The following is a 57671-nucleotide window of genomic DNA, read 5'->3' on the forward strand; positions in this document are numbered from 1 at the left end:
ATCTCCTTCCTCGCGCTTGAAGCCATCGGCGGCACCATCACGCTGAATTACGGCGCCAGCAACGCAACCGCAGCGATCCTGGTCGTCAGCGTCATCATCTTCCTGTGCGGGCTGCCGATTGCCTATTATGCCGCCAAATGCGGCATCGATATCGACCTGCTGACCCGCGGCGCCGGCTTCGGCTATATCGGCTCGACGATCACTTCGCTGATCTACGCCTCGTTCACCTTTATCTTCTTCGCCTTCGAGGCGGTCATTCTGGCAGCGGCGCTGGACATGTGCTTTGGCATTCCGCGACCGCTCGGTTATCTCATCAGCGCCATCGTCATCATCCCGCTGGTGACCTACGGCATCACCCTGATCAGCCGCTTCCAGCTATGGACGCAGCCACTATGGGTCGTCCTTCATCTCCTCCCCTTCCTGGCGATCGCCTGGGCGAATCCACATTCGTTTACGGAGTGGCGGAGATTCGCCGGCGAGCATGGCGATCCGAACGGACATCTCGATCTGCTGCTGTTCGGCACCGCGGCGTCGGTCGTGTTCTCGCTGGTGGCGCAGATCGGCGAGCAGGTCGACTTCCTGCGCTTCCTGCCGCGCGACCGCCGCACCTCCAAGACCTCATGGTGGATCGCCCTGCTCAGTGCCGGTCCCGGTTGGATCGTTTTCGGCGCGCTCAAACTGCTGGTCGGCTCCTTCCTGGCCTATTTCGCGCTGAGCCATGGCGTCGCGCTCGAACAGGCTGCCGAGCCGGCCAACATGTATCTCGAGGCGTTTCGATATGTGCTGTCGCAGCCGGATCTGGCGCTGGCGCTGACCGGCACTTTCGTGATCCTGTCGCAAGTCAAGATCAACGTCACCAACGCCTATGCCGGCTCGATCGCCTGGTCGAACTTCTTCTCGCGGCTGACCCACAGCCATCCCGGCCGTGTGGTCTGGCTGGTGTTCAACGTGATGGTGGCGCTGCTGTTGATGGAGATCGGCGTCTACAAAGCGCTGGAGCAGACGCTGGCGCTCTACTCCAACGTCGCGATCGCCTGGGTTGGCGCGCTGGTCGCCGATCTCGTGATCAACAAGCCGCTCGGCTTGCGCCCGCCGCAGATCGAGTTTAAGCGCGCACATCTCTACGACATCAACCCGGTCGGCGTCGGCGCCATGACCATCGCGACCATTGTTTCGATCAGCGCGTTCTATGGCCTGTTCGGCCCGACCGCGAAGGCGCTGTCGGCCTTCGTCGCGCTCGCTGCGGCCTTCATCGCGGCGCCGCTAATCGCGTGGGCCACCGACGGCAAGTACTATATCGCCCGCAAGCCGAAGCGAAGCTGGCAGAATGTCGAGGCGATCCAGTGCTGCATCTGCGAGCATTCGTTCGAGCCGGAGGACATGGCCTCCTGCCCCGCCTACGCCGGACCGATCTGCTCGCTCTGCTGCTCGCTCGACGCCCGCTGCCATGATCTCTGCAAGCCGCACGCGCGGGCCGGCGCGCAGGTGTCAGAGGCGCTCGGCAGGATGTTGCCCGAGGCCATCCATACCAGGATCAACTCGCAGTTCGGCCAGTATATATGCGTGTTCGCCGTCTCGGCCGGCCTCGTCGGGCTCGTGCTCGGACTGATCTATCTGCAAACCTCGGCGACCGTGCACGCCGATGCGCTGCTGGCTGACGTGTTATGGAAGGTGTTCTTCGCGCTGATCATCATCATCGGCGTTGTCGCCTGGCTGTTCGTGCTGGCGCAGCAGAGCCGTCGCGCGGCGGAGGAAGAGACGCGGCGGCAGACCGCGCTCTTGATCCAGGAAATCGACGCGCACAAGCGCACCGACGCCGAGTTGCAGCGCGCCAAGGAGGTTGCGGAGTCCGCCAACCTCGCCAAGAGCCGCTATGTGGTTGGACTGAGCCATGAGCTCCGCTCGCCGCTGAACGCGATCTCCGGCTATGCGCAGCTCCTTGAGCAAGACAGCAGCTTGCAGACGCGGCCGCGCGATCAGGTGCGCGTGGTCCGCCGCAGCGCGGATCATCTGTCGGGATTGATCGACGGCATTCTCGACATCTCCAAGATCGAGGCCGGACGGCTCTATCTCTCCCGCGACGAGGTCCGCCTCAACGATTTTCTCGATCAGCTCGTCGGCATGTTCCGCCTGCAGGCTGCCGCCAAAGGCATCGACTTCGTATTCAAGCGGCCGGCTGTGCTGCCGGTCGTGGTCTATGCGGACGAAAAGCGGCTGCGTCAGATCCTGATCAACCTGCTGTCGAACGCAATCAAGTTCACGCAGACCGGCAGCGTCAAGTTCGTCGTGCATTATCGCAGCCCGGTCGCCGAGTTCGAGGTCGTTGATACGGGCCCCGGTATCCAGCCGAACGATCTCGAACGCATCTTCGCCCCCTTCGAGCGCGGCGCGCTCGGCGTGGCGCAGCCCCAGACCGGTACCGGCCTCGGCCTCACCATCAGCCGCCTGCTTGCGGGCGTCATGGGCGGCGACATCAAGGTGACGAGCACGGTCGGCGCCGGCGCGACCTTCCGCGTGAAACTCCTGCTCTCCGAGGTCACCAATCCCCGGCGTGATGCACCGGTGGAGGCGCCGATCTACGGCTATCTCGGCCCGCGCAAGACGATCCTGATCACCGATGACGACCCGACTCATCGCGATCTCCTGCGCGAGGTGCTGGCGCCGCTCGGCTTCATCCTGCTCAGCGCCCCCGACGGTCCAGGCTGCCTGGCACTTGCGCAGCACTGCCGGCCGGACCTGTTCCTGCTCGACATCTCCATGGCCGGCATGGACGGCTGGACGGTGGCAGAGACCTTGCGAGCAGGCGGCCATCACACCGCGCGCATCCTGATGGTGTCGGCGAGCGCACTCGAAGCGCATGGCGCGCCGTTGGCGCAGCCATTCCATGACGGCTATCTGATGAAGCCGATCGACATCCCGCGGCTGCTGGAAACCATCCGCCAATTGCTCAAGCTCGAATGGCAGTACGAGGCTGACCAGGTGCCGGTGCCGCTATGGAAGCCGGAGAGCGGCTCGCGGCCCCCGGTGAAATATGTCGAGGAGCTGATCGACCTCGGCCGGCTTGGCTATGTCCGGGCGATCCAGCTCAAGCTCGACGAAATCGGCACCGAGCTGCCGGTGCACGCCGACTTCGTCACCCATATGCGCGCACTGCTCGACCGCTTCGATCTCGACCAATACATGGCGACGCTGAAAACCTTGCACAGCTATGATCACTGACCCCAGAAAACGCGACGTCGCCCTCGTCGTCGACGACTCTCCCGAGACGCTGCGGCTCCTGACCGACGCGCTCGACGGCGCCGGCATGACCGTGATGGTCGCGCTCGATGGCGTATCCGCGATGCGGATCGTCGACCAGATCACGCCCGACATCGTGCTGCTCGATGCGGTGATGCCCGGCATGGACGGGTTTGAGACCTGCAAGCGGCTGAAGCGTGATGCCGGCCTCGACGGCGTACCGATCATCTTCATGACGGGCCTTGCCGAGACCGAGCACATCGTGCGCGGGCTGGAAGCGGGCGGGGTCGACTATGTGACGAAGCCGATCGTTATCGAGGAGATGCTGGCGCGGATCCGCGTCCACCTCGCCAATGCCCGGATGACCCAGAGCGCGCGCGCCGCCCTCGATGTCTCCGGCCGCTATCTGCTCGCGGTCAACAGCAAGGGCAGGTTGTTATGGGCGACGCCACAGGCCCAGAGGCTTCTTGCGGATACGCTGGCCGACGACCCCATCGACGAGTTCGTGCTGCCCGACCCGATGCCGCAATGGCTCGACCAGGTCCAGAAGGGCAAATCCGCGGCGAAGACCACGACCATGCCTGCCCTCCCCGGCAACGAGCAATTGCGGTTGCAATATATGGGCAAGCTCGGTCCGAACGAATTCCTGCTTCGCCTCGCCAAGGATTCCGGCGCCGATACGCCGGTGGAGTTTTCAAGAGAGCTAGGCCTTACCACGCGCGAAGGGGAAGTGCTGTCCTGGCTGTCCAAAGGAAAGACCAACCGGGACATAGCCCAAATCTTGGGCCTCAGCCCGCGTACCGTCGACAAGCACCTTGAGCAAATCTATTCCAAGCTCGGCGTCGAGAATCGCACAGCGGCGGCCGCGATCGCCGTCAAAGCCAAAGACTTGAAATAAGACAGGCGGCTGAGGCCGGCGTTCGCAGGAACTGCGCCGAATGCGAAATCGCGGCCGACGCTACGTTTGGGGGACCGTTTCGTCGATCGACCGTCCCATCGACGTATAATGCGCGGCGCCTCCGACAATGATCCTGCAGACGTTTAGGGTGAAGCGTCCGTAGACGGCACCCGACTCGGGCGCCGAGGATGCGAAACGATAGGAGGCGCCGAGACCGCGAGCGATCTCGAACAATCCCATGATCTCGTGGTGCGCCAGCGCCGAGTGAATGCCGAGGAGCGGAAGCACCAGGGCTTGAATACCGACACTGTTCATGACGGCCTCGCCTCGATGCGCGGCATCGGCATAAATTGCGCGAGATGGGCGCTCCTCCATTGATATGGCGTATCACCGACGAAGCGCTTGAACACCGTCGTGAAATGAGCCTGGGTCTGGAACCCGACGGTCAAGGCGATGTCGACGAGCGAGACGTCGGCCCGCTGCAGCAATTCCTGGGCTCGCTCGATCCGCCTCTTCAGTAGATAGTCGTGCGGCCGCATGCCGACCGCTGCCCGGAACTGCGCGGCAAAATGCATCCGGCTCAGTCCGGCCACCGCGGCCAGATGCTGCAAGGTGACCTTAGCATCCAGGTTGTCGTCGATATACTGCGTGACGCGCTTGAGGCGCCATTTCTGCAGCGACCGCACCGTCCGGCAAGCCTGCCGTTCGCAGTCGCCCTCGGCCGACTCGGACTGGCCTCGTCCGACCACCGTCCGCCGGCTGGCCTTGCAGGTCAGCATCGCCAAATGCAACGCGTCGACAAGGATGGCGGAATGGGGATGGTGCATGGCTTTGGTGGCCGCGAGGGCATCCGAGAGACGCCGCATCACCGGGTCCGTGACCTCCCCGGCACCCGTCTCGCGATCGGCCTCAGCCGACGCGCACGCGAGACGTTTCGCGGACACCCGAAAGCTCGGCTCGCCGCCGGCAGATCCTCGCACGTCCGGAGCAGGCGGCTCGATGGCAAGCGCGACATCCAGATGCACGAGGGAGAGCGTCATCGCTTCCTCGCCGGAGCGCGGCGATCGTCTCGGTGACTGCAACTGCGAGACGTCGATTGCGGCGGCGACATGATCCTTGACGTTTTGCGGGTATGACATCTGCAGCGACATCGTCGAACTCCTTGTCCCAGTTCGCAGCGGCAATACCTGGCAGGCTTGGCCGAATGCGATGGGAGCAGAGTAGTTCGGCGGTCGGCGCGCTCCATCCTACGCGCGGGTGCATGGATAAGGTCTCGGGTTAACCGCGTCATACCTAGGTATGATCGCAACGCGGTCCGAACGCCTCGTCTGCACCGACAGGCCTTCGAGCACGGTGACCCTGCGCACCTGCGGTAGTTTGACGCGCCCGTGATCGGCGAGATCCCCGAAAAGCCTTGTTCTGCCCGGGAATCTTCCTGTCGGAACCGGCGCGGATTCAACTTCCCACGAGGTCTTCCATGAGGGCACGAAAATCACCCGGCCGGATATTGTGGACGCGATGAAATCGCGGCATCAACGCGGCTGCGATGAGAAGAAAAACCGCCTGCAACGATGACGAAGCTTGATCGGCCCACGGGTTCCTCCATGAGCCGCGCCGGCTTGCGGTTCTGGTCCGCCGTCCTCGCCTTCGCGGTCTTCATGGTCGACGTGCTGACGCCGCTCGAGGGCGCAGTCGCGGTTCTCTATGTGGTCGCGATCCTGCTTGCGGCGAGGACGAACCGGCGCAATGACATCATCGTCGCCGCAGCCGGCTGCATTGCCCTGACCGTAATCGGTTATCTGACCTCGCACGATCTGCAGACGATCGCCTCGCCTGCCCTGCGCGCGCTGGTGAGCCTCGCGGCAATCGGGATCACGACACTGCTGGTCTTGCAGAATCACGCGGCGACAACGCGTCTTGCGGCGCAAGCGCGCCTGCTCAATCTCTCGCATGACATGATCTTCGTCAGGGATCGCGGCGGCGTGATCACGTTCTGGAACAGGACCGCAGAAGAGACCTACGGCTGGTCGACTGAGGAGGCGCTTGGCCAACTCGCCGACAGGCTGCTGCGGACCAGCTATCCCGACCGGCGGGAAACCATTGAGGCCAGCCTGCTCGATACCGGACGATGGGAAGGCAGGGTGGTGCAACGGACGAAGGCCGGCGCCGTGCTCACCGTCGATGCGCGATGGGCCCTGCAGCACGACCATCTCGGCAAACCCGTCGGGGTGCTCGAAACGCATACTGACGTCACGGACCGCGTGGCGGCGCATAGCGCGCTGGTGCAGAGCGAGCAGCGATACCGCCGGATGTTCGACGCAAGCCGGATCGGCGTCGTCGAGGAAGACTGGAGCGGACTGCGGGCTGCGCTCGATTCGCTGCCGGCGCGCGGCGCGGACCTGCGCGACTATCTGGCACGACATCCCGATTTCGTCAGGAATGCCCGCCGGCTTGCCAGAATAACGGACGTCAATCCGGCCCTGCAGAAGATGGCGGGGGCAAGCAGCGCTGCGGTCTTCATCGAGAACATGGACAAGCTGCTGGGTGAGAACGATCGCAGCTTCCTCGATGCGCTGATCGCATTCGCGCAAGGAGAGCGGTTCCACGAAGGCGAGACCGAGCTCGTACGTCTCGACGGACGCAAGGTCCCCGTGCTGTTCACGATCACCTTTTCGCCTCGATCCGACGACGATCATGACGTGCTCGTCTTCGTCGTCGACATCACCGAGCGCAAGCAGGCGCAGGACGCGCTGCTCGCGGCGCAGGCCGAGCTCGCCCACGCTGCGCGCGTTGCCACCCTCGGCGAGCTCAGCGCGTCGATTGCGCACGAGGTGAACCAGCCGCTGGCGGCGATCGTCACCAGCGGCGAGGCCGGCTTGCGCTGGCTGCGGCGTGACGTTCCCGATCTCAAGGAGGTTGCGACGACGATCGGCCATGTTGTTGCCCAGGGCCGCCGCGCCAGCGAGATCGTGACCCGCATCCGGACCTTTCTGAAGAAGGCCCCGGGCCAGCAGGACATGCTGCAAATCGGCGAGATCGTCGCGGAGGCGACGGCACTGGTCGCGCGCGAGCTCGCCAAGGACGACGTCACCCTCATTGTCGAGACGGAGCCGGAGCTGCCGCCGGTTCGCGGCGACCGGATCCAGCTGCAACAGGTCCTGGTCAATCTTCTGATCAATGCCGGCCAGGCCATGTCAGGCCGGCCCGGTTCCCGCACGATCACCCTGCGCGCCGGTACCGTGGACGGCGAAACGCTCGCGATCATGGTGCAGGACAGCGGCCCGGGCATCCAGCCTGAAGACCTGCCACGCCTGTTCGATCCCTTCTTCACGACGAAGGATGGCGGAATGGGCTTGGGCCTTGCGATCTGCCGAACGACGGTGGAAGCTCACGGCGGCCGCTTGTCGGTGGCGAGCACCCCGGGCTCGGGCGCGACATTCCACCTGACACTGCCATACAGCCAAGAACACGCCTCGCCATGACACGACCAAACCAGGCCCAGCCGCCGGCACCCCCCTCCAGCGCGATCGTCATCATCGTCGATGACGATGCCGGCATCCGCGCCTCGCTCGATAGCCTGTTCCGATCCGTCGGTCTCGAGACCCGGCTGTTCGGCTCGCCGGCCGAACTGCTTGGCAGCTCGCTGCCCGACTGCCCCGGCTGCATCGTGTTGGACGTCCGCCTTCCGGGCGTCAGCGGGCTCGATCTGCAGGGACAGCTGGTCCGGCAGGGCATCAGCTATCCGATCATCTTCATGACCGGGCATGGCGACATTCCGATGTCGGTGCGCGCCATGAAGGCCGGCGCGGTCGATTTCCTCTCCAAGCCGTTCCGCGACCAGGACATGCTCGATGCCGTGACGGCGGCGCTCGAGCGCGATGCGCAGCACCGGGCCGAGGCCGCGACCAAGGAGGACATCCGCGCCCAATACGAGACCCTGACGGCGCGCGAGCGCGAGGTGATGGGCCATGTCACCGCCGGGTTGATGAACAAGCAGGTTGCCGCGCTGGTCGGCCTCAGCGAGATCACGGTCAAGATCCATCGCGGGAACGTCATGCGCAAGATGGGGGTTAGGTCACTGGCCGACCTCGTTCGCAAGGCCGAGGCGCTCGGGGTTTCCCAAACCCGCAGGTCTACGGACCAAACCTGAGTATAATTTCGGCGGGCCCGCCCCCGGGTGCATAAGGCGTCATCGGCCGCGCAACGGGAGATATCCTCCCTGCCTTGCGGAACACCGCGGTCAGGATTGTGCGCGAATGGCCAAAAACCCCGTGATTGCGATTGTGGACGACGACGAAGGCGTTCGCGCTTCGCTCGCGAGCCTGGTGCGTTCGCTCGGCTACGAGGCGCTTGCCTACGAGTCCGGCGTCGACTTCCTGCAGCACGCGCCGGGAGACGATCCGGCATGCATGATCGCCGACGTCCAGATGCCTATGATCGCCGGCGACGAATTGCAGGCGCAATTGATAGCTTCCGGCCGCCGCTTCCCGATCATCTTCATGACGGCGTTTCCAAGCGAGGCCGTGCGTCAACGCGTGATGGCGGCCGGCGCGCATTGCTACCTTGGCAAGCCTTCCAGCGGTGATGAGATCATCCGCTGTCTCGAGAACGCGCTGGCAGGCCACGGCGCAACGTCCTGATCCCTCATCCGCCCTTCGCATAGCAACGTCGTTCCCAACCGGCCGTGCATTCCAGCAAGCGGGTTGGTGGACCGGAAATACCGGCGGGCGCGGCAAACCTCACAGTCGGTCTCGATTTTGTCGAGATCGGCAGGGCGGCACGCTCTGCCGAAAGGGATGAGGCACGATGCCAGTAAACGCCGCCAGTGCTGCCGTGCCGCGTCCACTGGTCTTCGCCGGCTTCCCCGCGACCGCCTGGGCGTTCGCGCTGCGCGTTTGGCTGGCGATGCTCCTCGCGCTCTACGTCAGCTTCTGGCTCGAGCTGGACTCGCCGTCGTCGTCCGCCCTCACCGTGGCCGTCCTTGCCCTGCCGACACGCGGCCAGGGCTTGGAGAAGGCGGGTTACCGGCTGGTCGCAACAGCCATCGGCGTTGTGGCGTCCATCGCGATCGCGGGCATGTTTTCCCAGACCGACGGTCTCCTGCTCGCGGTGCTCGGTATCTGGGTGGGGCTCTGCGTCTATGTCGCGGGGATGCTGGACGGCAATCGCGCCTATGCGGCTGCACTCTGCTGCATCACCGTCGCCCTCGTCGCCATCCAACAGATCGACACGCCGTTGCAGGTATTCCCGACCGGCGTCGCACGCGGCGCCGCCATCGGCATCGGCGTCCTAGCGGTGGCGCTCGTGAACGAGGTTCTGGCCGCTCCGAACTACCATCCGGTGCTGGCAAGGCGCATCGAGGCGTTGCACGGCCGGGTCACGGATCTCGCGCAAGCGGCCAGGCCAGTCTCCGCAACGGCTGCCGCGAGCCTGCTGCATGACATCGCGGCACTGCGTCCGGAGATCGCGAGCCTTGTGACGGAATCGAGCATCGGCACGGCAAGGACAGAAGCTGCGCGCTCCGCGCTGGTCGACCTCGTCAGCGCGCTCTCGCTCGGCCGCATGCTCGCAGCGCTCCCCGCCGCTTCCCCGGATGATATAGCTGGGCTGATAGCGACGTCCCGATCCTGGCTCCAGGCCGAGATCAGCCGAAAGAACGCGCAGGTGTGCACCAGCCTCGAAGCCCTGCGTGAAGGGACACGCCCGGATCATGCATGGCGCGCGCCGCTCTACCGCTCGCGCCGCATCGCGGCAGAAACCGCCGCACGGGCCGCGATCTCGTTCATGCTGATCGCGCTCTTCTTCGTGCTGACGGGCTGGCCGAGCACCGAGCTCTGCCTCACGCTCGTCGCAGCGATCATCGGCCTCAGCTCGATCTCGCCCGCGCCACGAATCTTCGCGCTGGTGGCGGTGACGGCGATGCCGATCGCGTGCGCGCTGGCAGGCATGCTGAAATATCTCATCTTCAACGGCGTGTCCGAATTTCAATTGCTGGCGATCGGTCTTGCGCCTGTCGTCATCGGCCTCGCGCTGCTGATCTCATTGCCGAACCCGATGCTGTCGTCCCTCGGCCGACTCGTCCTGGTGTTCATGATCGCCGTCCTCGCACCGACCAATCCGCAGAGCTACGACCCCGAGGTATTCCTGGTGACCAGTCTCTTTGCCTGCCTGTCCGCGGTGCTCGTGTTTGCCGCGCAAATGCTGCTGCCGCCCCTATCCGGCGACCGGCGGGTACGGCTGCTGCTGGGAGAGGCCGGGCGCGAGCTGAACCATCTCGACCGCGGACGAACCCGACACCTCGCGCCGGAAGAAGCCGCGTTTCGCGACGCGGCTCGGATCGAACAGATCCTGACCGCAAACGGCGCCTTGCCTCTCGATGATCAGATCACGGCCAACGCGATGCGCTATTTCGATCAGGCTGAGACCTTGCGGCGTTGCTGCGCCGAACTGGACCGGCTGCGACCTGGTCCCCTCGCCGGAGCAGCACAGGACGCACGAGTGGCTCTTGTCCAGCGCGACGGCGGCACCATCCTCGCTTCTGCCGAGGCGTTGCGCGAGGCGGCAGCGCGAAGCTACCCGTCCGCCAACTCTGCCATCGCCATGCTGGTTGCGGCGAGCAGCGCATTCGCACGGTCACGATCTTCAAGCCAGGGCGAACAGCCATGACGAACACCTATCGGGAGCTCGTCGTCGGCGGCGTGCTCATCGCCCCCATCGTCTCCTACGCGGCGGTTGCGTTGCTCGCGTTCCTGCTGCTCCGCCCGCTGCTGCGTTTCGTCGGATTCGCAAGCTGGTTCAGCACCCCCTCGCTGGCCGAGCTCAGTCTCTACGTCGCGATGTTCGGCCTGCTCGCACTGTTCTTCTAGGGAGAAAGAGTTATGGACGCCGCCTTTCCCCGGGATAACGCCGCGCGCCACGGCGAACAATCAGTTGAAGTCCAGGCCGATGCCGCCGACACCACAGACGGCCCGGGCATACCGGAGACCGTGGCGCGAGATACCCGCGATCGCGCTGCGGAGAACGACCGGCCGCAGGAACAGGCCATGTCCTCATCGAGGCTGCCGCGCAAAGCGGTGATCCGTTTCGTCCGCGCTGCTGGCAGGCATCTTGCGACCCTCGGCATCGCACTGATCGCGGTCCTGATCGCGGTTGCGACCTGGCAGCACTACGTCACCGCGCCCTGGACGCGGAACGGCAGCGTTCGTGTCCAGGTCGCCAACGTGGCGCCACAGGTCGCGGGCAAGATCGTGGAGCTGCGCGTGGCCGACAACCAGTTCGTCCACAAGGGCGACGTCCTCTACGTGATCGACCCCTTCGACTTCGAGGTGGCCGTCCGCGTCGACAAGGCGCTAATGGACCAGCGGGCCGCGGATCTCGTCGTGAAGCAGGCCGAGTTCGACCGGCGCCAGCATCTGTCGGATCTTGCGACGACCCCCGAAGAGCAGCAGATCTTCGCGGGCAATGCGGCGCAGGCGAAAGCCGCCTACGAGGCGGCGGCGCACCAGCTCGCGCAGGCGGAGCTGAATCTGAAGCGCACCAGCGTGGTTAGTCCCGTCGACGGCTATGTCACCAACCTCCTGCTGCGCGCGGGCGACTATGCCGTCACCGGCGTCAGCAACGTTTCCGTCATCGATTCCAACAGCTTCTGGATCGACGGCTATTTCGAGGAAACCAAGATGGCGCGGGTCTGCATCGGCGATCGTGCCGAAGCGCAACTGGTCGGTTATCCCAGGCCGATACTCGGACATGTGACGACCGTGACGCGCGGCATCAGCGTGTCGAACGCCGCCACGGGCACGCAGGGCCTGCCCAACGTCGATCCGATCTACACCTGGGTGCGGCTGGCGCAGCGTGTACCGGTTCGCCTCGCCATCGATGCGGTTCCGCCGGATGTCCCGCTCGTCTCCGGCATGACAGCGACAGTGACGATCCGGCAGCCCCCAACGAGGGGGGCCCAAAGCTGGTTCGGGCGGTTCCGCACGAGCTTCGTCGATCCCGTCTCCGATGTGTTCGGCGCGGGGCTACCGCCCCGTCCGAACTGCCTGCAGGCGGCATCACAGCAGCGCCACGAGGTGGACGTGCTCCCCTATACGCGCGAGCCAGCGGTTCCGCCGGCAGACAAGATCGCACCGGGCCTCACACCCGGCATCGACGCCTCGCCACGCCGGCCCTGAATCAGACGTGTACCCTCGCCGACAGGCTGTCCGCGGCAACATCCGACCTCAAAATGCATCTATCTGATCCCATTGGTTCAATTGACCTTTTTGCGACATGCGGTCGCACCTCTCGCATTTGCAAAATCTAATACCGCTTAAGCATCCTTAACGGGCCCCGCGGTGAAATCGCACCTATCGTTGAGCATGGACCATTTGCATTCGGCCGCCGCCACGACGGCAGTCGAATCCAAGAGACGGGACAAACAATGCTCACCGATATGCAAGCGGCCGGTGCCTGGTCGACCTATCAACCGAACCGTCGCAACTCTGATCCCCAGCGGGACACTCGCGCATTTCCCCTCGAACGAAGATGGCGTCAGCCCGGCCAACGGACCGGCACTGCACCTGACGACATCACGATCTCGCGCTGGACCTGTGTGCAGACAGGCATAAGGCACGAAGAGGCTACGACGCCTGTCGACCGATATTTCTTCGCGATCGCCTTGAGGACGACCCGCGTCAAACTGACCAGAGGCCGTCACACCATCTTCGACGGTGTCATGCCGGCAGGCTCGCTGTATATCGGCGCGCCATCGCAGCAGCTCAGCGCGCAGTTCCACGCACCGTGCGATTTCCTGCACTTCCATGTCTCCGCCAGCAGTTATTTTCCGCCTCTGCGGCCCGGAGCAGGATCTACCTCGCATGAGGGCCTCAATGACCTCATCCTGCTTCGCGATCCCTTCGCCGAGCAGCTTGCGAAAGCGCTGACCGAACGCGGCCATTCGGCCGACCGCGAATTCGCGCGCTGCATCGGCCAGACGCTGGCCATGCACCTCGCCCGGCGTGAGCTGCCGCACACGAGAGTCAATGCCTTGCCGAAATGGCGGCTGCGGCGCGTCGAGGAATATGTCGGGACACACTTCGACCACTGCATCAGCCTCTCCGAGCTTGCCAAGGTCGCGGGGCTGTCCAGGATGCATTTCGCGGCCCAGTTCCGCGCCGCGACGGGATATCGGCCGCGCGAGTATCTGCTGCATCAGCGCATCGAGCGTGCGAAATCGCTGTTATCGAACACCGATACGACGTTGGCCGAGGTGGCGCTGATCGTCGGCTTCTGCACGCAGGCGCATTTCTCGACCGTCTTCAAGCGGATCACGGGTGATACTCCCGCGCGGTGGCGATGCACCAGCCGGAACGCGTCGGCTTCGTCCAGGCTCTCCGCCGCTGATCCGGCCTCGACATCGAAGACGATGTCTCACGTGTTGCCCGCGGACTTCGCGTGAATCATGCGAAATGGGAAATAGCCGGGGTTCGTGAAATACTTCTGCTGCGGGATCGGCGATGTTGTGCATGTTAGGTGACTGAGACCCCGAAGTCACCGCTCGAGCCTCCCTCCTCCCTGGGCATCCGAGCATTTTAGGGCCGTCCTCCCCAAGGGACGGCCCCTTTTTTCGACCACGTAGCGAGATGGACGGCATCACCAATCCGAAACCGGCCGGCTCTAGGCGCCGAGTCGGTGCGCGATCCAGGCGCGCACGCCCTGCAGACTTCTGAAATCATCCAGCGAGCGCGCCGGCAGTCCGGTGTCGATGCCCGCGACCATCGCGCTCAGCGCGTGCCCCGGACCGAGCTCGAGAAATCCTGTCGCACCGGCTTCGACGCAGGCTTGCAGGCAATCGGCCCATTGCACAGTGTGCGATATCTGCGCGGCAAGCTTGTCGAGGCCGCTCTCGAGCGAGACGACCGGAGCGGCATCGATCCCGCTCAGAATGCGCCCGCCGGTCCTGGGCGGAAACGCCACCGGCACGCGACCCAAGGCTTCACGAAATACGGTGGACGCTCCGGCGAGCCGCGGGGTGTGGGAGGCGACCTCGACCGGCAACGCAACGATCCTCGCAGCGTGCATCGCCCGCGCGTCTGCCGCAATCCTGTCCAGCGCCTCGCGGCCGCCGCCGATGACGAAGGCGTCGCCCGGATTGACGATGGCGATGGCTGCGCCATGGCGCTCGCAAAGACGAGCGACCTGCTCTCGCGATAGCCCGCGGACGAAGATCAGCCTGTCGCCAGCGTGCGTCGCCGCATCCATGACCTCTGCGCGGCGCGCGACGAGGTCAAGCGTGAGGATCGCGTCGAACAGGCCTCCAACGCCCCAGGCCGCGACCTCGCCGACGCTGTAACCGGCAATGATCACACCGCGTGGAATGGCATCGCCGAGCGCGGCTGCCGCGGCGAGCGCCTGCAGGGTACACAGAATCTGGCCAGCGCGGTTGCGATGCAGGGCCTCGTCGGGCTCTGTGCGGACGAAATCGCGCGGATCCTTGCCGCCCAGCAATGTCGCGGCGTGTGCAAACAGGTGCGCGGCTTCCGGCGCATCGCCGGTGAGGGCGAACATCTCCCGGTGCTGCCTGCCTTGTCCCGAGCACAGAATCGCGAGCGACATAATCTCGGCCTAACGGGGAAAGAACGCTGCGATCGCAATCGCCAGGGTCACGACGCTGAACGCGGTGCTGGCGATGACCATGGAGCCGACCGTCGCGGAATCCAGCCGGTAATTGACGGCAAACAAAATCCCGAAGAAGCCCGAAGGCAATGCCGCGAGCAGAATTGCCGTCTTCGCGACATCGGGTGCGAGGTGAAAGCCGTAGACGATCGCGACGGCCAGCAGTGGACGCAGGACGTCCGCCGCTCCCGTTGCGGCAATCACTCTCCAATCCAGGCGGAGCGACTGGGCCGACAGAACGAGACCGGTCAGGAACAAGGCGACACCTGCAGCCGCGTTCCCGATCAGAGTGAGACAGGAATGGACAAGGGGATTGAGATTCATGCCGAACAACGAGAGCACCACGCCGAGCGCGGGTGCCCACACCACCGGCTTGACGAGCGCGCGCCGGATGGCCGTGAGAACCGGCGACGCCGGTGCATCGGCGCCGCGGGTCTTGCTGGCGCTCATTTCGGCGATCACGAGGGTCAGGGGGCTGACGAGGACCGATCCGGTTGCCAGCGCGACGGCGACCGGAACGACGCCAGCCGGCCCGAGCACGGTCGACAGGATCGGTAGACCGACGCCGGCAAGATTCGGAAAGCCGACCGTCAGGGCCTGCACCGCAGCGTCGGACCTCCTCACCACGAAGAAGGTGCGCTCGAACCAGTACCAAGCGAGATAGATGATCAGCATTGTCAGGCCGAACACGAGGAAGACCGGAGCCTGGTCGGTGATCCGGTCGCGCGGGGCCGATGCGGTCGCGGCGAATAGCGAGGCCGGCAGGGCGAAATCCATCACCAGCGCATTGAGACCTTCGACGTGACCGTTGTCGGCGATGCGGGCCTTGCCTGCAACGAACCCCAGCAGCAGCACGAAGAAGACCGGCACCAGCGCCATCAGGATGACGTTCGACGTCATGAGCTCAGCCTCTCATGGGCATCGACGAAGAGCGTCATCGCAAGCAGGTCGGCCGACCCGCCCGGGCTGAGACGGCGGGCGACGAAGCTGTCGTGGATCGATTGCGCGCATGCGCGCCAGCCGGGCGCGCGGACGCCGCCTGAAGCGATGAAGCGATGCGCTGCATCACGTGCAAAGCAAAGGCCGCCGAGCCCGCCGCGATGCAGAAGATTGGTGTCCTCGACGGATGCGATCAGGGCGAAGCACGCCTCGACCCGTGCGGCTTCCGTGTCTTCCGCCGCGACCGGCGCCGCTCTCCGCAGGGCCGGCAAACCGATCCGGTAGACACTGGGGAATCCGCTCGCGGCTTCAAGGCGCGCGCCGCCGGCGCGAAAGCGGCGGCGAGCCGCGCTGCCGTGGCTGTGCAGCAGCACCGGGCCGTCGAAAATGCTGTCGCCCCACAGCCGCGCGACGACATCGCCGAGTGGAAGCCCGGGATCGACCAGCCCGCCAGCCTTTGCGCCGGCCGCCGCGCAGAGCAGGCCGAGCCCGAAGATCGCGCCACGGTGCGTGTTGACACCCGAGGTCGCCGCTAGCATCGCCCGCTCCGCCTCCAGGCCGATGATCCGCAGCCGCCCCATGCCGCAGCCGAGCGCGCCCGCATCGGCGAGGCGCTGAAGGTAAGGCCGGATCGCCGCGGCGCTACGACGGAACGTTCCGGCATCCATGTCGTCGTGACTGCCATTGTCGACATGGCTCACGAGGCCTGGCTTCGGCCAGGTATCCAGTTCCTTGAGGAGGCAATCGGCCGCGAGATCGCCGATTGCGGAGACATCGGACCCAATTCGCGCCCGGCGCAGGGCAAGCGGTTCAGCGCCTCGCAAGGCTGCGGTGATCATGATCCCCCCGCTCCCGAAATGAACAGGTCCCTGTCGAGCAGGGTCACACCCTCGATGCTCTTGACCAGAAGCTCGTGCGCACCGGCATGGAATTCGCGCCAGTTCACCGCGGCACCATCGGCGCGCATCAGTTCGCCATCGAACCGCATCGGCGCTTCGATCTCGATCGCAGCCAGATCGGCGACGAGACGATCCAGATCGCTTTCGGGGCGAATCTCGAACAGGAGGTCGAGATCCGAGCGGGCGGTTACGTAGTCAAGCCCGGTCAGCGCCTCCCAAGCGAGACTGCCGAACACGCGCACGTGCACCGAATGGCGAAGTGCGAGCGCGTCGAGCCCATCGAGCGTCGGCCGCCAGCATTGCGGAGCGGATGCACGCACTTCCCTCAGCGACGGCGGCCTCGCAACCGCGACGATGTCGTCGAGGCCGGCAAGAAGGGAGAGCCGCTTCTTGCCGGCAGAGGGAGGCAAGGGCAGCCCCAATGCGAGGCCGGTTGCCTCGCATGGCAGCGCCCGCCGCCGGATTGTCGGCCATCCCAACTCCGCCCAGTGCAATACGAGGGGATCGCACGCGAGATCGCCATGCGGAACGAGCAGCGCGCGCCATCCTTCCGGGCGGACGAAGACGAGGTCGTGACGACCGGCGGGTCGATCAACGTGCTTGCAGGGCGAGGTCACGAACACGCTCCGCAATATCGGCAGCCTTCAGCCGGCCACCACGCGCCTTGCCCAACGCATCCCGCCCGTCCCGCGCGGCGGGAATGTCGGCCAGCAACGCTTCCAGCTGATCGGCGAGCGAGGTGCCATGGCTCCATGTCGCGTGGACGGCGCCCATCTGCGCGAGATTGGACAGGCCCGGAGCGAACACCGGCGTCGACTTCGCCTTCGCCTCCAGCGCTTCCATCGACAGCTTGGTGACCTTCGCCATCGACGGCAGGTCCATCACCGCAGGATCCGCGCCGGGAAGCCCCACCAGCATGCGGGTCGCAAGTCCGGTCGCAAGCAGCGCGCCCGCAGCCGAGTGACCGTAGAGAAGGCCGATGGTCGGGCGGCCGTTCATGTCCGCGTGGATCAATACCTTCGCCAGATGCGCGAGGAATTCGTTCAGGCCGAGCAATTCGTCGCGCTTGCTCATGCGCTGGCTGTCGCTGTCGACGAGCACCAGGATCGGACCGCTGTCGCGGTCGATCGACCTGAGCACATGGCCGGACAATCTGATCGCCTCGTCGACGCCCAGCGCGGTCCGGTCGGCGACGCCGAGGACGAGCATGCTTGCGCCGGATCGCAGCGTCGCCGAACCGAGCAGCACGCCCTTGTCGTTCCTGACCTGATGTCCGTCGGGGAAGAGTGCGGCAAGAATGTCAGCGAGCGTCACGGCTGGTCCTCCCGATCCTGTCGGCGAGCGCAATGAACTGATCGGCCGGCAGCTCCGGAACCGTTTCGGCATGCGCGATGCCTTCCGCCGTCCAGACGTCGACGGCATCCGAGCAGGCGCCGTAGCGGCGCAACCGGTCGGCAAGCCGCTCCTGCTCGGCCTTCAGGCTGTCGAGGTCGAAGGGACCGACCAGACCCAGTAGCTCCAGCGCGGCCTCGCGGAAATCCTGCACATTGTCGTCGGCAAAGACGTCGGCGGCGCCGAGCAGCCGACGGTGCTTGCCGCCCATGGTGCGCCAGACCAGGGCGCGATCGCGGGAATCGAACTCCTCGACACCGCGATTGGTCTCAATCACTTCGGGACCCGACACCGCGATGCGCCCCTGCTCCGAAACGGCGAGCGCCGAGCAGCAGCCTGCGATCAGGCCGCCGCCGCCATAGCATCCGGACCTGCCGCCGATCAGGCCGATCACCTTCACGCCGGCGGCGCGCGCTTCGATCACCGCCCGCATGATCTCGGCGATCGCGAGCTCACCGGCATTGGCTTCCTGCAACCGGACGCCGCCGGTATCGAACAGGATCAGGACGGGGATCGAGCCGATCTGGCACGCCGCGCGGAGCAGCCCTGTCAGCTTGGCGCCATGCACCTCGCCAAAGGCGCCGCCCATGAAACGTCCCTCCTGCGCGGCGACGAACACCGGCGAGCCGTCAATGCGGCCGCGACCGACGATAATGCCATCGTCGAACTGCTCGGGAAGATCGAATATCTTCAAGTGCGGACTGACCTCGCGCTGCTCCGGTCCGATGAACTCGGCGAAGCTGCCGGCATCGAGCAGCAGTTCCAGCCGGGTGCGGGCCGACGCCTCGTAGAAGCTGGTGCTGCGGGCGCGTTCGGCCGGGGTGATGTCCTTGAGCTGCGCGGTCATTGGTCGTCCTCCGCGATCAATCGCACCGCCTGCGCCAGCCGAAGCGAGACCGTATCGGGGCGTGCGCCGCCGTCATTGATCGAGAATCTCAGCCCGCCGGGTGAATAGCGCTCGACGAAATCGCCAATCACGGCAGTCCACACCTCACCGAAGCCGATTGCCGCGGTCTTGATGTCGAGGGCGCATTCCGCATCCGGCAGGACGCGCTCCACCAGCACTTCCAGATTGCCCGAGGCGACCACGCCGACGATCGCGCTCTGCCTGGTGCCGCCGGCCCGTGCGCGAACCCTGTGCTGAAACTTGAGATCTTCCATGGACCGTCCTCACCAGTTCCTGAATTTCGACGGCGGCGCATAGAGTCCACCCGACCAGCGCACGAGATCCTTGATCGAGCGCGCCGCCAGCATGCTGCGATCCGCATCGAGCGGGTTGATGCCGAGATCCTCCGGGCGGCGGATCACCCCGCGCTCGCGCAGTCGCACGACCATGCCGTGGTCCCGTCGGCGGCCGACGTCGGTGTAGCCGGCGACACCGCGGATCGCCTGCTCGCGCTCCTGTGCGGTGCGGCACAGCAAGAGGTTCGCCACGCCCTCCTCGGTGACGATATGCGTGACGTCGTCGCCATAAATCATGATCGGCGCGAGCTCGAGGTTGAGCTTCTCCGCGAGCTCGATGGCGTCGAGCTTCTCGACGAACAGCGGCACGTTCTTGTCGCCGAACGTCTCGCCGATCTGCACGACCAGCTTGCGGCCGCGGCGCATCAGGGCCGCACCGTCGGGGTCGGCCTCGACTCCCGCCTTCAGCCAGGGCTCGCTCGGATGACGCCGCCCACGAGCATCTGCGCCCATGTTCGGCGCGCCACCGAACCCGGCGATGCGGGACGTCGTGACGGTCGACGAATTCCCCTGCAGGTCGATCTGCAAGGTGGAGCCTATGAACATGTCGCAGGCATAGAGACCGGCGGTCTGGCAAAAGGCGCGATTGGAGCGTAGCGAGCCGTCAGGGCCGGTGAAGTACACGTCGGATCGGGCGCGGATGTAGTCGTCCATGCCGACCTCCGAGCCGAACGAGTGGATCTGCCGCACCCAGCCGGACTCGATCGCGGGAATCAACGCCGGATGCGGATTCAGAGCGAATTGGGTTGCGATCCTGCCCTTCAGTCCCAATCGTTCACCGAAAGTCGGCAGCAGCAGCTCGATTGCGGCGGTACTGAAGCCGATGCCGTGATTGAGCCGCTGCACGCCATAAGGCGCATAGATGCCCTTGATCGCGAGCATCGCGGTCAGGATCTGGCCCTCCGTGATCGCGGCCGGATCGCGCGTGAACAGCGGCTCGACGAAGAAGGGCTTGTCGGACTTGACGATGAAGTGGACCCGATCCGCCGGGATGTCGACCCGCGGCACCGTCTCGACGATCTCGTTGACCTGGGCGATCACGATGCCGTCCTTGAAGGCGGTGGCCTCCACCACCGTCGGCGTGTCCTCGGTGTTCGGACCGGTGTAGAGATTGCCCTCGCGGTCGGCGCTGACGGCAGCGATCAACGCGACGTGCGGCGTCAAATCGATGAAGTAGCGGGCGAACAATTCGAGATAGGTGTGAACCGCGCCAAGCTCGATCTTGCCGCCGAAGAGCATGCGGGCGATGCGCGCCGATTGCGGCCCGGAATAGGCATAATCGAGGCGCTTTGCGACGCCGCGGTCGAACAGGTCCAGATGCTCGGGAAGAACGACGCCGGACTGCACCATGTGCAGATCGTTGACCTTCGCGAGATCGACTGCGAGCAGCGCGCGGCTGAGCAGATCGGCCTGCTTCTGGTTGTCACCCTCGAGGCAAACCCGGTCGCCCGGCTTGATCACCGCCTCCAGCAGCCGCGTGGCATCGTGCGCCGCCACGAGCTTGCCGCGCGCGAGCCCGACGCCTGCCGCGATGCGCGCATCGCGCGCGGCGCGGTTGTTCTGCCAGCTCGTCATGACTTCTGTTCCTTCGCGGCATTGGCTCCGCTCCAGAGCGACCCGGGATTGGCGCGATCGGGATAGAGCTCCAGCATCGCCTCATAGAGCTCGCGTGGCGATGCCGTCGCTTCGTCGAGGCGATTGAAATCGAGCAGATATTGCCGGGTTTCCGCAATGTTGCGCGGGTGATCGTCATTGTCCGGCTTCTTATGTCCGGCGATCACGAAACGCGGCTTCAGTGCCTCGAGCCGGTCGAGCGCGGCGATCCATTCCAGCCGGCTCGCAGTATCGGTTTCGGCAAGATAAGGATGGATGCCGTTATAGATGGTATCGCCCGCAACGATCAGGTCGAGAGATGGAACATGCAGCGCGGTGGACCTCGCCGTATCGGTTCGGCCCATATCGATGACGGCGAGCTTGTGTCCTTCCAGCATAAGCTCGCCCGCCAGCGGCTCGGCCGCGACCAGGCGCTCTGCGATCTCGCCCGGAAAGCGCTTACGCCAGAAACCATCGAGCGAGGTCGGCGAAAGCTGAGTCTTCATCTCGTCGACGACGTCGGGAACGGCCACGGCTCTGGCATTCGGAAAGCGGTCGAGCAGCGGCACGAGCCCGAAGAAGTGATCGCCGTGGCCATGCGTCACGTAGATCGCGGTCAGATTGCGGCCGCGCGACACGACCCAGTCAAGCAGCGTCTTCGACTGACCGGCGGTGAGGAACGTATCGACCAGCACCGCGTCTCGCTCGCCATAGATGAGGGTTGAGGAGTTCGCGACCCACATCAGGTCCGGATTGCCCGAGGGCAAGTCGCGACTGAGTCCGGCTCGCTTCACCGTCGTCGCGCTCCAGTTCAGGGCGGCGCTGCTATTCTCGATCGGGCTCATGGAATTCTCCGGGATGGGCAGTCGGACCGGCGGGAGTGCTGTCGCTCCCGCCGTCCTTCCTTCTGCCGACCGTGCGTCAGGACCGGCAAAATACGTCGTCAGCGCGTGGCCGGCTGCTGGATGCTGCGCGCGGCGCGGGCAATCACGGCCGCCACTTCCTTCGGGTGCGACTCGTAGACGGAGTGGCTGGCGCCGGGGATCACGGTGGTCTGGCTCTTGGCGCGCTCGTAGTACCAGCGTTCGAGATCCGGATTGATGATCTGGTCGCCGCCGGCAACGATGCCCCAGCTCGGCTTGGTCTTCCACGCGGCCGCGGTCAGCGGCGTGCTGAACACCTGGGTCGCGGCCAGAACCTGGGAGCGCGCAGCGAACTCGGCGCGCTCGCGCGGCAGATCGGGCGCGAACAGTTTCGGGAATTGCACGGGATCGAGATAGGTGAATTTGTCGGGTGTGATCTTGATGACGCCTTCGGTCTTGCCGAGCACGCTCGGCGTCTTCTTGCCGAGTGCCGCTTCGTCCTCGCCGACGTCGGGCGCGTGAGCGGCGACGTAGACGAGACCCACGACGTTGGGATGGACGCCGGCTTCGGTGATGATCGAGCCGCCATAGCTGTGGCCGACGAGGAGCGTCGGACCGTCCTGGAGATCGAGAATCCGCTTCGCTGCCGTGACGTCGTCGGCAAATGTGGTTTCGGGCTCCTGCACCATCGTCACGCGGAAACCGTCCTTGGTCAGGATCTCGTAGACGGGCTTCCAGCCCGACGCATCCACCCAGGCGCCGTGCACCAGGACGATGTTCTTCAGGGGTTCCGCGCGAGCCGGGGCGACGGTCGCGAACAGGGAGAGAGCGGCGGCGAAGGCGAGGCCTGCGTTGAGGTGTTTCATGTCGGGATCACTCCGGGTTGGAATGACGCGACACTAGATTCGACGCCCGCTTGCGTATTTCGGCAAACAACGGCCGTTGCCACTTCGCACGCCGGCAAGTGTTTGCCGCAGCTCTTCCCGCTCGCGTCCGGTTTTTTCTGACGGCACGACCTCCTGCGCATGCGGAGCGGCAGGCGTTCGTAAGCGAAAGACGGCGTGTATCGGTTCTGTCATTCGAGACAGATGTTCAAGCACCGAGAGGATCGACAATGACATCGAATTCACTCATCCGGATTGCAGCTATCAATATAATCCTGCTGGAAGCGGCATCCCCGGTTCATGCGGCGCCCTGCAAGGATTCGATCTGGCGCGTCCAGGCGCAGTTGGACGCGGCCATCGAGAAGAATGCCGGCGCACATGGTTGGGGCCCGGAAAGTCTCAATGCGCTGCGCAGTCATCAGCCGACACCACGATCGCTGGCAGAGGCCGAAGGCGCGAGCGGAGCGCATCTTCGGCTCGCGCTCGATGCCCTCGATCGCGCGCGCGCCGCGGACCGTTCCAAGGACATTGCGAGGTGCCGCCGGGAGCTGTCCGAGGCAACGCTGCTGCTTCAGAAGCAGCCACAATGAGGGAGATCCCACCCGACCGTGCGGCCAGACAGCCGGACGTGCGTTCAGGGAATACCAGTGCGCCGGCCGCTTCCTATCGTCCCGCGCAAGTGAAAGACTCCGGAGCAAGCCCATGCAAGAACAGCTCTCATCGAACAGATCCAGATACCGCCGGTCTGCATCGATGCATCTGCGCGTGGCGCTCGCAGCTAGCTGGATATGGCTGATCCCGGCTGCGGCAAATGCGCAAATGACGCTGCCGACGACGCAGCCCCCCGTCGGCATGTCCGCGACTTCGCCGCTCAACCTCGGCTCGACGCGGCCTGAAGGCATTCCGCTGGGCTCCACAGAAATCACAACGCCCGGCGTGTCCCCGATCAATCCTTCGCTGGGCATGACGAACTGCCCCGTCTCAGGCAATACCGGATCATCGGGCGCACCGTTCGATGGCGGCGGGCTCTCCGGAAGCTCGTCGCTCGCCTGCCAGAGCGGCACGACGACGCCATCCGCCCTGCCTGCCCCGACATCCACGATTGGTCGCGTCGGAATTCCGCTCGGGTCCACCGAGCTCGGCGGCGCAGGAACAAGTCCGTTTGTGCCGGTGCCCGGCCCCACGTCCGCGGGCAGCACGCTCCCAATCGACGGCTCCAGCAATCCCTGAGATCACCCAGGAGCATCACCGTGAAGCGGACCCTCACCATTGCATCCGTTGCTCTCGCCGCGATCCTGATCGGCGGAGCCCTCTGGTTCTTCAGTAGCGATCAGAAGCCGGCCGTCGCGGCCGCGCCGGTACCCGTCGCCGTGCCGGTGGTTGCTGCCACCGTCACCGGCAAGGACGTCCCAATCTATCTGCGCGGCATCGGCACGGTGATTGCCTACAACACCGACATCGTGCGCAGCCAGATTCAGGGGCAGATCGTCAAGATCGCCTTCACCGAGGGACAGACCGTCAAGACCGGCGATCTGCTCGCCCAGATCGACCCACGGCCTTATGAGGCCCAGATCGAGCAGCTGACGGCCAATCGCGACAGGGACCAGGCGCAGCTCGTCAATGCCGAGGCCAACCTGTCCCGCTACAATCGGCTCGGCGACAAGGGCTATGCGACCCCGCAACTGATCGAGACGCAGACGGCGCAGGTGGCGCAGCTCAAGGCCGCCGTGAAGGCGGACCAGGCCCAGATCGACGAGGCCAATGTCCAGCTCAGCTACACGCGCCTGACGTCGGCGATTCCCGGCATCACCGGCGTTCGCCAGATCGATGTCGGCAACGTGATCCATCCGACCGACCCGAACGGTCTTGTCGTCGTCACGCAGATAGAGCCGATCTCGCTGCTGTTCACCCTGCCGCAGACCGACCTGCCCGTGATCCAGCAGCACGCAGCAAAGGGAGAGCTGAAGGTCATCGCCTACAGCCAAGACAACAAGATCAAGCTCGACGAAGGCACGCTGCTGCTGGTCAACAACGAGATCGCGGGCACGACCGGCACCGTCCAGCTCAAGGCGGTGTTTCCGAACCATGAGCATCGGCTGTGGCCGGGCCAGCTGGTGAACGCACGCCTGCTGCTTGAGATTCAGAAGAACGCGCTCACTGTTGCCGGCTCGGCTGTACAGCAGGGGCCGAACGGCAGCTATGTCTATGTCGTATCTCCCGACCAGACCGCGGCCTTGCGTTCCGTTCACGTCGCGCAGATCAGCGATGGCCAGGCCCTGATCGACCATGGGCTGAAATCCGGCGAGGTCGTCGTGGTCGACGGCCAGTATCGGTTGACTGAAGGCAGCCGCGTTCGCGAGCTGCACGACAAGGCCGCGCAGGAAGCCGACCTGCAGAGCGCCGTGCAGGATGCGATCCCATGAACCTCTCCGCGCCGTTCATCCTGCGCCCGATCGCGACCGCCCTGCTGATGGCAGGCCTGCTGCTGCTCGGCCTTGCGGCCTATCCGCTGCTGCCGGTCGGCGCGCTGCCGAACGTCAATTACCCGACCATCCAGATCTCGGCGCAATTGCCCGGCGCCGACCCCGGAACCATCGCCTCGTCGGTCGCCACGCCGCTCGAACAGCAGCTCAGCCAGATCCCAGGTGTCACCCAGCTCACCTCGTCCAGCGCGCTCGGCGTTGCCCAGCTCACGGTGCAGTTCGAGCTGTCGCGTACCGTGGACAGCGCTGCGGTCGACGTGCTCTCCGCGATCAATGCCGCCAGCCCGTTCCTGCCGCAGAACATCCCTTACCCGCCGACGATCAGGAAGGTGAATCCGGCCGAGACGCCGATCATGCTGATCGCGCTGACGTCGGACTCGCTGCCGCTGACCACGGTCGACGCCTATGCGGAAAACATCCTGCTGCCGAAGATCTCGCAGGTTCCCGGCGTCGGCCTCGTCGGCATCGGCGGACAGCAGAAGCCGGCCATCCGCATCCGCGTCAATCCACAGGCGCTTGCCGCCCGCAGTCTCGGCCTCGAGGATGTCCGCAACGTGATCGCCGGCGCCAATGTCGACCTGCCCAAGGGCACGCTCAACAGCCCGCGCGTCACCTACACGCTGAACACCAACGACCAGCTGCTGAAGCCCTCCGCTTACGAAGACCTCATCATCGCCTATCGCAACGGCTCGCCGGTGCGCCTGCGCGATATCGGCTCGGCGATCGAGGCGCCCGAAAACGACCTCCTGGCCGGCTGGTACGGCAAGGAGCCCGCCGTCATCCTCGCCGTCCAGCGCGTCCCCGGTGCCAACGTCATCGAGACTGTCGACCGCATCAAGAAGCTGCTACCGCAGCTCCAGGCTTCCGTTCCGCCGGCGATCAAGGTGACGATCGCCGCCGATCGCACCGCCACCATCCGCGCCGCGGTCTCCGACGTTCAATTCACGCTGATGCTGACGGTCGCCCTGGTGGTGATGGTCATATTCCTGTTCCTGCGGAATTTTTGGGCCACCATCATCCCGGCGATCACCGTTCCTCTGGCGCTGGTCGGCACATTCGCGGTGCTTTACGTGCTCGGCTACAGCCTGGACAACCTCTCGCTGATGGCGCTGTCGATTGCAGTGGGCTTCGTGGTCGATGATGCCGTCGTCGTCATCGAGAACATCGTGCGCCATCTCGAGCAGGGCATGACGCCGATGGAGGCTGCGCTCAAGGGCTCCAGCGAAATCGGCTTCACGATCGTCTCCATCACCCTGTCGCTGATCGCGGTTTTCATCCCGCTGTTCCTGATGGGCGGCTATGTCGGCAAGCTATTCCAGGAATTCGCCGTCACGATCACCGCCTCGCTGCTGCTGTCGCTGGTCATCTCGCTCACGCTCACGCCGATGATGTGCGCGCGGCTCCTGAAGGACGATTCGCGGAAGAAGCATGGCCGGCTCTACCTCGTCTTCGAGCGAGGCTTCGATGCCCTGCTTGCGCTCTATGCGCGAGGCCTGCGCGTCGTGCTACGCCATCGCTTCGTGACGCTGCTCGTGATGCTCTCGACCATCGCGCTGACCGGCTATCTCTACGTGATCATTCCGAAGGGCTTCTTCCCGCAGCAGGACACCGGACAGATCGTCGGCATCACCGAAGCCGCCCAGGACATCTCCTTCCCAGCGATGTCCGAACGCCAGCAGGCGATCGTCAACATCCTCTTGAAGGACCCGGCCATTCAATCGGTGGCAAGCTATATCGGCCCCGGCGGCCCGACCGCAACGCTCAACCAGGGGCGCATCTTCATCGTCCTGAAGCCGAAGCCCGAACGCAAGGCCAGCGCTGACCAGATCATCAACCGCCTGGGCCCCCAACTCGCCCACATCCAGGGCATCACGCTCTACATGCAGGCGGCGCAGGACATCACGATTGGCGCACGACTCTCGAAGACACAGTACCAGTACACGCTGACAGACGCCGATTCCAACGAGCTCAACCACTGGGCTGCGATCTTCCTGGAGAAGCTCCGCGCCCTCGACGGCATCACCGACGTCGCGAGCGACCAGGCCAATGCCGGTCCGCGGCTGGAGGTCACCGTCGATCGCGAAGTCGCCTCAAGTTTCGGCATCCTGCCCACGACGATCGACAACACGCTCGACGACGCCTTCGGCCAGCGCATCGTCTCCACCATGTTCACCTCGCTGAACCAGTATCACGTCGTGATGGAGGTCGACCCGCGCTTCCAGTACGGCCCCGAGGCGCTCAAGGACATCTACCTGAACTCGGCCACCGGCCAGCAGGTCCCGCTCAGCACGCTGGTTCACAGCGTGATCAAGCCCGCGCCGATCCTGATCAACCACCAGGGCCTGTTTCCGTCGGTGACGATCTCGTTCAACCTGAAGCCCGGCGTGGCGCTGGGCGATGCGGTGACGGCGATCCAGAAGATCGAGAAGGACACCGGCAAGCCCGCCTCGCTGTCGACCTCGTTCCAGGGCAACGCCCAGGCCTTCCAGTCGTCCCTGCGAGGCACGCCGCTCTTGATCGGTGCGGCGCTGATCGTGATCTACATCATCCTCGGCGTTCTCTATGAGAGCCTGATCCACCCCATTACGATCCTGTCGACGCTGCCTTCGGCCGGCATCGGCGCGCTGCTGCTGCTGCTGGCGGTCCACATGGACCTCAGCGTCATCGCCATCATCGGCATCATCCTCTTGATTGGCATCGTCAAGAAGAACGGCATCATGCTGGTCGACTTTGCTCTCGAGGTGGAGCGCCAGCATGGGCTCAGCCCGGAAGAAGCGATCTACCAGGCCTGCACGCTGCGCTTCCGCCCGATCCTGATGACGACGATGGCGGCGCTGCTCGGCGGCGTGCCGCTGATGATCGGCTCCGGCACCGGCGCGGAGCTGCGCCAGCCGCTTGGCTATACCATCGTCGGCGGCCTGATGCTGTCGCAGGTCCTGACGCTCTACACCACGCCGGTCGTCTATCTCTATCTCGACCGGCTCGGCAATTGGCTCACCGGGCGCAAGCCGCGGACCGAGACATCCATCCCATCCACGACCGAGGCAGAGACGGGAATGAGCCATGAATCCGCTTGAGAAAGTGACGGCCGGCATGACGGCGGAAAAGCTGGTGACCGTCACGAGCGAGATGACGGTCGGCCACGTGGTGCCGGGCATGCCCGCCGTCTACGGCACCCCCCTGATGATCCTGCACATGGAGATGGCCGCCGGTTCGGCGGTTCAGCCCTTCCTGCCTGCAGGCCATGTCAGCGTCGGGATGATGGTCAATATCCGACACCTCGCGGCGACGCCGGTCGGCCGCACGGTGCGCGCGGTGGCACGGGTCATCGCGATCGAAGGCAGGAGCATTCTGTTCGAGGTCGAGGCCTGGGATGGCGACCGAAGGATCGGCGACGGCACCCACCGCCGTGGCGTCGTTGATGTCGCCGAATTCGAGCGGCGATTCGGCGTTACGACGCCTGTGGCGGAGATGGCCTAGGTCGCAGGCCGGCAACCCGAACGCGGGTTCGTGCGTTTTGACAAAGCGTCTGCGAAAACGCAAAAGACCACCCTTCGGCGGCCCGGTAGACCTTCCGCATGATGCTCGAACGCCTGGATGGCTCTAATCCCGTACAGCCCCAGCGATGGTGGCACCGTTTGCTACCGATCCAGACAATCCAGGATCGGATTCTGCTGTGGGCTTGGGGTAGCCTTGTTTTGACCCTGCTGTCCTTCGCCTGTTCACTGCTCGGCGACAATTTCACAGCGATCGCCTTCGCTGCTTTCCTCGCCGCTTCGCTGACGCTCGTCGGCGCCATCATGGATATCACGGCCCTGAAGAAGGCCCACGCCGAGCTGGAGCGGAGCGAGCTGCGCTACCGCCATTTGTTCAGCCGGATGCCGATCGCATTCCGGCAGCTCGACGCCAGCAGGCTGGTCGCGCTGTTTCGAAAGCTGCGCGCCGAGGGCGTCAAGGATCTCGGCGCCTATTTCGACAGCCATCCCGAGTTTCTGCGGACCTGCATGGACGCGCTCTCGTTTCAGGAGGCCAACGAGCACGCCATCCAGATGTTCGGGGGAGGCACGGAAGGCTATGTCGGACGTTCCCTGGCCGACAGCTGGAAGGAACGCCCCGACACGTTCCGGCGCGCGATGGAATCCCGCTATCGCGGCGAGACGAACTTCGAGGAAGAGACCAGGATGGTCACGTGGGACGGCCGTGTCATCGACGTTCTCTTCACGACCGCCCGCGTCGGCCCGATCAACGATCTCGAAGTCAGCCTGGTCGGTACGATCGACATCTCACAGCGCGTCCGCGCCCAGCAGAAGCTCCAGCAGGTGCAGGCCGAGTTCGCACATGCCGCGCGCGTCTCGATGCTCGGCGAGCTCACCGCCTCGATCGCCCACGAAGTCAATCAGCCCCTCGCCGCCATCGCCACCAACGGCGCCGCTGGGCTGCGATGGCTGAACCGACCGACTCCCGATATCGTCGAGATCCGCAAGACCATCGAAAACATCGTCGTGGATACCCAACGCGCCGCAAACATCGTGGCGCGCGTCCACGGCATGGCCTCGCGAAAAGCCCCCGAGCAGGCATCCCTGTCATTCGACGAGATCATTCGCGAAGCGCTTCTGTTCCTGCGGCACGAGCTCGAATCCCACAACGTCACGATCCTGCACCGGCCGGCCCCGGCCGCGCCGCAGGTGTTCGGCGACCGCACCCAGCTCCAGCAGGTCATCGTCAATCTGGCCATCAACGCGATCCAGGCGATGAGACAAGCGGGAGGCGGCGATCGCAGGATCGTCATCAGCACAGTCACGCAAGACGCGACCATGATGTGCTGCTCCGTGGAGGACAACGGCCCGGGCATCGCCGGCGAACATGCCGGCCGGCTCTTTGAGAGCTTCTTCACGACCAAGGAGAGCGGCATGGGCATGGGACTTCCCATCTGCCGGTCGATCGTCGAAGCGCATGGCGGACGCATCGGTGCAGAGGACAGTGCCGCGCATGGCGGCGCCCGTTTCTGGTTTACCCTGCCGATTTCCGTCGCGGCGGATTCGCCGCGGTCCGATCTCCATGCGGATGCCTGACCGCAGCTTTTCCGCGGTTACCCCTGCTGCTCCAGGCCGGCCGAACGCACCAGACGGATCGGGACACCCTTGTATGACGGCGTGAAGCTGAGGGGGTCGCGGGCATAGAGCGGCACCAGCGGATTGGTCTCCGGGTAGTACGCTGCACAGCAGCCAGTCGGGAAGGAATAGGCCACGACGCGGAAGTTGCGCACGATCCGCTCGGCCCCGTCGGTCGAGGCGGTGATCAGGTCGACGCGATCGCCGTCAGCCAATCCCCTCCTCTTCAACTCGTATTCGTTGAGGAACACCACGTCGCGCTGGCCGAACACGCCCCGGTAGCGATCCGACATCGAGTAGAGGGTGGTGTTGTACTGGTCGTGGCTTCGTATGGTCGTGAGCCACAGGGAATCGTCATCACTCTCCGGCGGGTCCTCGCCGCAACCCGGGAAGACCAGGAAGTTGGCCTTACCCGACGGTGTCGCCCAGATACGTTCGCGCGCCGTCGAGGTGAGATGGAAGCCGCCGGGAACGCGGATGCGGGCGTTGTAGCCCTGAAAGATCGGGAACACCGCCTCGATCGCATCGCGGATGCGGTCGTAATCGGCAACGAAACCGTCCCAGTCGACCACGCTGCGCTCCCCCAACGTCGCCTTGGCGACGCCGGCGATGATCGCGACCTCGCTGAGCAGATGCTCGGATGCCGGCTTGTTGCGGCCGCCGGACGCATGCACCATCGACATCGAGTCCTCCACCGTGATCGATTGCGGACCCGTCCCCTGGATATCTATCTCGGTGCGGCCGAGGCACGGCAGGATCAGGGCAGCGCGGCCATGGATCAGGTGGCTGCGGTTGAGCTTGGTCGAGACGTGGACGGTCAGATCGAGCTTGCCGAGCGCCGCCTGGGTCGCCTGCCAGTCCGGGATGGCAGCGGCGAAATTGCCGCCCATCGCGAAGAAGGCCTTCACCTCGCCGCGGATCATCGCTTCCAGCGCGGTCACTACATTGTGCCCCGGCGCGGACGGAGGCTTGAAGCCGAAGCGTTGCTCCAGCCGCTCGAGAAAGTCCGCCTTGGGAACCTCCGTGATCCCCACGGTCCGATCCCCCTGCACGTTGGAATGACCACGAACCGGGCAGACGCCGGCGCCTTCGCGCCCGACATTGCCACGCAACAGCGCGAGATTGGCGATCTGCTGCACGTTGTTTGCGCCACGCCAGTGCTGGGTGATGCCCATGCCGTAGACGAGGATGGCGCGCTCCGCCTTCATGTAGGCGCCGGCTGCATATTCCATGTCTTCGCGCGTCAGGCCGGACTGGCGTTCGATGCCCGGCCATTGCGTGCGCTTGAGATCATCGATCAGCGCCTCGATGCCGACGGTGTGCCCGCGGATGAAGTCCCAGTCCAGGATCTCAGGCTGCTCCGCGGCGCGGGCCGCCTCGTCGGTCTCCACCAGGACCTTCATGATCCCCTTGAGGGCGGCGACGTCACCGCCGACGCGCACCTGGAACAGCTTCGAGCTGATCGTCGTCGACGACAGCGTGATCATCTCGACCGGGCTCTGCGGCGCCTGGAAACGCTCCAGCGCCCGCTCGCGAAACGGATTGAATGAGATGATGGAGGCGCCGCGGCGGGCCGCATTGCGCAGGCTGGTCATCATCCGCGGACTGTTGGTGCCGGGATTTTGGCCGAAGATGAAGATGCAATCGGCCTGGTCGAAATCCTCCAGCAGCACGGTGCCCTTGCCGACCCCGAGCGAGTGCGGCAGGCCGACGCTCGTCGCCTCATGGCACATGTTCGAGCAGTCGGGGAAATTGTTGGTGCCGTATTCACGCACGAACAGCTGATAGAGGAAGGCGGCCTCGTTCGAAGTCCGGCCGGACGTGTAGAACTCCGCCATGTTCGGATCCGGCAGCGCCTTAAGCTCACGGCCGATCATGTCGAACGCGTCACTCCATTCCACCGAGAGATAGCGGTCGGATGCGGCATCATAGGCCATCGGATGCGTGAGCCGCCCGACCATTTCGAGATCGTAGTCGCTCCAGGTCGATAACTCCGTAACGGTATGCTCGGCAAAGAATTCGGGGGTACAGCGCTTCGACGTCGCCTCCCAGGCGATCGCCTTGCCGCCGTTCTCGCAGAATTCGAATGACGACGTGTGCTTCGGATCCGGCCAGGCACAGCCGGGGCAATCAAAGCCTTCCGGCTGGTTCATCCGACGGAGCGTCGCCGCCCCCTTCAGCGGCACCCGCTGCACCAGAAGCGCCTCGCTGAGCGCCTTGAGTGCACCCCAGCCGCCGGCGGGTTCACGGTAAGGACGAACCGATTTCGTGGTCATCTGGACATCTCTCGGTATGGCAATTCGCCCGGTCAGTTAAGGATCGTGTAGGCAGAGCTGTCTTTTCAAAACGAAGCACAATTTCGCAATTGCCACGTTCGGCCCCGGCCTGCCGGCAGCAGCAGCCAGTGCATTCCGGCAAAAAGATCGCCGTTCACGGAAGCTGAAACGGGAAGCGGAAACTAGGGTCCGAGGTTGGAGCCCCATTGCGATGGAGGGCTTTCGACAGTTTCAGGAGCCATCCAAGATGTTTTCAAGACGTGATCTGCTGGCCATGTCCGCGGCGGGCGCCGCCATGGTCGGCTCCAGTGCGCAAGCCGCAACCTTCGGCAATCCGGACGAGCCGCCGCAAGGCGCCGTGAATGCCAGGAGCCCAGGAAGCCTGACCGATCCGGGTCCCCAGAACCCGGCGCTGGCCAAGCAATTCCCCTCCGCGCAAACCCCGCCGGCGACAGATGTCGGCGGGCTGCAGATGGATTGGGCCTCGTTCAACAACGCGCCAAGACGCATCCAGGATGGCGGCTGGGCCCGTCAGGTCACCGTCGAGGACTTCGCCATCTCCAAGGAGATCTCCGGCGTCAACATGCGCCTGGCCGCCGGCGGCATCCGCGAGCTGCATTGGCACCAGGCCGCCGAATGGGCGATCATGACCTACGGCAGCTGTCGGATCACCGTGCTCGACACGCAGGGGCGCCCCTATGTCGGCGACCTCAAGGCCGGCGACCTCTGGTACTTTCCGCCGGGCGCGCCGCATTCGCTGCAGGGCCTGGGCCCCGACGGTTGCGAATTCGTGATCTGCTTCGATGATGGCCATGCGAATGAGTTCAACACGCTGCTGGTCACGGATTGGTTCGCCCATACGCCGCCCGAGGTGCTGGCGAAGAATTTCGGCGTGCCGGCGGAGGCCTTCGCCAAGATTCCGCTGCACAATCGCTGGATCTTCCAGGGCACCCTGCCCGGCGATCTCGCCGCCGATCGCGCCGCAGTGGCCAAGCATGCGGAGGCGCCGCCCTATCCTTTCATCCATTCGCTCGGCAGCTCGACCCCGGTCAAGGAGAGCTCGGCCGGCAGCATCCGTGTTGCCGACAGCAGCAACTTCAAGGTCGCGACCACGGTCGCCGCGGCGCTGGTCACGATGCCACCAGGCGCGGTGCGGGAGATGCACTGGCATCCGAACGCCGACGAATGGCAGTACTACATCAAGGGCAAAGCGCGGATGACGGTGTTCGACACCGGTCCCAATGCGCTGACGACCGATTTTTCGGCCGGCGACATCGGCTATGTCCGGCGCAATCTCGGCCATTATGTCGAGAATGTCGGCGACACCGAGCTGCAGTTCGTCGGCGTATTCCGTGCACCGCGCTACGAGGAGGTCTCGCTGTCCAACTGGCTGACGCACACGCCGCCGAAGCTGGTCGCCCAGCATCTCAACATCGACGAGAAGCTGATCGCACAATGGCCCGATAACGGCCCGGGCGTCATGCCCAAGTCCTGAAAGACTTCGTCCTGAAAGACTTCGTCCTGAAAGACTTGGGGTACTCAAATGAGAAAGGCGCCGAAACCGGCGCCTTTCTTTTTATCACAACTCACAGCAAGTTCGAGCTGTGCGGCCGTCAGTAGTGATCGGCCGCCGGCGCCGCCTTGCCGCGGAAGACGCGATAGCCGATCGCGACATAGAGTAGCATCAGCGGAAAGACGAACAGGCCGGCACCCCAGAACATGAATGCGAGACTTGAGTGAGGCGCCGCGGCCTCGTCGATCGTCACGACGAACGGGATCATGTAGGGCCAAAACGACAAGGCGAGCGTGCCGAACGCCGTGGCGAAGATCAACGAAACCATATGGAAGGGCCAATAGTCGTCGTGGCGCACGATGCTCGTGGCGAGCACCGCGGCGGCACCCGCGCCGACGAGAGGAAACACGAATAAATAAGGCCGTTCGATCCATCGGCGCAGAATTGGCAAGTGTTCGATAAGGGCATGCGTGAAGACGACGACGAGGAAAGCCAGCACGGCGACCGCGAGCAACGGAACCAGATGCCGCGTCGCGTCGCGGACGGGACCATCGCACTTCCTCACGAGCCAGCACGCACCGAGCAATGTGTAACCGAAGCACAGGCCGATCCCGCACAAGACCGAAAAGGTCGTCAGCCAGCCGAAGGTGCCTCCGGCATATTCGCCGTTCGAGAATTCAAGTCCCTCGACCAGCGCCCCCACCATCGCGCCCTGCATGAAGCTCGCGGCAAACGATCCCGCGATGAAGCTGACGTCCCAGATCCAGCGCGAGCGCGATGCCTTGCCGCGAAACTCGAATGCCACCCCACGCAGGATCAGTCCCAGAAGCATGACCAGTACCGGGATATAGAACGCGGACAGCAGCATGGAATAGACCAGGGGAAACGCGCCCCACATGATCACGCCGGTGACGATCAGCCAGGTTTCGTTGCCGTCCCAGACGGGAGCGATCGTGCGCAGCATCGCCTGACGATTCGCCTCGCTGCCGGCAAAGCCAAACAGCATCCCCACGCCGAGGTCGAAGCCGTCCAGGAGTAGATAGATCAGGATGCTGATAGCAAGAAGTGCAACCCAGAACATGACCATGGCTATTCTCCCGCCTCGGCGATCGCCGGCATCTTGTCGGCGAGCGACATCGGCCGGTTGGGCACCGGAACATGCAATGGCTTGCCGCCAAGCCCGCCCGGTCCGGCGCGCAGCAGCCGATAGATGTAATAGGTCCCGAACGAGAAGATGAAGGCGTAGACGGCGACGAACAGGATCAGCGAGGTCATCGCGGCGGACGCCGTGAGGAACGGCGTCACGGCGTCGGCGGTCCGCAACACGCCGTAGACGGTCCACGGCTGGCGACCGACCTCCGCCGTGTACCAGCCGGTCAGGATCGCGATCCAGGGCAATGGAAAGCTGAGGAAGATGCCCCAGAGCAGCAGGCGGCTCCGCTCGAGCCGGCGCTTGACGCCGAGCCAGCTCCCGAGCCAAGCCAGTCCCAGCATCACGAAGCCGCAGCCGACCATGATACGGAAGGCGAAGAACGGGATCGCCACCGGCGGCCGGTCCTGCGGCGCGAAGCTGGTGAGGCCGACCTCCTTCGAGGTCAGGCTCATGCTTGCGATGATGCTGCCGAGCACCGGAATCGATATGGCGTATCTGTTCGACTCGGTGCTCGAATCCGGGATCGCGATCAGCACCTCGGAGGCCGGCTGCTCGTCATGCCAGCGCGCCTCGATCGCGGCGAACTTGGCCGGCTGGTAGTCGTGGACGTAGTCGCCGACGAGGTGCCCGATGAAGAGCTGCACCGGAAGCAGCACCGCCGCGAGCGCAAGACCCATGCGCAGCATCACATGCGCCTCGGCCCTATAGGTCCGCCGCAGCAGATACCAGGCGCCGGTCGCCGCCACGCAGAACGCGCCGGTGAGATATGAGGCGAGCAGCATGTGCGGGAAGCGGACCCAGACCACCCGGTTGAAGAGGATCTGTACCCAGTCGTTCGGAACGAACTGGCCGTTCTGCAGGACATAACCGGTCGGCACCTGCATCCAGCTGTTGTTGACCATGATCCAGAATGCCGACAGCGTGGTGCCGAGCGCGACCATCGCGGTGGAGAACAGGTAGAACCAGGGCGGCACCCGCGGCCGGCCGAAGATGAGGATGCCGAAGAAGCCGGCCTCCAGCATGAAAGCGGTGAACGTCTCGTAGGACAGCAGCGGCCCCTGGATCGGCCCCGACATCTTCGAGAGCACGCTCCAGTTCGTTCCGAACTGGAACGCCATCACCACGCCCGATACCACGCCCATGCCGAAGGCGACGCCGAAGATCTTGAGCCAGAACTCGAACAGGGTCCGGTAGACGGGCCTGCCGCTGTACTGGTGCATCGCTTCGAGCACGGTGAGCCAGGCGGCAAGCCCGATCGTGAATGCCGGGAAGATGATGTGGAATGAGATCGTGAAGGCGAACTGCAGCCGCGAGAGGAGAAGTGCCGTCGGGTCCATGACAAGCCCCCTCCCTTCTTACGCTCGCTTGGCAACCGCCGGTGCGCGTGCGGCCGGCGGCGGGATATTGTCGACCTTGAGCACCTCCGCCGTCGCGGCGCGGATCTGGCGGCAGAAAGCCGCATCCTCGATCAGCGACACGCCATAGGACGGGATGATCTGCTTCAGCTTCGGCAGCCAAGCGCTTGCCGTCAGCTCTCCGGCGAAGCACTTCTCCAGTACGCTGACCGCGATGAACGCCGCGGTGGAGGCACCCGGCGAAGCGCCGAGCAGCGCAACCAGCGAATGGTCGTCCGCGCCGACCAACTCGGTCCCGAACTCGAGCAGACCGCCCCGCTTCACGTCGGGCTTGATGATCTGGACGCGCTGACCCGCCACCTGCAGCCTCCAGTCCTTCGGATCGGCCTTCGGGAAGTATTCGTCGAGCGCTGCCAGACGGTGGCCCTCGGACTGCAGTACCTGCCCGACCAGATATTCGGTGAGGTCGAAATTGTCGCGCGCCACGGACAGCAGCGGCTTGACGTTCGCAGGACGAATGGACTCGAACAGGTCCAGCAGCGAGCCGTGCTTGAGGAATTTGCTCGAGAAGCCGGCATACGGACCGAACAGGAGCGAACGCTGGCCGCCGATCACGCGGGTGTCGAGATGCGGCACCGACATCGGCGGAGAGCCGACCGCGGCCTTGCCGTAGACCTTGGCATGGTGGCGCCGGTTGATCTCCGGATCGTCGCAGCGCAGCCAGATGCCGCTGACCGGGAAGCCGCCATAGCCGCGCCCCTCCGGGATGCCCGATTTCTCCAACAGCGGCAGCGCGCCGCCGCCGGCGCCGATGAAGACGAACTTCGCGCGAACCGACCGCGTCTCGCCGCTTGGGGTGTCGCGGACCTCGATCCGCCACCGACCGCCCTGCTCCCGGTCAAGTCCGGTGACGCAGCTGTTGTAGTGAACGGCACAGCCAGGCTGGCTGACGAGATGACTAACCAGCAGATGCGTCAGCGCTCCGTAGTCCACGTCGGTGCCGGTGATGATCCGGGTTGCTGCAACCGGCTCGTCGCCACTCCTTCCGTCCATGACCAGCGGCGCCCATTCGGCAATCTTCTTGGGATCCTCGGTATGCTCCATGCCCTCATAGCAATGATGAGCCGACATCGCCTTGAACCGCTTCCGCAAGAATTCAACGTTCTCCGCGCCGTGCACGAAGCTCATATGCGGAACCGGGTGGATGAAGGCCCGCGGGTCCGCAATCGCCCCCCGCCCTACGAGGTAAGACCAGAATTGCCGCGATAGATCGAACTCGACATTGACCTGGAGCGCCTTGGAGATGTCGATGCTGCCGTCGGGGCGCTGCGGCGTATAGTTCATCTCGCAGTTCGCCGCGTGGCCAGTCCCGGCATTGTTCCAGGAATCGGAGCTTTCCTGCGCGCAATCGCCGAGCACTTCGAACATCTGGATCGACAGCGACGGCTCGAGCTCCTTAAGAAAGGAGCCGAGGGTCGCGCTCATGATGCCTGCGCCGATAAGGACAACGTCGATCTCGCGGTCAGAAGCTGCTGACATGGCTTTTTCCTTCATTGGGTGTTGTTATTCCGGATGGCTCGGTCAGGCCCGCACCGATTGCCGCGCTTTGGCGCGGAACGGCACCTCCACTCCGGGCCGCAGAATCACGTAGGCACGCCGCCAGGAGGAATCGTCGGTCAGCTTCCAGCTGTGGCCTGAACCCGCGGTGTCCTCGGCCAGCAAGACGTTACCGGGGTGGATCAGGAAGTGGTGACCGTCCCGCGTCTGGAAATCGAGCGTTCCGCTCAGCGTGATCACGAGCTGGCGGACCGGCGCGGTGTGCCAGGCGAAAGCGCCACCCGATTCCGTCTCCTGGAAGGAAACACTGGCGGCATCGATCTTGCCGGTGAGGAAGTCGCCACGCTGGCCCGGCTCTAGCTCGAGGTACCCTTCCTCGAAATGCGAGTTGTTGTCCTCTCCCGTCCATAGACGCACACAGCGGATCATGGTGTCTCTCCTTGCATTGACGTTGCTTTGCCTGCGCGGCGTCGTACAGGCCGGATCATGGTCCTCGCTCAACCGGCTTTCGCCCCGATAGCGAGCGGCACCTTGATCTCGGCAACGTAGGGCTTGACCATCTTGGCGGGATCCACGATGCGGTCGAACTCGGGTTCGGTCACGAAGCCGAGTTTCAGCGCCGCCGATTTCAAGGTGAGATCGTTGTCCATCGCGTAGTGCGCGATCCGCGATGCCTTGTCGTAGCCGATCACCGGCGCCAGCGCCGTCACGAGCATCAGCGACCTCTCGACATACTCCTGGATCTTCTTGCGGTTCGGCTCGGTCCCCTCGACAAGGAAGGTGCGGAAATTGGTGCAGCCGTCGGTGAGGATGGTGACGGACTGGGCGATGTTGTGGATGATCAGCGGCTTGTAGACGTTCATCTCCAGGTAGCCGCCGGCGCCGCCGAACCCGACGGCAACGTCGTTCGCCATCACCTGCACCGCGATCATCGTCAGCGCTTCCGCCTGGGTCGGATTGACCTTGCCCGGCATAATCGACGAGCCCGGCTCGTTCTCGGGAATGTGCAGCTCGGCAAAGCCCGCGCGCGGACCGCAGGACAAAAGGCGGATGTCGTTTGCGATCTTGTAGAGCGAGCCGGCAAGCGTACGCAGTGTACCCGAGAGCTGCACCAGCGCGTCGTGCGCGCCTTGCACGGCGAATTTGTTCGGTGCGCTGACGAAGGGCAAGCCGGTCAACCGCGCGATCTCGGCGGCGACAGCTTCAGCAAAACCCGGTGCTGCGTTGATGCCGGTGCCGACGGCCGTGCCGCCCAGCGCAAGTCGATAGACGCCCTTGAGCGCGTCATTGATGCGGGCCAGATTGTCGGCGAGCATGACGGCGTAGCCGGACCACTCCTGCCCGAGCGTCAGCGGGGTGGCATCCTGCATGTGGGTCCGACCGATCTTGACAATGTCGTCCCACTGACTCGACTTCGCTGCGATCGCGTCGTGCAAAGCCGTGACCGCGGGAATGAGGCGCTCCGTCACGTTCAGCGCGGCCGCGACATACATGGCCGAGGGGAAGCTGTCGTTCGACGATTGCGACATGTTGACATGATCGTTCGGATGAACCGGCAGCTTGCTGCCGAGAGCGGTGCCAGCGAGCTGGCAGCACCGGTTCGAAATGACCTCGTTCACGTTCATGTTGAACTGCGTTCCGCTCCCCGTCATCCAGACGTGGAGGGGAAACATGTCGTGATGCTGCCCTGCGAGAATCTCGTCGCAGACATGGACGATCAGCTTGTGGACCTTGCCGCCGAGCCGGCCGCTGGCGACATTGGCGTTCGCGGCAGCCTTCTTCAGGATCGCGTAGGACTGGATCATCTCACGCGGCATCAGGTCGCTGCCGATGCTGAAATGCTCGAGTGAACGTTGCGTCTGCGCGCCCCAAAGCCTATCCGCGGGAACGTTCACCTCACCCAGGCTGTCTGTTTCTTTGCGAAAGTCGCTCATTCTTGCCTCTCGTGACAGTTCATGTCGGGTGCACCTGGCGGCGCTGGTCGAATTGTACGGGCCCGCACCGCGCGCACGCTTCCGCGAACGAACGTACTTTTGCGGAATGGCATGGTGCGCACCGCGACATGCGAACAGGCCGGCTGCGAGTAAAAAAGGTTCGAAGCGTTGACGCAGATTCAGTGCCGATGGCCCGGATGCCGGCACAGCCAGAGGACGCATGCCGACAATGCGATCGGCAGAGCGAGGCTCCATGTTCCCAGCCACCTCGTCACGCAACCCGCGAGGGCGGCCCCCATCAGGAACATCAGGCAAAGCGCGAGCATGGTTGCGGTGCCGCGCGCTGTATCGCGATCGGACGCTGCAAAGCTCTGATCGATGGCGCGAAGCATGTTTCCGGTCACGGCGACCGAGAGATAGTTCAAGTCCCCAATCCGCCTGAAGCTCGCAGACTGCAATGCGACGCCAAAGGAGATGACGAGGATCACGATCTGATCGGGGACGTGATGAAACAACAGCAATGCCGCCGCCAGGCAGACGATCTCTCCGGCGAGACAGCGTAGCGGCGCCCGGGAGCGGACCGCCACGGCCGCGCCGAGGACGAAGGCCACGAGCGGAAGGGCATGGTGAAGCGCGCGGTGCCATTGCCCAAACTCGGCATGGATCCCGAGGAAGACGACATTTCCGGTCTGCGAGCTCGCGAAAACGCCAAGCGACAGCCACGTAAAGGCGTCGAGGAAACCGCCCGACATGCTGAGCAGAGAGGCAACCAGCAGCGTTCGTTCCGGAGCGACGGCTTCGACGCGTGTCTCGGCCAAGGGCTCGGTTGATGCGGCTTGCATCGCCATATTCGGAGGTCAGCAGCCGGCGCGCAGCGCGGCCTCTTCAGGCAGCAGAACGCGGCGCGGATGCGTGAATACGCCGTATCCGTCATCGCGGGCGACGGCGAGAAGCGTGATTCCCGCGTCATTCGCGGTCTGGATGGCGAGCGCGGTCGGCGCGGAGACGGCAACGACGACCGGCGCACCGATCATCGCTGCCTTCTGCACCATCTCTACCGAAACGCGGCTCGTCAGCAGAACGGCCCCGCCGCTGGCCGAGTTGCCATCGCGGACGATCGCACCGGCGAGCTTGTCGAGCGCGTTGTGCCGGCCAACATCCTCCCTGACCAGGGTAATGCCGCTGCGGGGATGCCAGAGGGCCGCCGCATGAACGGACCTCGTCTGTTGGTTCAATGTCTGGAGAGGAGACAGCGCCTGCATGGCGTTCAGCAGGTCCCGCGCGTGGAAGGCAATACCGCGACCCTCAACCCGCGCGGGCGTACGGCGCGCCTGTTCGAGGCTTTCGATGCCGCATAGCCCGCACCCGACCGGCCCGCTGATGGCGCGGCGGCGCGCGGCAAGGGAGGCGGCGCAATCGCCATCGAGCCACATCCGCACTTCCATGCCGAGCTCGTTCGAGATCAGCTCGATGCTCCTGATCTCGTTCGCACGGTCGATGATGGCCTCGGTGAGGCTGAAGCCGACACCGAAATCCTCCAGATCGGCCGGCGTTCCCATCATCACCGCATGGGTCGATCCGTTGTAAGTGAGCGCAATGGCGCTCTCCTCGGCAACCAGTCGCGACGTCGAGATCGTACGGCCGCCGCGCCAGGCGATCTCCCGGTGCCGGGTGAATGTCGAACCCGTCGCCATGGCTCACACAGTCGCCGGCTCGGTCGAATGCCGGGAGGCCCGGTTTCTGAGCGCCAGCCCGAAAGCAATGAAACCCCATCCCTGGAAAACCAGATCAACGACCAACATCGCACCGAGCAGCCACAAGCCGACGGCAGGCAAGACCGCAATCAGCATGACACCGACGCAGAACGTCACGACGCCGGCAGCCACGATCCAGCGCCAGCCCGCGGCAGGCCGCATATGGAAACCCGCCCAGATCCGCGTCGCGCCAGCCACGACCAGGAAGGCGCATACCACGAGCGACAACGTGAACGAAGCCAGCAGCGGATCGTAGAGGATGACGGCTCCGGCAGCGCCATAGACGATCCCGGCGAGCAGCCAGAACAGGAAGCCCCGCAGGCCGTGTACCGAAAAGGCATGCACGATCTGGAAGACCCCGGCGACCGCCATGGAGGCCCCAATGACGAGCACGGAGGCGAGGCTTGCTGCCATCAGATTAGCTGACGCAATGCCCCCAAGGATCAGTTCACCGACCCCCAGCGCAACGAACCAGCCCCATTTTCCGGTGATCGCGTGGATGGCCCTTCCGAGCGACGCCTTCGAGTTCGACAAATCCGTCATGGCTTGACCCTTGTACGTATGGATGCGGTCAAGCGTACAGATATCTGCTCGGATTCATCTTTCGAGGATGCAGCAATATTGTTTGGTCCGCACGATACGGACGCGCGCGCAGCTTGATCGATCAATGACGATCAGCAAACAATAGACGGAGGCGAGGGTCGCCCTCGCCTCCGTGTCGTCGCAGCTATCGGCCGGGCTCGCATTCCGGCCGCATGACATGCCAGTGCTTACGATTCCGGGCCGCTTCGGCCGGTCTCGTAAAGGAACCAGATCCGCCGCTCGGTCTCATCGATCCAGTTTTCCAAAAGGCTTGCGGTCGCGACGTCGCCATATTCGTCGCAGAGCTCGTGGACCCGACGCATTTCCCGCGTCAGCTGCTGGTTATCGCTGCGCAGCTCGGCCAGCATATCCTGCGGATCGACATAGTCGGCGTCGTTGTCGAGAATGCGCTGCTCGCGCGATATCTGGCCGATCGACCGGAGTGTCGTTCCGCCGATCTTGCGTGCCCGCTCGGCAATGTCGTCGGTCATGGCAAAGATCTGCTCGGCCTGCTCGTCGAGCAGGAGGTGATAGTCGCGGAAGTGTCGGCCCGATACGTGCCAGTGGAAGTTCTTGGTCTTCAAGTACAGCGCGAATACGTCAGCCAGCAGCGCCCTCAGCGCAGCTGGAATGTCCCGGTTCGCGTTGGCCCCGAGGTCCGTCGGGCTTTGGAGGTCTGCTTTGGTCATTGTCGTCATCCTTTGCGGTTGAAAAGCTTGAGCCGCGCGTTTCGCCGGCACACGAAGCGCTCAATCTGCCGGCGTCGTCCTGTTGCGCCATGGCGCGAGCGCGATCGTCCCGAACACGCCGTCGCGGCGGATCAGCGCGTGGAACAGCGCTGCCGCCATATGCAACAGCACGAGCGCAAAGAACGCGAAAGCCAGATAGTAGTGAGCATCCCACAGAAGCGTGTGCGCGCGGTCGCTCTGCGGCAGCAACGCCGGAATTCGAATTCCGCCATACAGGACGACCGGATAGGCCGCGGCCCAAAGCAGGCCGAGACCCAGCAACGGCATGACGATCATGAGGCCATAAAGGGCTAGGTGCGACAATCTCGCTCCCAGCTTCATCGCCGGCGGAAGATCGGCCGGCAGTGGCGGTGCACCGTAATGGAGCCGCAGTACCAGCCTGATCGCAACAAGGATCAGCAGAGTGACGCCGAGCGTCTTGTGGATCAGGATGAACGGCAGATATGTCGGCGCCACGCTGGACACCATGCCAACGCCGATGAAGAGCATGGCAATGATGCACGCTGCCATCAGCCAGTGCAGGATCCGCTGGATCGGGGCGAAACGCCGGGGCGCGCTGTTCATGGCCTGGCCGCCTCGGTTCGAGGATAGTCGCCGGCTTCGGCCGCGCGCAAATCATAAGACTTGCGGTAGACCGACGAGCGCGCGGCCGGAAACGGATCGTCCGACACCCGGATTCCGCGCGGCAGCACGGTCGGATCGAAGTTGATGTCGCGGCAGGGCCCATCCCGCTCCGGTTCGATCCGCCGCACGACGAGCGTTCCGACCTGCACCGTGCGGCGGGCCTCGGGCCAGGCCTTGCTCGGATCCGCGGTCGGATCAGCGGGATCAGCGACAGTCGTGATCATGGTCCAGCGTTGCGGTCCGGCAACCCGGACCCGCTCCGTTATCTCTTGCTCGAGAAAATCGGGACCACGCTTTTCCAGCTCGGCTTGCGATATCGGAACGACCGCCGCGGTCGGCAGCAACGACCATCGCACCGCGTGCTCGGCACCCTTCGCGTCCGTGAAGATGAAGCTGTTGAGCCCATGGTAAGGCTCCTCCGTATAGCTGGCGGTCCACGGCGCCGTCTTTGCCCAGGACGCGAAGGCAGTGAATTCCGGATTTGCCCCGATGAACGTTTTCATTGCCTCCGGATCCTTCTTGCCGGATGCAATCAGCAGGTCGTGAAACGCCTGCGGCGTCGACACTGCAAAGAACGGCGGATTGATCAGCGCCATTCGCCACTCTTCGCCGTCCGCCGCTGTGATCTGCAATCCCAGGCCCCGTACGCGCACTGTCGCGTCCACGGCATTCGGGTCAGCGGTGCCGAGATTGAAGCGGCCGAGCGCCGGATAGCTGCCTCGCTCGAACACCCTGGCGCGGGACAGTTCGGAGCCGTTTCCGTTGGCCTCGAACACGCCAGTAAAACAGATTCCCTTGGCATGATTTCGCCGGTGTCCGAGCGGCGCGCCGCTCGGAGGCGTCAGCGCCGCGATCATCCGCTCCGGTGTCAGGCGCCCGGGCGAAAGCCAACCTGCCGTGTAGGCGAACGCGACAGCACCGCCTCCGAGGACGGCCGCAATCAACACGAGCGATCCCAGCCCCGAACGCGGCAGGTTACTTGACGGATTCATCACTTCTCCTTGCAGCGCGCGAACCGGTCCACCTCCGGCCACACGACCGTCCTGTCGAACGGCGCAGGTTTCTTGTAGCCGGCGGCCACAGCCGCGATCTTCTGAAATCCGCCGCCATTTTCGAGAAGGCACGCCCCGGCTTGTCCGGTCAGTACTGAGGCGAGCCCGCAGCCGCTTTCGGGCCTTCTCGAAATAATTCGTGCGAATTGAAAATTACCCACCGGGCGCGAAAGACCCGACTTGTGCCGGCGCCTATGTCAGATGCTCTTCGCGCAAGGACAGCGGTCGATCGGGGAGCGATGAACGTGTCGCGCTGGCGCTCTCGCGGAAGCTGGAATGCGATTGGGAACCGAAGGAGCAAAGTGATCGTCGTCACAGGAGCTTCAAACAGCATCGGACGAAACACCTGCAAGCAACTGGCACGGGCCGGCCACACGGTCTACGTGTCCATGCGGGAAATGGATCGCCACGAGGAGCGCGGCAGCGAGAAGATCAGCCAACACGGCATGGATCTCCGAGCCATCGCGCTCGATGTCGCTTCTGAAGCTTCCGTGAACTCGGCCATCGATGCCATCGTCGCCGAAAACAGCCGCCTCGACGTGATCGTGCACAATGCCCGGCAGGTCGTCTACGGTCCGGCGGAGGCCTTTACCCCAGACCAGCTCGCCGAGCTCTACGACACCAACGTGCTGGGTGCGCAACGGCTCAATCGGGCCGCGTTGCCACAGTTGCGCAAGCAGGGCCAGGGCCTGCTGATCTGGGTCTCGTCGAGCAGCGCGCGTGGCGGCTCTGTTCCATTCCTGGGGGCCTACGCCTCGTCAAAGGCTGCCCTGGATGCGCTGGCGATCGGCTATGCCGGCGAGCTCGCGCGTTGGGGCATCGAGACGACCATTGTCGTTCCGAGCGCACTCGGGCCCGGTCACTACATCCGCTCCGGCAGGCCGCTGGACACCATGCGGACCGAAGAATACGCGGATGGTCCGACGGCCGACGTGAGCGAAACCGCGCTATCGGGCCTTGCGGAGCTTCCGGCGAAGGATCAAACGCCGCGGGACGTTGCCGCCGCCATCGCCGATGTTGTCGATATGCCGTTCGGTCAGCGACCCCTGCGCGTCCATGTCGGTCCGGACGACGACGGAGCCGCAGCCGTCGACGCCGTCGCCGACAGCGTTCGCGCGGAACTGCTCCGGCGGATCGGACTGGAAGATATCCTCAAGCCCGCATCCATCGGATAGAAGGGCTTACCCTTCAAATCGAACATATCCGCGTACGAATGAGCGAGCAGCGCGAAGCGTCAGGGCGGCTCTCGCCTCGGAGACCCAGACGAAAGTGATACGGCCCAATCCTTTACCCTGATACAGCCGGATGCTACCTTTGAAGAGCCACTACGTTCACACGTCTTGGTGTGCTCCCAAGTCATCGAACGTGACGATTCGTGCGCTGGGTTGATATCTCGAATGGCCCTCCGCTGGCAAAGCAACAACATGACCGCCGTAGCTTGCCACTCCGCGCAAGACGAGTCCGCCCAGGAGATCTTCCTCTTTGGGCCGTTTCGGCTGGACCCTTCACAGCGGCGGATTGAAAGAGACGGGAGCCCGCTCCAACTGTCCGGCCGCGCATTCGACATCCTGCTCGCACTGGTGCGGCAGGCCGGCAACGTCGTCAGCAAGACGGATCTGATGGCCAAGACGTGGCCGGGCGCCGATGTCGAGGAAAACAGCCTGCGCGTCCATATCGCCGCACTCCGCAAGGCGCTCGGAGACGGCAACGGTGGCACCAGATATCTGAGCACGGTTTCCGGGCAAGGTTACTGCTTCGTCGCGGCAGTCTCACGGCCGGATCAGAGGCCGTCTGCACCGGCGAGTCCCGCTTATGTCCACAATCTGCCAGCGCATCCCCGGCAGATGGTAGGACGCGAGCAAGCCATCCAGGACATCTTGGAAAAGCTAAGAGCCCAGCGCTTCGTCACGGTCGTCGGCCCGGGCGGCATCGGCAAGACCACGGTCGTCGTTTCCGCGGGCCATGCGCTGCTCACGGAATTTGGCGGTCACGTCCATTTTGTCGGCCTCGGCGAGGCGGAGGACGACACTCTGGTGCCGGCGATCGTCGCATCTTCTTTCGGGCTGCAGGCGAGATCGAACGATCCCACCTACAGCCTCGCGACGTTCCTGCGCGACAGGCGCATGCTGCTCATTCTGGATTGCTGCGAGCGTGTCATCGAAGCCGCCGCGGCGCTGGCCGAACGGCTCTACCAGACAGCACCGGATCTGCACATCCTGGCAACGAGCCGGGAATTGCTGCGCGTCGAGGGCGAGTTCACATACCGTCTCCCGCCGTTGCCGAGCCCGCCGGAGAAGGTCGTTCTGACGGCTGCGAACGCCCTCGCTTTTCCTTCCGTGAAACTCTTCGTGGAGCGTGCGACCGCGGGAGGCGGCGAGTTCGCGCTGACGGATGCGAACGCCTTTGATGTCGGCAACCTCTGCCGTCGGCTCGACGGCATCCCGCTTGCCATCGAGCTCACCGCCGGTCATGCGAGCACATATGGCGCGCGAGCGATGGCCCAACTCCTCGACCAGCACCTCAATTTGCTGTGGGAGGGGCGGCGCACCGCACTGCCCCGGCACCGGACGCTGCGTGCTACCATCGAATGGAGCTACAATCTTCTATCCGACCCAGAACGTGAGATCCTCGGCCGGCTATCGGTGTTCGTCGGCAGCATGACGCTGGACGCCGCGCGGTCGATTGCCGCGGCCACGGAAGACGACGATACGATCCTGGCAGTCATCGACAGCCTCGTTGCCAAGTCGATGCTTGCGCTGAGCACCGGCTCGCAACCGACCCGCTACGGCCTTGCCGACTCGACCCGGGCATACGCGCAAGAGAAACTTGCCGCCAGCGGAGATACCGGCGCGATTGCGCGACGTCACGCCTGTTATTTTCTCGGTCTCCTCGAGAAAGTCGGCGATAGATCGGACCAGGACCTTGCGGCGGCGGCGGAGGAATTCGGCAACATACGCGCCGCATTGACGTGGTGCTTCTCGGATCAGGGCGACCGCAGGATCGGCGTAGCCCTCGCTGCAGCCTCGATACGGCTGTTCTTCAAGCTGTCGCTCCTGGCGGAGTGTGAACTCTGGGTGACCCGCGCGATCGATGCGCTCGACCAGACGAATGGAAGCATCAGGCACGGGCTCGCGCTTCATACTGCGCTGGGGGCCGCCCGCGTGCTCACAGGACAACTGGACGAGCTCACTGCAAATCACCTCAACCGGGCGATCGAGCTGACAGAGGAGATCGGCGACATATCGGGACAAATCCGTCTGATCGACCAGTTGCACCTCCTGCAATTGTTCGCCGGCAAATACGACGACGCATTGCGCTCCGCCCAACGGGGCGAAGCCATTGCTCTCGCCATCAACGATTCCATGGCGGTGGCGCGCATGCGCCTGTTGCTCGGCATCTCCTGCCAGTATCTTGGCAAGTTTGGCGCTTCCCGCTCATACCTCGAAGCGGCGCTGCTGCAGCCGGGCCTGGAGGAAGAGTTCCGTGGCCGCCTCACCTTGGAATATCCCAAACGCGCTCAGATCAGCCTTGCCCGAGTCCTCTGGCTGCAGGGCTATCCCGATCAGGCGGCGCAAGTGGTGCGCCGGGCCATCTCGGACGTCATCGCGGCAAACCACCCGATCATGTTCTGCCGCGCCCTGCCATGGGCATTCGGCGTCTTCTTCTGGAATGGCGACATGGAGGATTGCGAAGACCATGTCGACAGGTTCATCGCGGAGGCTCGAAGGTACAACCTCGCCATCCTCCAGATGGTCGGCGAGGCCATGAAGGGAATTACGCTGCTGGCCCGGAACGAGACCGGTACCGGGCTCGCCATGCTGAGAGGCGCGATCGAGCAGCTGCAGAGCAAGAGCTTTGGTGCGGTGGTAGGGCTTCGCATGCCCCTTGCCGAGGCCCTGGCCGCGGCAGGTCAGAGTGAACAAGCGCTCGACACCATCGACCAGGCGATCGACCAGGCCCGCCACCGCAACTTCATGATGGACATGCCCGACATGCTGCGCGCAAGAGCCGAAGTGCTGATGCAGCTGGACGATCCGGATCTTGCGCAAGCGGAGCTGAGCCTCATTCAGGCGCTCGACCTCGCCCGCCATCAGGGGCGCTCGGTTATGAGCTTCGCGCGGCGATTGCGCTTGCAAGACTATGGCAGCGAGGCGATCGCCGCCAGGAGGCGCACGACATGCTTGCGTCCGTCTATCGGCGATTTAGCGAGGGCTTCCATACACGCAACCTCGTGACGGCAAGGGGCTTGCTTGCCGAGCTGAGCCTTCCGCGCTCGTGCTCTTTTGCGGCCAAATGACCGCCTACGCCGTGCAATTGCGATAGAGAGGGGCCGTCTCGAACGACGCGTGCGAACCGCCGGTCCATGCTGCGCTGGCAATGAGACGTCGGCGCGCGGCACAGGCGGCGTCACGGGCGAAATTGCGGAACGTTCCAGGGCACGGGGATGCGGCGCTCACGAAGGCCGCACCGGCATCCAATTGATGAAATCGGATGCCACTCCCCGGGGCATCCGTCGCCTACGATCCGACCTTGGTCATCATCGCGCGCGCACCGCGCAGGTCCGCTGTCTCGAAACCTTCGGTGAACTTGCCGTAGGCCGCGGCGAGAACATGGCGCGCCTCGACCGCGTGTCCTTCGCTCATCCTCAATCGCGCCACACTGATCGCAATCCTGAGCTCCCAGAACAAGGCGCCCTGGCTCCGTGCCACCTCGAACGCCCTGTCGAAGGCCTGTCCTGCGGCGATCGTCGAGCGATGCTCGCCAGGCAGCAGCAGCAATTCGCCCTTGATGCGCCAGAGCTCGGCGACATACCATCCCTCGTCCCTCGCCTCGCAACGCGCGAGCGTCTCGCCGGCGACCGCAAGCCCTTGCGACACCTCGCCCGCCTCTCCGAGACATGCCGCAAGTTCGCCGAGAGGAAGCAGAAAGCGCGGCAGGAAACGCGCCTCGCCCGCGAGCTCGAGCGCTTTGCGCAGCAGCGGCAATCCGGTCGCGAGGTCACCCTGGCGCGCGATCAGAAGGCCCCTGAAGGCGCGCGCCCATACGTTCCACAGGCGGATCGGTTGGCGCTCGGTGTGCTCGAGCAGCATCGTGCAATAGCGCTCGGCAGCATCGAGATCGCCGGCCAGGAACGCAATCGGACAGGCCCCCTGCCCGAGGACGCTGCAAAATGTGAGGGCGTGACCACTGGCCCGGCCTTCCTCTATGTTGTGCTCGACGACGCTCAAGGCCTGATCCGCCAGGCCAAGCAACCACAGGATCCGGGCCTGGAAGTAGCGGGACGAGACCCGCAGGTCGAAGCGGAAACGAATGACCTGGGGCCTTGCCGCGAGGTCGGAGAGACGAGACAGGGTTCGTCCGATGTGGTGATACGCCAGCCGCTGGTCGCCGAGAAAGTGCAGCGTGGTGGCAAGAAGCCGGTCAGCCATCATCCGGTCGACGGGATTGCCGGAATCGGCCACGAGGTCCGCGAAGCGGTGCGCGAATTCGAGCGCCCCGCGGAATTCGCCGTTGTTGAACTGATCGATACAGAGACCCCAAAGCGCGCGCAGCAGGTAATCCCTGTCACCGAGCTGCTCGGCAAGCTGAAGGGTCTCGGCCCAGGCCGGGCCGGCCTCCCTCGCCCTGCCTACACCGTACATCAGCGACCAGCCACGTGCGGCCGACAGTTGCATCCGAAGCCGCGGCGAGTCCGCGGCCGTCGGATCGAGCCGTGAGAGGGCAAGTTCGGTTCGCTCGCGGCATTCAGCGAGGAGCGACAATTGTACCCAGAGCGGAACCGCGGCGGCGGTCAGAGCTGCCCCGACCTGCGAGTCTCCGTCGGGCGAGAAGGCCCAATCGAGGCTTGTTCGCACGTTGTCGATGTGTCGGCCGTAGATGGTGAGCCACTCCGCCTGCGGCCTCACTTCGCTGTCGGCTTCGGCGCTGGCAAAGAACCCAGAATAGTACTTCGCCTGGCGGCCCGCCGCGGCGGGATATTCTCCGGCGGTGCGCAGCTTCTCCAATGCATAGGCGCGCGTGGTATCCAGCAGGCGATAGTGAGGGCTGTCGCCGCGAATATCCGCAAGAACGAGCGACTTTGCCACCAGCCTGGTGAGCTGTCCGGTCACGTCGCCGATGCCCGCGCCGGCGACGGCGATGACTGCGTCGAGCTGGAATTCGCCGGCGAATATGCCGAGCTGCCGGAGCAACCAGGCCTCGTCTTCCGGCAAGAGGTCATAGCTCCAGTCGAGCGTTGCACGAAGTGTTTGCTGTCTCGGCAACGCCGTGCGCCGGCCGGTGGTCAGAAATTTGAACCTGTCATCGAGCAGCGCCGCGATCTTCGGCGGGCTGAGCATGACTGCACGCGCCGCCGCAAACTCGATCGCGAGTGGAATGCCATCCAGCCGCCGGCAGATCGCTGCGATGGCGCCGATGTTCTCCTCGTCCGGCGCAAAGCGTGAACCCAGCGCCTTCGCTCTGCTCGTAAACAATTCCACCGCGCTGTACGCGGATGCGCCGGCGGGCTCTTGCCACGCTTCAGGCGGCACGCCCAAAGGAGGCACGCGATAGACATGCTCTCCCTCGATGCGCAGCGCCTCCCGGCTCGTTGCAAGGATAATCGTCCCCGAACAGCGGCCGACGACCAGTTCGGCTACCTGCGCCACGGCATCGATGACATGTTCGCAATTGTCGAGGATGAGCAACAATGGCCGAGAGCCGATCACACGCGCGATCGCATCCGGCGAAATCTCCTCGCTCTCGAGCTTGGTGCCAAGCACGCCGGCGATAGCCGAACAGACGAGTCTGGGGTCCGACAGCGAAGCCAGTTCGACCAGCACTCGGTCAGCCGAGAAACCGGGCGGCGGCGTTCTGGCGGCTTCCAACGCCAGTGCGGTCTTTCCGATTCCGCCAGGGCCGACCAGGCTCACCACACGGTAGGCCGACAGCAGCCGCCACAAATGCGATATCGCGGTGGTCCGGCCGATCAGATCGAATGATGCGCTGGGAATGTTGATCGACGGCGGCAATTCGGTTGCGGCAGACTGCAGCGGGGCATCCATTTGCCGGTTCCGCCACGCGCCGAGCAAACGATACCCGCGGCCAACAGTGGTTGACAGCATGTCGCGGTCAGCACCCAGCGCCTTCCGGATCGCGGCGATATGCACACGAAGTGCACTCTCCTCGACAAAGACGCCCCGCCAGACCCGCTCTGTCAGATCGTTCTTGGTGACGAGCTGGCCTTGCGCCTGAACCAATTCCGCAAGAATCTCAAAGGCGCGCCCCCCCAAAGGAATGAGTTCTCCGGCCGAGCGCAATTCGCGTCTGGCAAGATCGATTTCCCATTCCGCGCAAATATAGACGGGACGCTGGCCTGGCTCAGCCATGATTTGGACAGCCCCAAGCGGTTGCATCATTTTCTACCCAGCTTACCACCAACTCTTTTGAAAGACAGAGCTCACCGGGCCGCGCGGCCGCCGGCCGCCGGCCTGCAATGCGCGCTCTTCAGCAGCCGCGGCAGATCGATCCTTCCAGCATCTTTTCGAGTCGGGCGTCGTCCTTGTCGATGGTCGGGTCCGTGCCGAGCATCGGCCCCTTCATAGCGTGACCGCCAGTCTCCGACGAGGGAAGCGCGGTGCCCAGTGAGTTCGTTCCGGGCGTGGCGGCACTCGTACCGAACGTGCCGCCGCTCCCCATCGACATATGCGATCCCATGCCGCCTCGGGCAAACGCAGCGTCCGAGAGCGCAACGCTGGCAAGGATACAAATTGCAGCAAATGATCTCATTGCTCACACTCCACATGTTCAAATGATCCGCCTCCAGAAACGGATACGAGGTGCGTTTGGCCACGCACAATCGCGCGAGGAGTCTAACAACGCTGACAGACTCTTCCCGCAAGAGTGATGCGCATTCGCCGGGACTTGCTGCACCGACGACCTACATGACTCTCATCAAAACAATCTTCGGGAAACGCCATCAACCGAGCAGCGATCGTCGCCGAGCGTCTCTCCGCACACGACAAGCAATGGAGAATCGCTATGAGTACATTCAAGATTCTGATCGCCGCCGCGCTGATCTCAACGGCAACGATTTCGTCCGCATCCGCCTCCTGGTCCTTCGCCGATCAGGAGCCGGCCGCCTTCGCATCGATGTATCCCGATCGCGACGTGCTGAATGGTGGTGCGCTGACGCCCGCCGGGCGAATGGGCCTCGAGCGGCCGGGCGGTGCCGCGCCCGTATTCGGCGCGGGTCACTTTCACAGCCGCAACTGGCATCGATGACGAACATCACGACCCGGCATCTTGCGTCCTGTGAGGTGCAGCTGATAGCAGCGCCTTCGAACCCAAGAGTGCGACCGCGCCATGCCGCACACCCCGCGGACCGCGAAACCCACCAATAGCCGATCCGCCAATTGCGGACCTTAACGGCGCTTCATCGGAAGTGCGTGACTGATCACGCGCTCGATCGCGTCGTGCCATCCACCGCGGCGATTTCGTGCAAAGACGAAAATGTTCGTTCGATCAATACTGCGGGTCCGACGCAGGCATGCACATGTCCGGTGAGCGGGCCGAGGCGTTCCCGGCCTCGCTTTCTCAAGGAGACGTTCGATGACTACACTGAAGCTCTTGTCGGCCGGATTCGTGGTCGCAGCCATGATTGCCTCCCCCGCGATGGCTCGCGAAGGGAACGCGAAGCGCACCAATGTCGACGCCTACGCGTCGGCTCAGCGCGTCCCGGTTTCCTCCAAGCGCAGCTGCGCCCGTGCTCCCGACGTCGGCGCATACGCAACCGCTCCCTGGCGCCGGCCGCCGTGCGAGCCCACGTCGGGCTATTGAGTTCGCAGACCGGAGCAAAATTCGGTCAAGGCAAGACGGCGGCTCTCGATCGGGCCGCCGCTCTTGCGACGCGGATCGTCGGAAGCACGCGTGCTCAGGAATTCTTGCGTGGATGATGCCGAGCGATCTGCGTAAATGATGCTTCCGTTGATGGCATTAAGTTCCTACTCGTCCACTCTCATTGAGATACACGCCGAGCCGCGGTCACGAATTCGTGTGTCGAACACGCGCGCATCGGATACAGCATCGACGATGAACGATGCGCCGGCAACCGACCGGGCCTTCTTGACACGCCGACCAGCTCCCCTATACGACGCTTCAAGCGCATTCAGGCTTTCAAATTCTTGCCAGGGGTCGGTGATCTCAAGGACGGGCTCGTGATTTCCCTGAGATCACGGCTGCGACGTTGGTGCACGGATCTCTCTCTATGTCATCGCCGGTCGATCGAACCTACTCTTTCGGACGTTGGCTGATCGATTGCCAGCGAAGAGAGCTGCGATACAACGACGTCACAGTGCCGATCGGAAGCCGCGCATTCGAAATTCTCGAGAAGCTGGTCGGCTCCGCCGGTCTCCTGGTCACCAAGGACGATTTGATCGGGAGCGTCTGGCCGGGCCTGACCGTCGAAGACAACACGCTTCAGGTTCATATTTCGGCGGTCCGCAAGGCGCTCGGCGAGGATCGCAATCTCCTCAAGACGATTTCGGGACGTGGATATACGCTCGCGGGAGCCTGGCGAAGCGGGCCTTTGGATCACCCTGCAGCCGCACCTGTCACGGTGCCGGCCGAAGCGACCTTTTCCAACAACTTGCCGAGCATCCGCGCGCCTCTGATCGGTCGCGAAGATTCTCTGAGCCAATTGGCCGAATTGTTGTCCGCGTATCGGGCCGTGACCCTCGTCGGCCCCGGCGGCATCGGAAAGACGAAACTGGCAACCGAGCTCGCGCGCAGCGTCGCGGCCTCTTTCCACGATTCAGTGACCCTGGTCGAGCTCGCGACCCTACAGGATGCGTCCCTTGTCGCATCGGCGACCGCCCGCGCACTCAAGCTGGCCTCGAATGACAAGGACGTTTCGGCCGCGAGCATAGCACAGGCGATCGGAACACGCCGTCTCCTCCTCGTCCTGGACAATTGCGAGCACGTGATCGAAGCCGCCGCGCAGATCGCGAGTGCCTTGCTTCGCTATTGCCCGAACGTCACCGTGCTTGCGACCAGCCGCGAAGGCCTCCGCATCGACGGCGAATATGTTGCGGCCGTTCCACCGCTGTCCGTCCCTCGTCCCGATATGGACGATACCGAGCTGCTGCTCCGGGAAAGCGCCGTGGAGCTGTTCGTCACGCGAATACGGGCGCTACGTACGAGCTTCGTTGCGGGCGCGGAGGAGCTTCGGAAAATAGCCGCCATCTGTCGTCGGCTTGACGGTATTCCGCTCGCATTGGAATTTGCCGCAGCCCGGGCCGCCAATCTCGGGGTCGACACCGTCTTGCTTCGGCTGGACAAGCGCTTCGAGCTCCTGAACGGCGGCCGCCGCGACCAGTTGCCGCGACACCAGACCCTGCGCGCGACACTGGATTGGAGCTATGACCTCTTGTCGCCGGGGGAGCAGAACCTGCTTTGCCGGCTCGCCGTGTTTCCGGCCGGATTCACGCTCGATGCGGCCATCGCGATGATGGACGACTCATCGTCGCGCTCGGACGTGATCGAGACCCTGTTCAATCTGGTTGGGAAATCGCTTGTGTCGCTGGACCCCTCCTTCGAGGGGCGATGGCGTCTGCTGGAGAGCACCCGTGCCTATGCCCTGGAGAAGCTGGCGGACGCGGGCGGCGTCGAGCAGGCCGCCAGATGCCATGCCGGCTTTCTCAGGCAGATCATCGCGCCGCTCGGCGACACCTCTCCCGCTCCCGACGACATCTCCCGTTTTGCCCAGGAAATCGGAAACGTGCATGCGGCGCTCGATTGGGCGTTCTCGCCCGATGGAGATACCGCGCTCGGCATCGAGCTGACGGCCGGCTTCGTCCCGGTATGGATGCAATTGCTGTCCTTCGTGGAATGCTCGACGCGGATCGAGCGCGCCCTTGCGCATTTCAGTCCCGAGTTCACCTGCGTTCCGAAACTCAAGGCGCAGCTCTATGTCGCCCTGGGATTCGCACTCCTGAACACGACGGGATCGGCTGATCGCATGAAGGCGGCGCTGAGCATCGGCCTTGGACTCGCCGAGGAATTGTCCGACCTCGAGCTTCAGCTCAAGGCGGTCTGGACGTTGTGGAGCTATAATCTCAATTCGGGCCAATATGCCGCGGCCAAGGAGGTCGGCGAACGCTACCTCGCGATCGCATTGCGCACTGGAAATCCTGCCAACGAGACGGTGGGTCGCCGCCTGATCGGCGCCGCCGCACATTTCTTCGGCGCGCAGGAGGATGCACGGCGCGAGCTGACCCTGTCGCTTGACCATACGGTTCGCGGATTGGACGGCAGCGCAAACCAGATGTGGTTTCTGCTGAACCAGAGCGTTCTGGCCAAGGCCATGCTCGCCCGCGTCCTGCTGCTGCAGGGAAAGATCGTCCAGAGCAGATCCCTCGCCGCCGAGTGCCTCCAGGACGCCGAGCGCGAGAAGGACAAGCTTGCGATCGCCTACGCACTCCGGAATGCCGTCTGCCCGATCGCGCTAATGACGCATGACCTCGCCGCTGCCGATCAGGCGATATCCTCCCTCCTCGAGCTCGTCACACGCGAGGGAATAGCTTTCTGGACCAGCTGGACGTCCTGCCTGAAGGGACAATTGCTGGTGCTGCACGGCAAGCATGACGAGGGAATAGCGCTGCTGCGCAACGGCTTGAAAGCGCGGACCGAGAACGGATGGTTGATGCGGAACCCCGAGTTTCTTGGATCGCTCGCCGAAGGCCTGCTCGCGAGCGGCGAGGCTGCACAAGCTCTGGCCGCGGTCGAAGAGGCCTTGTCCATGTCGCGACAAGGCCGCCAGTTGTGGTGCCTTGCGGACTTGTTGCGGATCAAGGGTGAGGTTCTCCTGGCCAATGCCCCATCCAATCTGTCTCGATCCGAACTGCTGTTCGCCGAGGGACTATCGGTCGCCAGAGAGCAGCAATGCCGCTTCTACGAGCTGAAGGTTGCGGCGGCATGGGCAAGGGTGATGGCGGGATCGAACCGTAAGCGGACTGCACTTGATCTCGTCGGACCGCTCAGCGCTCTGTTCGATCAGGAGATCGATCTTCCCGCACTCGCCCTTGCCCGCGCTCTGGCTGAAATGCCGGGCACCTCGCCTTCGGCAAGCAACAGCGACAGGCCCGCGTCGAACACCTGCCACTAATGACCCGACAGCCTTGCAGCTTCGCCTCAGCATCCCGGCGGCAGGATCGGCGACACGCCGGGCGTTGGCGCCGCGCCTGAGGCGTTGGCCGGCAACACCGTCGCGGGCGACGCCAGATTCATCGAGACGCCTTCCATGCAAGCCGAGCTGTTCGGGCTGGGCACGACAGCAGCATTCGGATCTATGCCTGTGCCATCGCCGCTGCTGGTGTCCGCCATGATCGTGCCGGGCGCGGGGCTAGCCGGCACCTGCGGAATCGAGAGCGGCAGAGACGCAGCGCTTACCACCTGCCCTCCCGGCGTCGAGCTGCATGCCACCGTCGCACCTGTTCCCGCCGGCGCGGCCGCGGAGATTGTCCCAATGGAGCTGCTGTTCTGTCCTATGACCGGCAGGATCGGGGCTGCGATGCCTGATGTTGCAAGTCCTGTGGACGATACTGTCGGAGTCGCCGGCACCGGCGTTGGCGGTGACGACGGCAGAGCGCAGGTGACCACCGTCCCCGGCGTCGTCGGATCCGAGGCGAGCGGAACGGGTGCCAGCGTCGTATCCGGAGTGCCCGGCACGGTACTCGCGGAAAAGGGCCCCGGACTGTTGAGCGGCGAGATCACGACGGCGCCCGGTACCGTCGGCAGATCCATTGCCGTACTGCCGGTCGTTGCGACCTGTGCCTGAACGGGAGAACCGCCGAGCAGGAGCGCCATCACGATGGCGAACACGATCCGCATCATCTTTCCTATCCCTAACTCACTTCGGTCTTGCGAACGCTGACCTTGCTGCCCTCCG

Annotated in this window: 48 protein-coding genes and 1 pseudogene (2 of these 49 only partly in view); 21 read left to right on the plus strand and 28 right to left on the minus strand. The window is 64.4% G+C overall.

Annotated features, from left to right (window positions below; genetic code table 11):
- Both QA642_RS31575 and QA642_RS31580 read left to right on the plus strand, forming a co-directional pair.
- On the plus strand, positions 1-3219 hold the 3' portion of the coding sequence (locus tag QA642_RS31575; protein ID WP_283080352.1) for an ATP-binding protein. It extends 150 nt beyond the left edge of the window; the window shows 3219 of its 3369 coding nt (coding positions 151-3369); the start codon falls outside the window, past its left edge; the stop codon is at positions 3217-3219.
- A complete protein-coding gene (locus QA642_RS31580; protein WP_283080353.1) occupies positions 3209-4135 on the plus strand; it encodes a DNA-binding response regulator in 927 nt (308 codons plus the stop codon). The genes QA642_RS31575 and QA642_RS31580 overlap by 11 nt, the downstream gene beginning before the upstream one ends.
- Positions 4136-4195: 60 nt before the next feature.
- Here QA642_RS31580 and QA642_RS31585 read toward each other — a convergent pair whose 3' ends face one another.
- Together QA642_RS31585 and QA642_RS31590 are read right to left on the minus strand one after the other, a co-directional pair.
- Complete coding sequence (locus tag QA642_RS31585; protein ID WP_283080354.1) at positions 4196-4450, minus strand: hypothetical protein; 255 nt, start codon at positions 4448-4450, stop codon at positions 4196-4198.
- Positions 4447-5286 (minus strand): AraC family transcriptional regulator, encoded by an 840-nt coding sequence (locus QA642_RS31590; protein WP_283080355.1) that lies wholly within the window; start codon positions 5284-5286, stop codon positions 4447-4449. The genes QA642_RS31585 and QA642_RS31590 overlap by 4 nt, the downstream gene beginning before the upstream one ends.
- A gap of 453 nt (positions 5287-5739) precedes the next feature.
- Here QA642_RS31590 and QA642_RS31595 point away from each other — a divergent pair, with 453 nt between their 5' ends.
- From QA642_RS31595 to QA642_RS31625, 7 genes and pseudogenes are all read left to right on the plus strand, one after another.
- Positions 5740-7617, plus strand: coding sequence for a PAS domain-containing sensor histidine kinase (locus tag QA642_RS31595; RefSeq protein ID WP_283080356.1), 1878 nt, complete (start codon positions 5740-5742; stop codon positions 7615-7617).
- Positions 7614-8285, plus strand: coding sequence for a response regulator transcription factor (locus QA642_RS31600; RefSeq protein WP_283080357.1), 672 nt, complete (start codon positions 7614-7616; stop codon positions 8283-8285). The genes QA642_RS31595 and QA642_RS31600 overlap by 4 nt, the downstream gene beginning before the upstream one ends.
- A 106-nt stretch (positions 8286-8391) precedes the next feature.
- A complete protein-coding gene (locus QA642_RS31605) occupies positions 8392-8775 on the plus strand; it encodes a response regulator (protein ID WP_283080358.1) in 384 nt (127 codons plus the stop codon).
- 166 nt (positions 8776-8941) lie between these two features.
- Entirely contained in the window at positions 8942-10801 is a 1860-nt protein-coding gene (locus tag QA642_RS31610) for an FUSC family protein (protein WP_283080359.1), read from the plus strand.
- The gene (locus QA642_RS31615; protein WP_283080360.1) at positions 10798-11001 is read left to right on the plus strand and encodes a DUF1656 domain-containing protein; all 204 of its coding nucleotides are present in this window, start codon (positions 10798-10800) and stop codon (positions 10999-11001) included. Before QA642_RS31610 ends, QA642_RS31615 begins: the two co-directional genes overlap by 4 nt.
- Positions 11002-11013: 12 nt before the next feature.
- On the plus strand, positions 11014-12309 hold the full coding sequence (locus QA642_RS31620) for an HlyD family secretion protein (protein WP_283080361.1): 1296 nt from the start codon (positions 11014-11016) through the stop codon (positions 12307-12309).
- 248 nt (positions 12310-12557) lie between these two features.
- A pseudogene (locus QA642_RS31625) lies at positions 12558-13608 on the plus strand (AraC family transcriptional regulator).
- A gap of 184 nt (positions 13609-13792) precedes the next feature.
- On the opposite strand, the gene QA642_RS31630 reads toward QA642_RS31625, so the two are convergent.
- The 10 genes from QA642_RS31630 to QA642_RS31675 form a co-directional block, all read right to left on the minus strand.
- The gene (locus tag QA642_RS31630; RefSeq protein ID WP_283080362.1) at positions 13793-14731 is read right to left on the minus strand and encodes an acyltransferase domain-containing protein; all 939 of its coding nucleotides are present in this window, start codon (positions 14729-14731) and stop codon (positions 13793-13795) included.
- Positions 14732-14740: 9 nt separating this feature from the next.
- Positions 14741-15691 (minus strand): AEC family transporter, encoded by a 951-nt coding sequence (locus QA642_RS31635; RefSeq protein WP_283080363.1) that lies wholly within the window; start codon positions 15689-15691, stop codon positions 14741-14743.
- Complete coding sequence (mdcB, locus tag QA642_RS31640) at positions 15688-16569, minus strand: triphosphoribosyl-dephospho-CoA synthase MdcB (protein WP_283080364.1); 882 nt, start codon at positions 16567-16569, stop codon at positions 15688-15690. The genes QA642_RS31635 and mdcB overlap by 4 nt, the downstream gene beginning before the upstream one ends.
- Positions 16566-17246: a malonate decarboxylase holo-[acyl-carrier-protein] synthase gene (mdcG, locus tag QA642_RS31645; RefSeq protein WP_283080365.1), complete on the minus strand. Its 681-nt coding sequence runs from the start codon at positions 17244-17246 to the stop codon at positions 16566-16568. Before mdcG ends, mdcB begins: the two co-directional genes overlap by 4 nt.
- On the minus strand, positions 17221-17943 hold the full coding sequence (gene mdcE, locus QA642_RS31650; RefSeq protein ID WP_283080366.1) for a biotin-independent malonate decarboxylase subunit gamma: 723 nt from the start codon (positions 17941-17943) through the stop codon (positions 17221-17223). The genes mdcG and mdcE overlap by 26 nt, the downstream gene beginning before the upstream one ends.
- Positions 17930-18868 carry a biotin-independent malonate decarboxylase subunit beta gene (locus QA642_RS31655; RefSeq protein ID WP_283080367.1) on the minus strand — a complete coding sequence of 313 codons (939 nt, stop codon included), beginning with the start codon at positions 18866-18868 and terminating at the stop codon, positions 17930-17932. The genes mdcE and QA642_RS31655 overlap by 14 nt, the downstream gene beginning before the upstream one ends.
- Positions 18865-19182: a malonate decarboxylase acyl carrier protein gene (gene mdcC / locus QA642_RS31660; protein WP_283080368.1), complete on the minus strand. Its 318-nt coding sequence runs from the start codon at positions 19180-19182 to the stop codon at positions 18865-18867. Before mdcC ends, QA642_RS31655 begins: the two co-directional genes overlap by 4 nt.
- A gap of 9 nt (positions 19183-19191) precedes the next feature.
- Positions 19192-20838 (minus strand): malonate decarboxylase subunit alpha, encoded by a 1647-nt coding sequence (gene mdcA / locus QA642_RS31665; protein WP_283080369.1) that lies wholly within the window; start codon positions 20836-20838, stop codon positions 19192-19194.
- Positions 20835-21701, minus strand: coding sequence for an MBL fold metallo-hydrolase (locus QA642_RS31670; protein ID WP_283080370.1), 867 nt, complete (start codon positions 21699-21701; stop codon positions 20835-20837). The genes mdcA and QA642_RS31670 overlap by 4 nt, the downstream gene beginning before the upstream one ends.
- A gap of 98 nt (positions 21702-21799) precedes the next feature.
- Positions 21800-22585 (minus strand): alpha/beta hydrolase, encoded by a 786-nt coding sequence (locus QA642_RS31675; protein ID WP_283080371.1) that lies wholly within the window; start codon positions 22583-22585, stop codon positions 21800-21802.
- A 248-nt stretch (positions 22586-22833) separates the two neighbouring features.
- Here QA642_RS31675 and QA642_RS31680 point away from each other — a divergent pair, with 248 nt between their 5' ends.
- The 6 genes from QA642_RS31680 to QA642_RS31705 all read left to right on the plus strand — a co-directional run bounded on the left by QA642_RS31680 (position 22834) and on the right by QA642_RS31705 (position 30158).
- Positions 22834-23193 carry a hypothetical protein gene (locus tag QA642_RS31680; protein ID WP_283080372.1) on the plus strand — a complete coding sequence of 120 codons (360 nt, stop codon included), beginning with the start codon at positions 22834-22836 and terminating at the stop codon, positions 23191-23193.
- Between the two features lie 229 nt (positions 23194-23422).
- The gene (locus QA642_RS31685) at positions 23423-23833 is read left to right on the plus strand and encodes a hypothetical protein (RefSeq protein ID WP_283080373.1); all 411 of its coding nucleotides are present in this window, start codon (positions 23423-23425) and stop codon (positions 23831-23833) included.
- A 20-nt stretch (positions 23834-23853) separates the two neighbouring features.
- Positions 23854-25026 (plus strand): efflux RND transporter periplasmic adaptor subunit, encoded by a 1173-nt coding sequence (locus QA642_RS31690; RefSeq protein WP_283080374.1) that lies wholly within the window; start codon positions 23854-23856, stop codon positions 25024-25026.
- Complete coding sequence (locus tag QA642_RS31695) at positions 25023-28163, plus strand: efflux RND transporter permease subunit (protein WP_283080375.1); 3141 nt, start codon at positions 25023-25025, stop codon at positions 28161-28163. Before QA642_RS31690 ends, QA642_RS31695 begins: the two co-directional genes overlap by 4 nt.
- On the plus strand, positions 28150-28566 hold the full coding sequence (locus QA642_RS31700; RefSeq protein ID WP_283080376.1) for a thioesterase family protein: 417 nt from the start codon (positions 28150-28152) through the stop codon (positions 28564-28566). Before QA642_RS31695 ends, QA642_RS31700 begins: the two co-directional genes overlap by 14 nt.
- Before the next feature lie 218 nt (positions 28567-28784).
- Positions 28785-30158 (plus strand): ATP-binding protein, encoded by a 1374-nt coding sequence (locus QA642_RS31705; RefSeq protein ID WP_283080377.1) that lies wholly within the window; start codon positions 28785-28787, stop codon positions 30156-30158.
- Between the two features lie 17 nt (positions 30159-30175).
- Here the strand turns inward: QA642_RS31705 and QA642_RS31710 are convergent, their stop codons facing one another.
- Positions 30176-32473: an FdhF/YdeP family oxidoreductase gene (locus QA642_RS31710; protein ID WP_283080378.1), complete on the minus strand. Its 2298-nt coding sequence runs from the start codon at positions 32471-32473 to the stop codon at positions 30176-30178.
- Positions 32474-32720: 247 nt separating this feature from the next.
- On the opposite strand from QA642_RS31710, the gene QA642_RS31715 reads away from it, so the two are divergent.
- The gene (locus QA642_RS31715; protein ID WP_283080379.1) at positions 32721-33968 is read left to right on the plus strand and encodes an oxalate decarboxylase family bicupin; all 1248 of its coding nucleotides are present in this window, start codon (positions 32721-32723) and stop codon (positions 33966-33968) included.
- A gap of 118 nt (positions 33969-34086) precedes the next feature.
- On the opposite strand, the gene cydB is transcribed toward QA642_RS31715, so the two are convergent.
- The 11 genes from cydB to QA642_RS31770 form a co-directional block, all read right to left on the minus strand.
- A complete protein-coding gene (gene cydB / locus QA642_RS31720; protein ID WP_283080380.1) occupies positions 34087-35073 on the minus strand; it encodes a cytochrome d ubiquinol oxidase subunit II in 987 nt (328 codons plus the stop codon).
- A gap of 2 nt (positions 35074-35075) precedes the next feature.
- Positions 35076-36476, minus strand: a complete 1401-nt coding sequence (locus QA642_RS31725) for a cytochrome ubiquinol oxidase subunit I (RefSeq protein ID WP_283080381.1) — start codon at positions 36474-36476, stop codon at positions 35076-35078.
- 18 nt (positions 36477-36494) lie between these two features.
- Entirely contained in the window at positions 36495-38033 is a 1539-nt protein-coding gene (mqo, locus tag QA642_RS31730) for a malate dehydrogenase (quinone) (RefSeq protein WP_283080382.1), read from the minus strand.
- 42 nt (positions 38034-38075) lie between these two features.
- Positions 38076-38480, minus strand: a complete 405-nt coding sequence (locus tag QA642_RS31735) for a hypothetical protein (RefSeq protein WP_283080383.1) — start codon at positions 38478-38480, stop codon at positions 38076-38078.
- 68 nt (positions 38481-38548) lie between these two features.
- Positions 38549-39985: a class II fumarate hydratase gene (gene fumC, locus QA642_RS31740; protein ID WP_283080384.1), complete on the minus strand. Its 1437-nt coding sequence runs from the start codon at positions 39983-39985 to the stop codon at positions 38549-38551.
- A 179-nt stretch (positions 39986-40164) separates the two neighbouring features.
- On the minus strand, positions 40165-40827 hold the full coding sequence (locus QA642_RS31745) for a YoaK family protein (protein WP_283080385.1): 663 nt from the start codon (positions 40825-40827) through the stop codon (positions 40165-40167).
- Positions 40828-40842: 15 nt separating this feature from the next.
- Positions 40843-41679: a formate dehydrogenase accessory sulfurtransferase FdhD gene (fdhD, locus tag QA642_RS31750; protein ID WP_283080386.1), complete on the minus strand. Its 837-nt coding sequence runs from the start codon at positions 41677-41679 to the stop codon at positions 40843-40845.
- Positions 41680-41682: 3 nt separating this feature from the next.
- Positions 41683-42282: an HdeD family acid-resistance protein gene (locus tag QA642_RS31755; RefSeq protein ID WP_283080387.1), complete on the minus strand. Its 600-nt coding sequence runs from the start codon at positions 42280-42282 to the stop codon at positions 41683-41685.
- A gap of 227 nt (positions 42283-42509) precedes the next feature.
- Positions 42510-43010, minus strand: coding sequence for a DNA starvation/stationary phase protection protein (locus tag QA642_RS31760; protein WP_283080388.1), 501 nt, complete (start codon positions 43008-43010; stop codon positions 42510-42512).
- A 60-nt stretch (positions 43011-43070) separates the two neighbouring features.
- Positions 43071-43634: a cytochrome b/b6 domain-containing protein gene (locus QA642_RS31765; protein ID WP_283080389.1), complete on the minus strand. Its 564-nt coding sequence runs from the start codon at positions 43632-43634 to the stop codon at positions 43071-43073.
- Positions 43631-44686 (minus strand): catalase family peroxidase, encoded by a 1056-nt coding sequence (locus QA642_RS31770; RefSeq protein ID WP_283087015.1) that lies wholly within the window; start codon positions 44684-44686, stop codon positions 43631-43633. Before QA642_RS31770 ends, QA642_RS31765 begins: the two co-directional genes overlap by 4 nt.
- Before the next feature lie 299 nt (positions 44687-44985).
- Between QA642_RS31770 and QA642_RS31775 the strand changes: the two genes are divergently transcribed.
- Together QA642_RS31775 and QA642_RS31780 are read left to right on the plus strand one after the other, a co-directional pair.
- Complete coding sequence (locus QA642_RS31775) at positions 44986-45921, plus strand: SDR family oxidoreductase (RefSeq protein WP_283080390.1); 936 nt, start codon at positions 44986-44988, stop codon at positions 45919-45921.
- 222 nt (positions 45922-46143) lie between these two features.
- Positions 46144-48981, plus strand: coding sequence for a winged helix-turn-helix domain-containing protein (locus QA642_RS31780; protein ID WP_283080391.1), 2838 nt, complete (start codon positions 46144-46146; stop codon positions 48979-48981).
- A gap of 282 nt (positions 48982-49263) precedes the next feature.
- Here QA642_RS31780 and QA642_RS31785 read toward each other — a convergent pair whose 3' ends face one another.
- Complete coding sequence (locus QA642_RS31785; protein WP_283080392.1) at positions 49264-52143, minus strand: winged helix-turn-helix domain-containing protein; 2880 nt, start codon at positions 52141-52143, stop codon at positions 49264-49266.
- An 88-nt stretch (positions 52144-52231) separates the two neighbouring features.
- A complete protein-coding gene (locus QA642_RS31790) occupies positions 52232-52441 on the minus strand; it encodes a hypothetical protein (RefSeq protein WP_283080393.1) in 210 nt (69 codons plus the stop codon).
- Positions 52442-52765: 324 nt separating this feature from the next.
- Between QA642_RS31790 and QA642_RS31795 the strand changes: the two genes are divergently transcribed.
- The 3 genes from QA642_RS31795 to QA642_RS31805 all read left to right on the plus strand — a co-directional run bounded on the left by QA642_RS31795 (position 52766) and on the right by QA642_RS31805 (position 56888).
- Positions 52766-53008 carry a hypothetical protein gene (locus QA642_RS31795; RefSeq protein ID WP_283080394.1) on the plus strand — a complete coding sequence of 81 codons (243 nt, stop codon included), beginning with the start codon at positions 52766-52768 and terminating at the stop codon, positions 53006-53008.
- A 327-nt stretch (positions 53009-53335) separates the two neighbouring features.
- A complete protein-coding gene (locus QA642_RS31800) occupies positions 53336-53563 on the plus strand; it encodes a hypothetical protein (RefSeq protein ID WP_235547499.1) in 228 nt (75 codons plus the stop codon).
- Positions 53564-54077: 514 nt separating this feature from the next.
- Positions 54078-56888 (plus strand): winged helix-turn-helix domain-containing protein, encoded by a 2811-nt coding sequence (locus tag QA642_RS31805; RefSeq protein WP_283080395.1) that lies wholly within the window; start codon positions 54078-54080, stop codon positions 56886-56888.
- Positions 56889-56914: 26 nt separating this feature from the next.
- Here the strand turns inward: QA642_RS31805 and QA642_RS31810 are convergent, their stop codons facing one another.
- Positions 56915-57616 (minus strand): hypothetical protein, encoded by a 702-nt coding sequence (locus tag QA642_RS31810; RefSeq protein WP_283080396.1) that lies wholly within the window; start codon positions 57614-57616, stop codon positions 56915-56917.
- Positions 57617-57627: 11 nt separating this feature from the next.
- On the minus strand, positions 57628-57671 hold the final stretch of the coding sequence (locus tag QA642_RS31815) for an efflux RND transporter periplasmic adaptor subunit (RefSeq protein WP_283080397.1). 1228 nt of this gene lie beyond the right edge of the window; the window shows 44 of its 1272 coding nt (coding positions 1229-1272); its start codon lies beyond the right edge, outside the window — the gene reads right to left on this strand; its stop codon occupies positions 57628-57630.

The organism is Bradyrhizobium sp. CB2312 (assembly GCF_029714425.1).
Taxonomy (GTDB): Bacteria; Pseudomonadota; Alphaproteobacteria; order Rhizobiales; family Xanthobacteraceae; genus Bradyrhizobium.

Coding starts and splice junctions, on each gene's coding strand:
- QA642_RS31580 (WP_283080353.1), top strand. CDS start 3,209: ATGATCACTGACCCCAGAAAACGCGACGTCGCCCTCGTCGTCGACGAC.
- QA642_RS31585 (WP_283080354.1), bottom strand. CDS start 4,450: ATGAACAGTGTCGGTATTCAAGCCCTGGTGCTTCCGCTCCTCGGCATT.
- QA642_RS31590 (WP_283080355.1), bottom strand. CDS start 5,286: ATGTCGCTGCAGATGTCATACCCGCAAAACGTCAAGGATCATGTCGCC.
- QA642_RS31595 (WP_283080356.1), top strand. CDS start 5,740: ATGAGCCGCGCCGGCTTGCGGTTCTGGTCCGCCGTCCTCGCCTTCGCG.
- QA642_RS31600 (WP_283080357.1), top strand. CDS start 7,614: ATGACACGACCAAACCAGGCCCAGCCGCCGGCACCCCCCTCCAGCGCG.
- QA642_RS31605 (WP_283080358.1), top strand. CDS start 8,392: ATGGCCAAAAACCCCGTGATTGCGATTGTGGACGACGACGAAGGCGTT.
- QA642_RS31610 (WP_283080359.1), top strand. CDS start 8,942: ATGCCAGTAAACGCCGCCAGTGCTGCCGTGCCGCGTCCACTGGTCTTC.
- QA642_RS31615 (WP_283080360.1), top strand. CDS start 10,798: ATGACGAACACCTATCGGGAGCTCGTCGTCGGCGGCGTGCTCATCGCC.
- QA642_RS31620 (WP_283080361.1), top strand. CDS start 11,014: ATGGACGCCGCCTTTCCCCGGGATAACGCCGCGCGCCACGGCGAACAA.
- QA642_RS31630 (WP_283080362.1), bottom strand. CDS start 14,731: ATGTCGCTCGCGATTCTGTGCTCGGGACAAGGCAGGCAGCACCGGGAG.
- QA642_RS31635 (WP_283080363.1), bottom strand. CDS start 15,691: ATGACGTCGAACGTCATCCTGATGGCGCTGGTGCCGGTCTTCTTCGTG.
- mdcB (WP_283080364.1), bottom strand. CDS start 16,569: ATGATCACCGCAGCCTTGCGAGGCGCTGAACCGCTTGCCCTGCGCCGG.
- QA642_RS31655 (WP_283080367.1), bottom strand. CDS start 18,868: ATGACCGCGCAGCTCAAGGACATCACCCCGGCCGAACGCGCCCGCAGC.
- mdcC (WP_283080368.1), bottom strand. CDS start 19,182: ATGGAAGATCTCAAGTTTCAGCACAGGGTTCGCGCACGGGCCGGCGGC.
- mdcA (WP_283080369.1), bottom strand. CDS start 20,838: ATGACGAGCTGGCAGAACAACCGCGCCGCGCGCGATGCGCGCATCGCG.
- QA642_RS31670 (WP_283080370.1), bottom strand. CDS start 21,701: ATGAGCCCGATCGAGAATAGCAGCGCCGCCCTGAACTGGAGCGCGACG.
- QA642_RS31675 (WP_283080371.1), bottom strand. CDS start 22,585: ATGAAACACCTCAACGCAGGCCTCGCCTTCGCCGCCGCTCTCTCCCTG.
- QA642_RS31680 (WP_283080372.1), top strand. CDS start 22,834: ATGACATCGAATTCACTCATCCGGATTGCAGCTATCAATATAATCCTG.
- QA642_RS31685 (WP_283080373.1), top strand. CDS start 23,423: ATGACGCTGCCGACGACGCAGCCCCCCGTCGGCATGTCCGCGACTTCG.
- QA642_RS31695 (WP_283080375.1), top strand. CDS start 25,023: ATGAACCTCTCCGCGCCGTTCATCCTGCGCCCGATCGCGACCGCCCTG.
- QA642_RS31700 (WP_283080376.1), top strand. CDS start 28,150: ATGAATCCGCTTGAGAAAGTGACGGCCGGCATGACGGCGGAAAAGCTG.
- QA642_RS31710 (WP_283080378.1), bottom strand. CDS start 32,473: ATGACCACGAAATCGGTTCGTCCTTACCGTGAACCCGCCGGCGGCTGG.
- QA642_RS31715 (WP_283080379.1), top strand. CDS start 32,721: ATGTTTTCAAGACGTGATCTGCTGGCCATGTCCGCGGCGGGCGCCGCC.
- cydB (WP_283080380.1), bottom strand. CDS start 35,073: ATGGTCATGTTCTGGGTTGCACTTCTTGCTATCAGCATCCTGATCTAT.
- QA642_RS31725 (WP_283080381.1), bottom strand. CDS start 36,476: ATGGACCCGACGGCACTTCTCCTCTCGCGGCTGCAGTTCGCCTTCACG.
- mqo (WP_283080382.1), bottom strand. CDS start 38,033: ATGTCAGCAGCTTCTGACCGCGAGATCGACGTTGTCCTTATCGGCGCA.
- QA642_RS31735 (WP_283080383.1), bottom strand. CDS start 38,480: ATGATCCGCTGTGTGCGTCTATGGACGGGAGAGGACAACAACTCGCAT.
- fumC (WP_283080384.1), bottom strand. CDS start 39,985: ATGAGCGACTTTCGCAAAGAAACAGACAGCCTGGGTGAGGTGAACGTT.
- QA642_RS31745 (WP_283080385.1), bottom strand. CDS start 40,827: ATGCAAGCCGCATCAACCGAGCCCTTGGCCGAGACACGCGTCGAAGCC.
- fdhD (WP_283080386.1), bottom strand. CDS start 41,679: ATGGCGACGGGTTCGACATTCACCCGGCACCGGGAGATCGCCTGGCGC.
- QA642_RS31755 (WP_283080387.1), bottom strand. CDS start 42,282: ATGACGGATTTGTCGAACTCGAAGGCGTCGCTCGGAAGGGCCATCCAC.
- QA642_RS31760 (WP_283080388.1), bottom strand. CDS start 43,010: ATGACCAAAGCAGACCTCCAAAGCCCGACGGACCTCGGGGCCAACGCG.
- QA642_RS31765 (WP_283080389.1), bottom strand. CDS start 43,634: ATGAACAGCGCGCCCCGGCGTTTCGCCCCGATCCAGCGGATCCTGCAC.
- QA642_RS31770 (WP_283087015.1), bottom strand. CDS start 44,686: ATGAATCCGTCAAGTAACCTGCCGCGTTCGGGGCTGGGATCGCTCGTG.
- QA642_RS31775 (WP_283080390.1), top strand. CDS start 44,986: ATGAACGTGTCGCGCTGGCGCTCTCGCGGAAGCTGGAATGCGATTGGG.
- QA642_RS31780 (WP_283080391.1), top strand. CDS start 46,144: ATGGCCCTCCGCTGGCAAAGCAACAACATGACCGCCGTAGCTTGCCAC.
- QA642_RS31785 (WP_283080392.1), bottom strand. CDS start 52,143: ATGATGCAACCGCTTGGGGCTGTCCAAATCATGGCTGAGCCAGGCCAG.
- QA642_RS31790 (WP_283080393.1), bottom strand. CDS start 52,441: ATGGGATCGCATATGTCGATGGGGAGCGGCGGCACGTTCGGTACGAGT.
- QA642_RS31795 (WP_283080394.1), top strand. CDS start 52,766: ATGAGTACATTCAAGATTCTGATCGCCGCCGCGCTGATCTCAACGGCA.
- QA642_RS31800 (WP_235547499.1), top strand. CDS start 53,336: ATGACTACACTGAAGCTCTTGTCGGCCGGATTCGTGGTCGCAGCCATG.
- QA642_RS31810 (WP_283080396.1), bottom strand. CDS start 57,616: ATGATGCGGATCGTGTTCGCCATCGTGATGGCGCTCCTGCTCGGCGGT.